The sequence below is a fragment of the Halobaculum sp. EA56 genome (assembly GCF_051195075.1).
Lineage (GTDB): Archaea > Halobacteriota > Halobacteria > Halobacteriales > Haloferacaceae > Halobaculum.
Map to the genome: position 1 here is coordinate 269953 of NZ_JBNTJX010000003.1, position 53945 is coordinate 323897.

The window sequence follows — 53945 nt, forward strand, 5'->3', positions numbered from 1 at the left end:
CGACGCGGACGTCGCCGTCGCGGAGGGCGTCGCGGTCGACGAGCGCCAGGGCCGCGAGCACGAGCAGGACGAGCAGGCCGGCCGCGAGCGCGACCGGGCCGAAGGCCACCCGGCCGACCCAGAAGGCGACCAGTCCGAGCGTCAGCGCCGACACGGGGAGCGCGAGGCCGGCGCCGCGGGTGGCCGACCGGGGGAACAGGCGGGCGGCAAGCGGGACGCCGACGGCGCCGAGCGCCAGGAGGGCGACGAGCCAGCGGACGACGAGGCCGTACTCCATTCGGTTCCCAGGGGTCGCCCGCGGGGTAAGTCCCTTTCCCTCCACGGCGGCGGCTGCCCCGAACGCCCCCGGCGCGAGCGGACTGCGGCGACGGCCGCGGCGACAACCGTTTTCTTCGGGGCGCCCGTTCGGTTCTCCGTGCCACGAGCGGACGACCTCGACGGCGTCGACGGCGCGGACCGGAGCGCGGCCGCGGGCGGTCCCCGCGGCGACAGACGGCTGGTGGTCGCCGGCGGGGTCGCGCTGCTGGCCGCGCTGCTGGGGTATCTCGCGGTGCGCACCCTCGTGGCCGCCGGGACGCTCCCCGGCCGGAGCGAGGTGCTCGCGCTCCCCGTGTTCGGCCTGCTCGGGGTGACCGGGTTCGTCCTGTTCGTCGCCTCGTTCCTCACGGAGTAGCCCGCGGGACCGTCCGCGTCGCCCCCGTCCGCGACCGTCGCCCGTTTCACACCGTTTTTACCCGGCCACACGGAACCGTCCCCCATGCAGCCGACCGTCGGCGTCGTCGTCCCGGCGTACGACCCGGACCCCGGTCGGCTCCGGTCGTACCTGCGCGCCCTCCGCGGGACGATCGACCCGGCCGAGATCCGGGTCGAACTCGACGCGCCGCCGGGCGCCGCCGGAGCCCCGACCGACCGCGGATCCCTCCGCCTCCCCGAGGGCGTCGACCTGCGTGTCGTCCGCCGCCGTCGCGGGAAGGGGGCGGCCGTCACCGCGGGCTTCGAGGCGCTCTCGACCGACGTGTACGCCTTCGCCGACGCCGACGGCGCGACGCCCGCGGACTCGCTGGCGGACGTGATCGCGCCGGTGATCGCCGACGAGGCGGACCTCGCGGCGGGGTCGCGCCGACACCCCGACGCGGACGTGCGCTCGCACCAGACGTTCGCGCGACGCTTCCTCGGCGACGGCTTCGCGTGGATCGCCCGCCGCCTGCTCGACGCGGAGCTGTACGACTACCAGTGCGGCGCGAAGGCGCTCTCGGCGGACGCGTGGGCCCGCGTCCGCGACCACCTGTACGAGCCGGGGTTCGCGTGGGACATCGAGCTCGTCGCCGTCGCGGCCGCGCTCGACTGCCGCATCGCCGAGGTGCCGGTGACGTGGGAGGACCAGCCCGGCTCGACCGTCTCGCCGATCGGCGACGCCATCGACATGGGGCGGGGGCTGCTCGTCGCGCGCCACCGCGCGCGGCTCATCCGCGACGACCGGCTCCACCGCCTGTTCGACCGCGAGGACGGCGTCGCGCTGGTCGACCGCGGCGACCGCGGCGACGACGGGTCCTCTCGGGGACCGACCGACCCCGACGGTGAGCCGCGATGAGCGACGACGCCGCGGGGTCGGGAGCCGCCGGCACCGAGGCCGCCGCCCCCGACAGCGGGACCGACACCGGGGACGACGCCCCCGCAGGCGGCGACGCCGGGGCGCTGGCGACGCTTGCGTCGGGCACGCGCTTCGGCCAGTTCGTCTCCGTCGGCGTCGTCGGCTTCTGCTTCGACATCGTCACCTCGACGGCCCTGCGCGAGGTCGGCGTGTTCCCGGAGGTCGCGGCGTTCGTCGGCATCGAGGTCGCCGTCGTCGTGATGTTCCTGCTCAACGACCGCGTCACGTTCGCCGACGAGGGGCTGGCGGGACTGGCGCCGACGCTGCGCCGGCTCGCGAAGTCGAACCTCGTGCGCGCCGGCGGCATCGCGGTCCAGCTGCTCGTGTTCACCGCGCTGTACCGCGGGCTGGCGCTGCCGCTGTCGCTCGCCGGCGTCGACCTCTGGTTCGTCGTCTCCCGGGCCGGCGGCATCGGCGTCGGGATGGTGGTCAACTACGTCGCGGAGTCGGTGTTCACCTGGCGGGTGCTGGAGTGACGGGCGCGCGGCGACGTGGGAGAAACCCACACACGGCGGCGGGATGTGAAACACAACCCTTACAAGCGACGGTCGTGTTCGTTCTGGTAGCGGGATGGGATAGCCAGGAGATTCCGCCGGGCTCATAACCCGGAGATCGGTAGTTCAAATCTACCTCCCGCTACTTTTCTCGAATTGACACTTCGTTCTCGGAGGCCCGCCCGTCACCGCGGGACGCCGTTCGATCCCACCGACAGAACGACTATCTGACACGATCTCCGGCTGACCGACGTTATTTTTACACCCCTGCCGCAAGTCGGTGCCATGTCAGGGGGTGACGAGGTCGTCTCGTTCGACGTCGACGCCGCGACGGCGGCCATCAGGGACGCGCTCGACGACGGCTCCGACCTCCACGTCGTCGCCGCGTTCACGCCGGACGCGTACGGGATCGCCTACTGCGACGAGTTCACGCGGTCGTTCTACGCCGACGACGAGGAGATGACGGGACACTTCGACCGGATCCACCGGTACGCGGGGATCGACTTCTCGGAGATCGGGCTGTTCGTCGACGAACTGTTCCCCGTCGCCGGCGGCGTCGAGTACGTCGCCACCGGGATGGAACACCTCACGATCGTTCGCGTGTACACCGAAAGCGAGGGGCTGCTGCTCACGCTCGACCCCGGCGCCGACGTGACGACGGCCGTCGAGGCGGTCCGCGGGGCGATCGACCCGGACCTGGGCGCGACGGGCGACGCGCTCTCGTCGTCCGGCCCGGACCTCTGAGCGGGGTCGCCGTCCCGGCGCGCCCGGGCGGCCTCGGCCTCACGAGCCGGTGAAGTCGATCCGGCTGCCGCCGCCGTCCCCATCGTCGACCCCGCCGGGACCGAGATGCTCGAAGGCGTACTCCCCGTCGTCGACGTAGACGCCGCCGTCCTCGACCGTCACCCCGACCGTCTCCAGCACCGAGCCCTCGCAGGGGCCGAAGTCGCAGTAGCCGGAGTCGAGTTGGAACGTCGCGCCGTGCTTCTGACACCACACCTCGCCGTCCGTGACGCGCGCGCCGTCGCCCTTGTCCAGGCGCACGTCCGTCCAGTGCTGGCAGTAGTTGCGGTACGCGACGACCGACCCGTCCGACAGGCGGGTGAGGAACGCCTCGCCGAGGTCGCCCTCGTCGTCGCGGACGGTGAACAACAGCGTCTCGCCCTCGACGACCTCGTCGGCGTCGGCGACGCGCGCGGCCTCGTCCATACCGCGGCGCAGGGCGTGCTCGCTTGTATGCCTCCCTATTCGGGGGCGCCGGCGTAGCACTCCGCCTCCACGCGCTCGTCGTACAGGCGCGACAGCAGGGTGGTCACCGGGCCGCCCCCCACGTCGACGCCGTCATAGGTCCCGACGGGCCGGATCTCCCGGATCGAGGAGGCGAGGAACGCCTCGTCCGCGTCGCGCACGTCGTCGGGCGCGTACGCGCCCTCCTCGACGGGGAACCCTTCCCCGCGGGCGATGTCGAGCACCTCCGCGCGGGTGACGCCCGGGAGCACCGGCCCGTCGAGGGAGGGGGTCCGGACGGCGTCGTCGGCGACGAAGAAGAGGTTCGCCGTGGCGCACTCGGCGACGTGGCCCTCGGCGTCGAGCATGACCGCCTCGTCGGCGCCCGTCACGCGGGTCTCGACGCGGGCGAGGACGTTGTTGAGGTAGTTGTGGGTCTTCGCGTCGCTCGGGATCGCGCGGTCGGGCACCCGCCGGGTCTTCACCGTCTGGAGCGTCGCCGGCCCATCCCAGATGGACTCGCCGCCGGCGTCGGGACTTCCGCCCCGTGGGAGCGGGGCGACGGTCACGACCACCGTCGGGTCGGTGTCCGTCGCCGGCGGCGGCGCGAACCCCTCCGTCTCGCCGCGCGTGACCGACAGGCGCACGCGGGCGTCGGCGAGGCCGTTCGCGCGGAGCGTGTCGCGGACGCGCGCCTCCAGGTCCAGCGACGAGAGGCCGAGGCCGTCGGCCGGCATGCCGAGCGCGTCGAGCGTCCCGCACAGGCGGTCGACGTGGGCGTCCCACCGCCAGAGGGTGCCCCCGTACGCGCGCACCGTCTCGAAGGCGGCGTCGCCGTACCGGAACCCACGGTCGCGGACCGACACGGCCGCCTCGTCGGCGGGGACGAGGTCGCCGTCGACGTGGTAGACTAGGTCGGCGGCCTCCCCGTGGCCGGAGTCGTCGCCGTGGGCTCGTCCGGGTTCGTCGCCGTCGCGGTCCGCCGCTCCGCCGCCGCGGTCGTCGCTCATCGGATCCCACCCCGTTCGCAGATCCCCAGGAAGTTGCGGATCATGTCCTTGCCCGCGTCCGTGAGGATGCTCTCGGGGTGGAACTGGACGCCGACGTGGGGCCGCTCGGCGTGGCGGACGCCCATCACCACCTCGCGCTCGTCGTCGGTCCGGGCGGTCTCGGTCAGGTCCGCCGGGACCGCGTCGTGCTCGACGCACAGCGAGTGGTACCGGCCCACCCGAACGCGCTCCGGGAGGCCGGCGAACACGCCGGCGCCGTCGTGGCGGACGTCCGAGGGCTTCCCGTGGACCACCTCGGGCGCGAGCGTCACCTCCGCGCCGTTGGCCGCACACAGCGCCTGGTGGCCCAGACAGACGCCGAGGGTCGGGTACGACAGGTCGCGGAACACCGGGACCGACACGCCCGCCTCCGCGGGGGTGCCCGGCCCCGGCGAGACGACGATCCCGTCGGGGTCGAGCGCGCGGATCCCGTCCACGTCGACCCGGTCGTTGCGGCGCACGAGCACCTCGTCCGCGAGCTCGCCCACGTACTGGACGAGGTTGTACGCGAACGAGTCGTAGTTGTCGACGACGAGGACCCGCAGGCCGTCGTCGTCGGCCCGACGCTCCGCGCCGCTCACTCCTCCACCTCCATGCGCGCGTCGAGGGCGTCGTCCACGGACCTGACGAGCGCCCGGGCCTTCGCCAGCGTCTCCTCGTACTCGGCTCCGGGGTCGGAATCGTGGACGATCCCCGCGCCGACGCGGAGGTGGTACCGGTCGCCCGTGCGCACGAGCGTCCGGATGACGATGTTGGCGACGAGGCGGCCGTCGAAGCCGGCGGCGAACATCGACCCGGTGTAGGGTCCGCGCCGCGTCCCCTCCAGCGAGTCGATTATGCGCATGGTCTCCGGCTTCGGCGCGCCCGTGATGGTGCCGCCCGGGAAGACGGCCGCGAGCGTGTCGGCGACGGAGCGGTCCGGGCGCTCCTCGCCCTCGACGAGCGAGACGAGGTGCATCACCTCCGAGTAGCGGTCGACCCGGCGGTACTCGGGGACCGAGACCGAGCCGTACTCGCCGACCTTCCCGAGGTCGTTGCGCTCCAGGTCGACGAGCATCGCGTGCTCGGCGCGCTCCTTCTCGTCGCCGGTCAACTCGGCTTCGAGGGCGGCGTCGGCCTCCGGGGTTTCGCCCCGCGGCCGGGTCCCCGCGATGGGCTCCGTTTCGAGTCGAACGCCGTCGTCGTCGGCCCCGGACGCGGGGTCGTCCGCGCGGTCGCCGTCGGCCGCGGCGTCCCCGCCGGTTCCGGCGGGCTCCCGTCGGAGGAGGAGTTCGGGGCTCGCGCTCACGAGGTCGACGCCGGGGAACTCCACGAGCCCGGAGTACGGCGCGGGGTTGCGTGTTCGAAGGGCCGCGTACGCCGTCACGGGGTGGACCGCCGCGGGCGCCGCGAGCCGCTGGCTCACGTTCGCCTGGAAGGTGTCGCCCGCGCGGATCCGCTCCTTCACGCGGCGGACGCGCCCGGCGTACGCCTCGCGCCCGCAGTCGCTCTCGAACGTCGCCGCCGCGTCGCCCCCGCCGTCACCGTCGGCTGGCGCGGGACCGACGGACGGGTCGCCGCCCGTCGCCCGCTCGGCGAGGTCGCGCGCGGCCGCGAGGCCGGCGTCGTAGGCGGCGCCGGCGTCCGCGTGGTCGCCGAGCCGGGGGCACGACGTGATCCGAAGCGTCACCTCGCCGTCGTCCGGTCGGGGCTCCTCCCACGCCGCGAGCGTGGCGTACACGCCGGCCTGGAGGCGCGGGAGGCCGCGGTCGTCGACGGCGCCGTCGGCGGGGAACGACGCCGGCTCCAGCTCGCGGGCGGCGTCGTAGGAGAGCCACCCGAACGCGCCGCAGGGGTACGGCACCGCGCAGTCGCCGCGGACGAGCGTCGCCGAGTCGAGCAGCCCCGCGAGCGCCGAGAGCGTCGGCGACGGGTCGGCGTAGTCGCCGTGGCCCGGGTGGTCCGGGTCGCGGACGACGGCGTTCGCGCCGACGGTCAGCGTCCCGACGGGGTCGACGCCGAAGTAGCCCCACCCCGGCTGGCCGCCGGTCGTCTCGTAGTAGACGCCGGGGCGGTCCGGGCGGCGGGCACGGCGGTAGGCGTCGAAGGGATCCCCGACGGACGCGCGGAACTCGACGGGGATCCGGGCGTCCGCGGGGGCGTCGGCCGCGAGCCGTCGGAACGCCTCGCGGTCGGTCACCGGCTCCATACGGTGGGGTTCGACGGGAGGGAGAAAGCGGGTTCGGTTCGGGGGCTCCGTTCCGCTCGACTCGGCCCGGCTACGCCTCGTAGTCGGCCGCGCGGTCGATCCAGCGGTTCACGCGCTTCTCGGAGACGCTGGTCCGATCGGCCACCTCGGCGGCGTCGGCGTCGGCCAGGTCCGCCACCGTCTCGATCCCGATCTCGCCCAGCCGCTCGGCGTACGCCGGGCCGATCCCCTTGATCTCGTCGACGGGGACGCCGTCGCCGGCGTCGGCCCCGGACTCGCCGGCCGACTCGTCCGCGTCGCTCTCGTCGTCCGCGTCGCCGAGTTCCTCGTCGTCGTCGACCTCGACGTCGTCCACGTCGGTGGTCACGTCCTCGGACTCCGGCCCGGCGGCCTCGGCCGGCTCGGCCGCGGTCGCCGGGTCCTCGTTCGCCTCCGCCTCGTCGACAAGCGCCTCCGTCGAGGCGTCGGCGTCCGTGCCCGCGGCGACGGGCTCGGCGTCGCCGTCGTCGACCTCGTCGCTCCCGGCGTCGTCGACTTCCTCCTCGTCGGTCGCGTCGCTATCGGCCGGCTCTGCCCCGTCGCTATCGGCCGGCTCCGCGCCGTCGTCCTCGACGGCCGCCGCGGCCTCAGCCGGCTCCGCGGCCGTCCCTTCGTCCGTATCCACCACCGACCCGGTCGAGGCGGCGGCGTCCCCCCCGGCGGCGGCCGCCTCGTCGGTTCCCTTGACTGCGGCCTCCGTCCCCGCGTCGGCCTCGTCGCGCTCCCGCTCGACCGTCACGGCCGCCTCCCCGGTCCGGTCGCTCTCCTGCTCGCGCCCGATTCCCAGCAGGCGCTTGATCTGACGAAGTAGTCCCATTCCCTCGAAACCACGCCGGCGCCTTTTAAAAAACCAGCGCCGGATTCCGCGGAAACCCACGGACGAGCCGGCGATCCCCGGCGATCACGCCAGTTCCGCGCGGAGCGCCTCGTTCATCGCCCCGACCGGGGCGTCCTCGCCGGTCCACCGCTCGAACGCCTCGACGCCCTGAAACAGCAGCATCCAGGCGCCGTCGACGGTCGTCGCGCCGGCGGCGCGGGCGTCCCGGAGGAGTCGCGTCTCCAGCGGGGCGTACACCGCGTCCAGCACCGCCAGGTCGGCGTGGAGGTGTTCGGCGGGAACGGGCGTCTCGTCGGACTCCATGCCGACGGTCGTCGCGTTCACCAGCAGGTCCGCCTCCGGAACCGTCTCCGCGAGCGTCCCGAGGCCGCCGGCGGTCACGGTCGCGGTTCCGTCGGCGACGGCGGTCCCCGCACCGTCCCCGGTCCCGCCGTCCGGGGTTCCCGCTCCCCCGAACGCCTCGCGCACGTCCGCGACCAGGGCCTCGGCCCGCTCGACGGTCCGGTTGGCGACGTGGACCGTCGCCGCCTCCCCGGCGAGCGCGAACGCGGCGGCCCGCCCGGCGCCGCCGGCGCCGACGACGACGGCGTCGGCCCCCTCGCGGGGGGCGCCGTGGCGGTCGAACGCCCGACGGACGCCCGCCACGTCGGTGTTGTACCCGCGCGGGGGGTCCGTCGAGAAGTCAACCGTGTTCACCGCCCCGACCGCCGCCGCGAGGTCGTCGGGCTCGACCGCCGACAGCACGTCCCGCTTGAACGGGACCGTCACGTTCAGGCCGGCGACGCCGAGCGTCGCGGCCGACTCCACCGCCGCGGCGCCCGCGTCGGCGTCCGGCTCGAAGGTGACGTAGCGGGCGTCCAGCCCGAGCGCGTCGTAGGCCGCCTCGTGCATCGGCGGCGACAGCGAGTGCCCCACCGGGTTGCCGACGAGTCCGTACACGTCCATGCGCCCGGCTCCGTCCCCGCCGGGGATAAATCACCGTGGGGCGGTTGCTATCGAAGTTGATATTTCGACGCGACAGTTCAAGTCGGAGAGCGAGGACCGGCCGAACGATGCTACTCCAACTGGCGGACGTCCTCCTCACCCAGCACGGGCTGTTCCTGGCGCTGGGGGTCGTCCTGTTGTATCTCGGCGCCGAGTCGCTGGTGAAGGGCGCGACGGGGCTCGCGCTCGGGGTCGGCCTACACGCGGCGCTCGTGGGCGTGACCGTCGTCGCGTTCGCCACCACGGCCCCGGAGCTGTTCGTCGGCGTGGTCGCCGGGCTCGGCGGCGAGGCCGCCCTCGGCCTCGGCGCGATCGTCGGCTCGAACATCGCCAACATCGGGCTGGTGCTCGGCGTCTCCGCGCTGATCCGGCCGCTGTCGGTGTCGCGCGAGATGACCCGCCGGCACCTCCCGTTCATGGCGCTGGCGGCGCTGCTCGTGGTCGCGTTCGGCGTCGACGGGAGGATCCGCCGGATCGAGGGCGCGGCCTTCCTCCTCGTTCTCGCGGGGTTCACCTACGTGCTGTACCGCGGCGCGAGCGCCGACGCGGGGGCGGTCGACGACGCCGGGGCCGTCGCCGACGGCGGCGCGGTCGTCGAGGAGCTGCCGGAGGTCGACCCCGACGCGGGCCCCCTCGGGTCGCTTCGACACGTCGCGTACGTGGTCGTCGGGCTGGCGCTGCTGTTGCTCGGCTCCCGGTGGCTCATCTCGAACTCCCAGGCGGTGCTGTTCCGGCTCGGCTTCTCCCGGCGGCTCATCGGGCTGACGGTGCTCGCGCTCGGCACGTCGCTCCCGGAGCTCGCCGCCTCGGTCGTCGCGTCGGCCCGCGGGCGGGCCGACTTCTCGGTGGGCAACGTCGTCGGGTCCAACATCTACAACGTCCTCGCGGTGCTGGGCGTGCTCGCGGTGATCGTCCCCGTGTTCGTCTCGCCGGGCGTCGTCTCGTTCGACCTCCCCGCGCTGATCGCGTTCACCGTCGCCGCGGCGGTCGTGATGCTTCGCGACGGCGTGATCGGACGGCTCGACGGCGCGGGGCTCCTCGGGGGCTACCTCGTGTTCTTCTACCTCCTCCTGCCGTAGCCCGTCCGGCCCCCATCCCGTCCCGTCCGCTCGTGTGTCATCCGTCGCCACACTGAGTCCGCGCGTCGGCGCCGAAGCACAAGAGTAAGGGGGACTCACTGGCTCGGTGGAGGTAATGAGCTCGCGCCTTCGCCACCCCCTCACGGCGCTGTTCGGGGGGGTGTTGTTGACCCTCCCGTGGATCGTCTCCTGGCTGACCGGCGTCAACGAGTCCTTCGGGACGCTGACGACGGTCGCCGTGAGCGGGGTCGCGGTGCTCGGCGCGTCGTTCCTGCTCGCGTGGGGGGCCGAGACCGCCGAGAAGGACGTCCCCCGGGCGTTCGCCATCGCCGTGCTGGCGGTGCTGGCGGTCGCGCCCGAGTACGCCGTCGACGCGCTGTACGCCTGGCAGGCCGGCCAGGGCGACGCGCAGGCGGCCAACCTCGCCGTCGCCAACATGACCGGCGCCAACAGGATCCTCATCGGGATCGGGTGGTCCGGGATCGCGCTGTTCTCCATCTACCAGGCGTACGTCGGCAGCGACGACGCCAGCGTCGTGACGAACCAGGGCCTGCTCGGCGACTACGTCTCGCTCGACCGCGACATCGCCCTCGAGGTCGCGTTCCTGTTCGTCGCGACCGTGTACGCGTTCTTCGTCCCGCTCGGCGGCGGCATCGGCGCGATCGACACGATCTTCCTCGTCGGCCTGTACGTCGCCTACATCCTCGTCATCGTCCGCGGGGACGTCGAGGAGGTGGAAGAGCAGGTGGGCGTCCCCGCCTACCTCCAGTCGAAGCGGTTCTCCGTCCGCGCGCCCGCGGTCGTCGCCCTGTTCGCCTACTCCGGGCTGCTCATCTTCACCGCCGTCGAGCCGTTCGCCCACGGCCTCGAGGAGCTGGGCGTCCAGTTCGGCATCCCCGAGTTCTTCATGATCCAGTGGATAGCGCCGCTGGCCAGCGAGAGCCCGGAGCTGATCGTCACCGCCTACCTCGTGAACAAGGCGCGCGCGACGGCGGCGTTCAACGCCCTCATCTCCTCGAAGCTGAACCAGTGGACGCTGCTCATCGGGACGCTCGCGGTCGTCTACAGCATCTCGCTGGGCGAGTACGGCGTGCTCATGTTCGATCAGAAGCAGGCGGCCGAGATCTGGATCACCGCCGCACAGAGCTTCTTCGCGCTCGCCATCCTGATCAACTTCCGCATCTCCGTCGGCGAGTCGGTCACGCTGCTCGTGTTGTTCCTCTCGCAGGTCCTCGCGGAGTTCTACCTCATCCGGACGCTCCCGCCGGCGCCCGCGGAACACTTCTCGATCCTCCTGCTGTACGCCTACACCGTCGTCTACGTCGTCCTCACGGTCGGCCTGCTCGTCCGGCGCCGCGAGGAGATCCAGACGGTCGCGTCGCTGACGGGGTCGACCGTCCGCGACGCGGTCGGCGGCGAGGCCGAACAGCCCGCGGACTGACCCCGGATCCGGTCCGGGTCCCCGCGCTCGCCCCGTCGGAAACCGACGCGTATTCCAGCCCCAGGCCGCTACACGCCGCCAGTGATCGGCATCGTCGCCTCCCGCGCGGACCGCGCCTCGACCCACGTCGCCGAGCGCCTGCTGGATCGCGCCGACTGGACCGAGCGGACGGACGACGCCCGCGCCGACGCCGACGGCGGGGGGACCTACCACACGCTCGACCGCGCGGGCGAGCGGCTCGAACTGCGGTCGTTCGACGGCCTCCACATCCGCCTCGACGACCCGACGCCGGCCTTCTCGGAGCGCCCCGACTACCTCGTGTTCGTCTCGCGCCACTCCGGCGACACCGGCCCCCTCCTGACGTGCCACTTCACGGGCAACTTCGGCGACGCCGAGTACGGCGGCGACCCCCGGTCGTTCGCGCCCGCCTGTCCGGGCGTCCAGCGCGCCCTCGTCGCCGGCTTCGACGAACACGCGCCCGAGGGGTACGACGTGGCCATCGAGGGCACCCACCACGGCCCGACCGAACTGGCCGTGCCGGGCGTGTTCGCCGAGCTCGGCAGCGACGACGAGCAGTGGGACGACCCCGCCGGCGCCGAGGCGGTCGCGCGTGCGGTGCTGGACCTCCCCGCCCGGGGCGCGCGCGTCGCCGTCGGCGACCCGGCCCGCCCGCGCCACCTCGTCGGCTTCGGCGGCGGCCACTACGCCCCCCGCTTCGAGCGGGTGATCCGCGAGACCGCGTGGGGCGTCGGCCACGTCGCATCCGACTGGCAACTGGAGGAACTCGGCCACCCCGGGGAGCACGGCGACGTGCTCGACGCCGCGATCCGCGCCAGCGACGCCGACTACGCGCTCGTGGAGGGGGAGTACCCCGTGCTCCGGGAGGCGCTGGCCGACCGGGACGTCCGGGTCGTGAGCGAGACGTGGGTCCGCGCGGTCGGCGACCGCCCGCTGGACCTGGTCGCGGCGCTGGAGGCCGACCTGCGTCCGGTCGACGAGGGCCTCCGGTTCGGCGAGCGCGCGGCGGGGGGCGACCGCGAGGGCGACGCCCGGGGGGCCGCCGTCGGAGGCGACACCGGCGTCGCCGGGTCGGGCGGATACCGGATCGTCGACCTCCCGAGCGACCTGCTGGCGGAGGCGCAGGGGGTCGACGCCGACGCCGCGCGCGCGGCCGTCGAGCGCCACGCCGTCGCCTTCGAGACCGAGCAGGCCGGGTCGCGGGCGGCGGGCCGGGTCGCGCTGCCGGTCGACCCCGCTCCCGACGCGGCGGCGGACGGGGACGTGCCCGCCGCCGGCGACGAGGCCGGCGCCGACGGCGCGGCGGCCCCCTACCACGCGCTGGTCGCGGACCTGGCGGCGGTGCTGCGGGGGAAGTACGACGAGGTCGAGGTCGGGACGGACGCGGTGGTGGCGCGGGTGGAGTCGTTCGACCCGTCGCTGGCGGCCACGCTCGGCGTCCCCGAGGGGCCGAAGTTCGGCGCGCTCTCGGCCGGCGAGGCCGTCGAGGTGGACGGCGAGACGATCCGGCCGGAGACCGTCTCCAGCGAGCGCGAGGAGCGGTTCGAGGTCTGACCGTCGCCGCGGCGGTCGGTCGGGTGGCGACTCCGTCCCGTCCGACCCGGACCGGAACCCGCGTAGCCCTCGTGTAGAGCGTCTGACGGGCGCAAGACGCGAGGGGAAGGATAATAACTCTCCGTCGGCAACGGCCCCTCATACCTATGGACTCCATCGTTGAGGACGCGATCAACGAGGCCGAGGACGAGGCGGGGGACCCCGGAGACAACGGCGCTCCGGGGGACGCCGCCCCCGTCGAGGCCGAGGGCGGGTCGGGCGACGCCGGGGACGACTCCCCGCGGTCGGGGAAGATGACCGACGAGGAACTCCAGGACGTCCTGAAGGACCTCCAGACCAACATCACCGTCGTCGGTTGCGGGGGCGCCGGCGGCAACACCGTCAACCGGATGCACGAGGAGGGCATCCACGGCGCGACGCTCGTGGCGGCCAACACCGACGTGCAGCACCTCGTCAACATCGAGGCGGACACGAAGATCCTGATGGGCCAGGAGAAGACCCAGGGCCGCGGCGCCGGGTCGCTCCCGCAGGTCGGCGAGGAGGCGGCCATCGAGTCCCAAAGCGAGATCCGCGAGTCGCTGGAGGGGTCGGACATGGTGTTCGTCACCGCCGGCCTCGGCGGCGGCACCGGCACCGGCTCGGCGCCCGTCGTCGCGAAGGCGGCCCGCGAGATCGGCGCGCTCACCATCGCCATCGTCACGACCCCCTTCACCGCCGAGGGCGAGGTGCGCCGCACGAACGCCGAGGCCGGCCTCGAACGCCTCCGCGACGTGGCCGACACCGTGATCGTCGTCCCCAACGACCGCCTGCTCGACGCCGTCGGGAAGCTCCCGGTCCGGCAGGCGTTCAAGATCTCCGACGAGGTTCTGATGCGCAGCGTCAAGGGCATCACCGAGCTGATCACCAAGCCCGGCCTCGTCAACCTCGACTTCGCCGACGTCCGCACCGTGATGGAGAAGGGCGGCGTCGCGATGATCGGCTTGGGCGAGTCCGACTCGGACACGAAGGCCCAGGAGTCCGTCCAGTCGGCCCTCCGCTCGCCGCTGCTCGACGTGGACATCTCCGGCGCCAACTCCGCGCTGGTGAACGTCACCGGCGGATCGGACATGTCCATCGAGGAGGCAGAGGGCGTCGTCGAGGAGATCTACGACCGGATCGACCCCGACGCGCGCATCATCTGGGGCACCTCCATCGACGAGGAACTGGAGGGGCAGATGCGCACGATGATCGTCGTCACCGGCGTCGACTCCCCGCAGATCTACGGCCGCAACGAGGCGGCCCAGGCCGCCGCCGGCGACCGCCTCGAGGACATCGACTACGTCGAATAACGGGCCCGCTTCCGTCTCCGACCCGCGGTCGCCGCCCCGCGGCCGACCCGGCCCGGTCCCCCGCACGGAGTCCATCTCCCCTCCGATCGGCATCCGTCAGTAGCGGCCACGCCGCCCGCGACGGGCGGACCCGAGCCACGCCGCCGTCGCGTGACGACGCAGCCGCCCCTCCCGACCCGCCCCGGCGCGTGTCCGGCGCGTGTCGGCCGCACGGCCCCGGAGCAACAGATATAGAAGGTGCGACGGAGTACGACCGATCGATATGGACGTCAAGTACGACCTGACAAGCTACGTCAGGGTGCTCAAGCTGGCGAGCACGCCCTCCTGGGAGGAGTTCTCCCAGATCTCCAAGATCGCCGGCGCGGGCATCTTCCTCGTCGGGTTCCTCGGCTTCGTCATCTTCGCTATCATGACGGTGTTCACCGGGGGGATCTGACCCGTGCCGATCTACTCGGTGAAGACGACGGCCAGCCAGGAGCGCACCGTCGCCGACATGATCGCGAGCAAGGAGATGGCGGAGATCCACGCCGTGCTCGCGCCCGACCAGCTCACCAGCTACGTGATGGTCGAGGCGGACGACGACGCGATCATCCGCCGCGTCCTGGAGGAGGTGCCCCACGCCCGCGGGCTCGTCGAGGGCCCCGGCGGCGAGGCCGGCCAGTCGTCGATGTCGGAGGTCGAGCACTTCCTCTCGCCGACCCCCGACGTGGAGGGGATCGCCGAGGGCGACATCGTCGAGCTCATCGCCGGCCCGTTCAAGGGCGAGAAGGCGCAGGTGCAGCGCATCGACGAGGGCAAGGACCAGGTGACGGTGGAACTGTACGAGGCGACCGTCCCCATCCCGGTGACGGTACGAGGCGACCAGATCCGCGTGCTGGATAGCGACGAACGGTAGTTCGTCGTACCATGCGAGCGGGCCTCCGGCCCGCGAGCAGCCTCCGACGAGCGCTGACGCGCTCGCCCGCGTCGTCCGATCTCTCTTCCTCTCGACGCATCGGACTCTCGACGTGCCCCCCGGAGCTGCGGCTCCGCTGTGATCTCACGTCGTCCCGCCGTCCGTCCGCCGTCTCACACCGTGCCGTCGATCCGTTCGACGACGCTGTCGAGGTCGGCGGTCTCCTCGATCTCCGCCTTGATCGACTCGCGCTCGCGGACGTCGTCGGAGTCGGCGTCGTAGGCCCGCACGAACTCCGCGCGGGTGTGCTCGTCGAAGGCGTGGCGGATGGCGAAGTAGCCGTCGGGCACGACGGTGCCGCACACCCGGCACTGGTGGCGCTCGTGTGCGGTCGTCTGGTGGACGATGGCGTCCTCGACGGCGTCGAACGCCGCGTCGCACCCCTCGAGCCCGCAGGCCCACCGTGGCATGTCCGGACCCACAGGAGGATCCCGCATAAGCGTTCCCGTGGGGCGATCCCGCCCCCGAAACGGAATCCATAACCCGGATCCGGGCCACCTCCGCGTGTGACCGCAGGACGGACCCGGGTGGACCCGCACGTGAAGGTGCTCGACGAGCGCGTCGTCGAGCGCGCCCGCGAGTCCGGCGTCGACACGCTCGTGTACGCGCCGCACTTCACACGCCTGCCCGAGATCCGCGAGCGCGCCGAGCGGTTCTCGACCGACGAGGTGACGGTGGTGCCGGCGCGGGAGGTGTTCACCGGCGACTGGGGGAACCGCCGCCACCTGCTCGCGGTCGGCCTCTCGGAGCCGGTCCCGGACTTCATCACCTTCGAGGCGGCGCTGGCGGAGTTCGAGCGTCAGGGCGCCGCCGTGCTCGTCCCCCACCCCGAGTTCATGAACGTGAGCCTGACCCGCGCGGAGGTCGGGGCGTACCGCGACCGCATCGACGCCGTCGAGACGTACAACGCGAAGCTGTTCGACCGGCAGAACGACCGCGGCGCCCGCGTCGCCGAGGCGTTCGACCTCCCGACGTTCGGGTCGTCGTACGCGCACCTCCACGGCACCGTCGGGGCCGCCTGGACGGAGTTCGATGGCGACGTGACCGGCGAGGAGGCACTCGTGCGGGCGCTGAAGGAACGTACCCCGCGATCGGTGGTGAAGCGCGACGACCCGGCCACCCGGCTGCGGCGGCTGGTCGAGTTCGCCCACCTCGGCTACGAGAACTCCTGGGGGAAGCTCGACCGGCTGTTCCTCTCGGGGATGGAGGCGACCCACCCGCGACACATCGCATACGACGGCCGGTTCGACGACGTTGCGGTGTACTGACCTCAGACCGGCAGCCCGGCCAGGACCGTCGCGACCGCGTCCCGGGGGGTCCCGGTGGCGAGGTCTACGAGGAAGACCTGCACCAGCGCGAGCGCCGCGAGCTCCGCGAGCGTGATGACGACGGTGAGCGTGTCAGCCCACCGGCTGGAGGTGGTGACGCCGATCGGAAGGCCGTACTCGGTGTCGAGCAGCGGGTAGAACAGCGCGATGCCGCGCTTGCTCCCGAGCACGTCCAGCAGGTAGTGGGTGGCGACTCCGATCCAGACGTACTGGAGGTTTCCGAAGTAGATCGGGTACGCGAGGACGACCGCCAGCACCGGGAGGTTGTGCAGCGTCTTGCGGTGTCTGCCGAAGGCGGTGTCCACGTCGGGGAACAGCGCGCCGAGCACGAGCGGCACGAACAGCTCGGCCATCGTCACGAACGTCTCCACGTCGCCGGACGGCCGGAGGATGTACGCTAACCCGATCGCCAGGAGGATCGCGTTCAGCACGTGGCCCTTCTTGTTCACGCCCGTCCCTGTTCGCGGGAGGGACCAAACCGTTTCGGCATCGGGCGGACGGGCACGGACGGCCGTACGCCGGGCTACTCCCGCCGTTCGGCCGCCTCAAGCAAGTCCGTCAGGGCCCGGCGGGCGATCTGCTCTTTGATCTCCGTTCGCGTTCCGCCGAACTCGTAGCGCTCGACGGTCGCGCCGCTCCCGCCGCTCCCCCACTCGCCCGCGTACGCGACGCCGACGTACACGGTTCCGACGGGCTTCTCGTCGGTGCCGCCGTCCGGCCCCGCGATGCCGGTCGTCGAGACGCCCCAGTCCGTGCCGGCGGTGTCGCGGACCCCGCGGGCCATCGCGCGCGCGACCGGCTCGGAGACCGCTCCCTCGGCGTCCAGGCACTCGCGGGGAACCGCGAGTTCGGTCAGTTTCGCGTCGTAGCTGTAGGTGACGACCGACCGGTCGAAGTAGTCGCTGGACCCGGGCACGTCCGTGAGAAGCGACCCGATCAGCCCGCCGGTGCACGACTCGGCGACCGCGACCGTCGCGCCGGCGTCGCGGAGCGCCTCGCCGACGCGCGCCTCGACCGGGGGATCGGAAGCGAACTCGCGCATACGTGTCCGTCGGCGGCCGCCGGCTTAACACCGGGGGAGTGAAGGGGAGACGGCCCGCAGTACCGCAGAGAAGCCGTGCACTACGAGCGCCCGCAGTTCTTTCACGTGATGCAGTACGCCGCGTCCGCCGACCGCGACGTGGTGGACATGGTGTCGGGCAACCCCGACTGGGAGCCGCCCGCCGCGCTGCGGGACGGCCTCCGCGAGTACGCCGACGCCGACCCGGACGAGTTCCAGTACCCCCCGAGCGAGGGACTGGTCGACCTCCGCGAGGAGATCGCCGCCCGCCGTTCCGTCGCCCCCGACCGGATCGTCGTCACCAACGGCACCGGCGAGGCGAACTACCTCGCGATGGCGGCCGCGCTGGACCGGAACGCCGGCTCGGAGGTGCTCCTCACCGATCCCGTCTACCCGTACTATCCCGGGAAGGTCGAACTGCTCGACGCGGAGGCGACGCTCGTGCCCGCCGAGCGCGACGGCTCGCTGGATCCGGCGCGCTTCCGCGAGGCGGCCGGCGAGGAGACGGGCCTGATCGTCGTGAACACGCCGAACAACCCCACCGGCGCGGTGTACTCCCGCGAGACGATGCGCGAGCTGGCCGCGCTCGCCGAGGAGGTGGACGCGACGCTCGTCGCCGACGAGGTGTACGACCACTTCGACTTCACCGGCGCGTTCGAGTCGGCGCTGACGCTCGATTCCGACCGGGTGGCCGTCACCAGCGGCTACTCGAAGTCGATGGCGATCACGGGGTTCAGGGTGGGGTACGCGGTGCTCCCCGAGCGCCTCGTCGACGCCGCGAAGACCCGACACATGCTCGTGAACGTCGCCACCTCCCGCCCGCCGCAGGTCGCGGTGTTGCGCGCGCTCCGGGAGACCGACCCGGACTACTACGCCGACGTGCGGGCGATGCTCCGCGGGCGGGTCGAGACGTTCACCGACGCGCTCGACGCCGCGGGCGCCGAGTACACCACCCCGGACGGCGCCTTCTACGTCCTCGCGCGCTTCGACGGCTTCCCGGGAACCATGGCGAACGCCAAGCGCCTGATCGACGAGGCCGGCGTCGCGGGCATGCCCGGCGAGACCTTCGGCTCGGCGCGCGAGGAGTGGCTCCGCTTCGCGCTCGTGACGCCCCGCGTCGAGGAGGCGGCGACGCGGCTGACGGACTACTTCGCGTAGCCGACGGCCGGCGTGGCGGGCGACGGCGGCCGCTCGCTCGATGCTCGGCCCCGGGCGCTCCGGCGGCACGCGAGGGGCGACGCGGACTGGTGGTCGAGAGGGGGGAACGACCCGAGACGTCCGGCGGTGTTGGCCCCGGCATCGTATTTCAACTCTCGCATCCAGACGCCGCCCGAGCGACGGATAGACAAGCGTCCCGGACCCACCGCCGGTAATGAGCGACATCGACGTGGAGGCCGTCGACGAGATCGACGACGAGGGCGACGAGGGAGAACCGGACGCCGACGTGCCGGAGTCGGAGCCCTCCCGGATGGGCGCCGAGATCGACATGAGCGACGCGGCGGGCCTCGTCGATCCGGACGCCCCCGAATACGTCCTCTACGGCGGCAAGGGCGGCGTCGGGAAGACGACCTGCGCGGCCGCGACGGCGCTGGCGAGCGCGAGCGACGGCGTTTCCACGCTCGTCGTCTCGACGGACCCCGCCCACTCGCTGTCGGACACGCTCGACACCGAGATCCCCGCGCACCCCTCCCGGATCCGCGACGACGTCCCGCTGTACGCCGCCGAGATCGACCCCGACGCCGCGATGGAGGAGGGCGTCTTCGGCGCCGGGATGGCCGGAGCCGGGGACGTCGACGGCGAGGGCGACGAGGCGGGAGCGGCCGGCGGCGCGGGCGGCCCGGGCGCCGCGGGCGAGAACCCCCTCGGCGGCCTCGGCGGGATGGGCGAGGCGATGGGCGACTCGCCGCTGGGGGGGATGCTCGGCGGGACGATGCCCGGCGCCGACGAGGCGGCGGCGATGCGCCAGCTGCTCGAACACCTCGACGACCCCCGCTTCGACCGCGTGATCGTCGACACCGCGCCGACGGGCCACACCCTCCGGCTGCTGCAGCTTCCGGAGATGCTGGACTCGATGGTCGGCCGGATCATGAAGCTGCGCCAGCAGTTCTCCGGGATGATGGAGGGGATGAAGGGCATGTTCGGAATGGGCGAGGACGGCGCCGCCGGGGAGCCCGACCTGGACGAACTGAAGGAACGCATCACCCGCCTGCGCGAGACGCTGCAGGACCCCGCGCGGACGGACTTCCGGGTCGTGATGGTGCCCGAGGAGATGAGCGTCGTCGAGTCCGAGCGGCTAGTGTCGCGTCTCGACGAGTTCTCCATCCCGGTGAACACGCTCGTCGTCAACCGCGTGATGGAGGACCCGCGGGAGGTGGCGGAGTTCGGGCCGGACGTGGACCCCTCGTGGGTCGTCACGCCGAACTTGGAGGACTGCGAGTTCTGTCAGCGCCGCTGGGAGGTCCAGCAGAACGCGCTCGCGGAGGCGACCGACCTCTACCGCGGCCGCGACGTGAAGCGGGTGCCGCTCCTCGCCGACGAGGTGCGTGGGGAAGCCGCGTTGCGGGTCGTCGCCGCCTGCCTCGCGTGAATTAGCTCCCGCCGCCGGCGCCGCCGTCGTCGGTTCCGTCGTCACCGTCCCCGCCGACCCCGTCGCCCTCGGCCAGTTCCTCCGCCAGATCGAGCGCCGCGGCGACGTGGCGGTCGGCCGCCTCGTCCTCGGTGTCGCCGGCCTCCCGGAGCAGCCGGAGGACGTGGCCGGCGCGCTCGCGGACGGTGTCGGGGTCGGCAGGTCGCTCGGCCAGGTCGCGGGCGACGGCCTCCGCCTCCCCGAGGTGGGCGCTCGCGGCGCGTGCGACGGGACGCTCGGCCGTCGCGGCGAGGTGCTCGTGGAGGGCGTCGAGGCGGTCCTCGGTGTTCGAGCCCGGGCCGCCGCCGTCGTCCCGGCCGCCGTCGTCGCTCACGGTCAGGAGAGCCGCGAGGCGAACGACCACAGGGAGTCGACGATCCGGGTCGGAACGAGACGGCCGACCTCGGCTACGGTCGCGAGCGGGCCGACGGGGTACCGCGCGGGCGGCTTGGTCGAACTGGCGGCGTCGACGACGTCCTCGGCGACGCGCTCGGGGGAGACGGCGGCGAACCCGCCGCCGCCGACGGCGTCGTAGTCCTCGATCAGGCCGTAGAACGACTCGTAGGCGCCCGAGCGTTCGAGCCCGTCGACCTCGTCCTCGACGCGGTCGTCGAAGCTCGTCTCGACGGGACCGGGTTCGACCAGCGAGACGCCGATGCCGTACTCGCGGACCTCGTTGCGGAGGGCGTCGCTCATCGCCTCCAGCGCGTGCTTCGACCCGCAGTAGACGCCGCCGCCGGGGAAGGAGACGCGTCCCGCGGCCGAGGAGACGTTCACGATGGCGCCGTCCTCGCGGCGGCGCATCGCTGGCAGCACCTCCCGGATCAGGCGGTGCGGGCCGTACACGTTCACCTCGAACTGGTCGCGGACGGCGTCGGTCGGCACGTCCTCGACGGGGCCCATCTGGCCGTAGCCCGCGTTGTTGACGAGCGCGTCGATCCGGCCCTCCTCGTCGAGCATCCGGCCGACGACGCGCTCGATGTCGTCCTCGTCGGTCACGTCGAGCGTGGCGATCCGGCAGCCGTCGCGCTCCCCCAGGGTCTCGACGTCGGCGGGGTTGCGCGCCGTCGCGTACACCGTCCACTCCTCCTCGAGGAACGCCTCGGCGCTCGCCCGGCCGATCCCGGACGAGCACCCCGTGATGAGCACGGTTCTCGTCATGGACCGTCCGTCGGCGGCCCGGAAGTTAACTCCCGCCGTCTCGCCGTCGGCGGATCGGTCGGCTTCGCCGGCGCCCGGGGGTCGCCGTCCACCCGAGTCGCTATGGGTCCTCTCCTTCCCCCTCGCTCTCCCCGTCCCCCGCGGCGACGACCTCGCGTTTCGCCTCGTCGGCGTACGCGTCCGCGAGGCGGGTCGGCTCGGGAAGCTTGTACCCGCACCCGAGGGCGGCCACCAGTTCCACGGCGGTCTCGGCGCTCACGCGGTGGCCGGGGCTCACGTACAGCGGGTTGATCGTCGGCGAGGAGTCGTACTGGCGCGACTGGTAGGCGTGGCCGATGACGGTCCCCGCGGGCGCCTCGACGTCGTCGTCGGCCAGGATCGGCGTCCGCCAGCCCGCCGGGCGGCCGTCCACGTCCTCGGCCGGCGCCCCGCACAGGAGGCTCTTTGCGACGCCGACGGCGGGCACGTCGAACAGGACGCCGACGTGGGTGGCGATGCCCGCCTGCCGGAAGTGGATCCGGCCGCTCCCGTCGAGGACGTACAGGTCCGGCTCCGAGTCGAGCGTCGCCAGCGCGTCCACGATGGGGCCGCCCTCGCGGAACGCGAGCAGACCCGGAACGTAGGGGATCGAGAGGTCCGTCACGGCGTACGTCCGTTCGATCACCTCGTCGCCGCGGGACACGACGACCGCCGACACGGCGCGGTCGTCGAGGAACGCCTGGTCGACGCCGGCGACCAGCGGCGGGTCGCCGGTCGGGGCCCGTCCCCCCGGGTCGCCGTCGGCGTCGCGGTCGGGCGCCCGGGCGTCGCCGCCGAAGTCGTCGAGCGCGGGAGCCTCGGCGTCGCTGTCGCCGTCCAGGCTCGCCGGGTCGAACGGCAGGTCGTCGGAGAAGCGGGCGGCGTCGGCGATGTCGCGCTGGAGCGCCTCCATCCCCTCGCGGTCGAGCGCGGGGTCGGGCAGGAACTCCGGACGGACGGGGTCGGGCATCGGGTCAGAACCGCCGGCGGCCGCCGCCGAGGCCCCCGCCGCCGCTGCCGATCTGGTTCGGGACGCTCCGGCGGCCGTCGGCGACGTTCGCGTAGAGGACGCCGAGCACGAGCCCCGAGAGGTGCGCGGCGTGGGCGATGCCGCCGGCGCCGCCGAGGACCGACCCGCTGGAGACGACCCCGAACAGCGAGAAGCCGGCGTACAGGAGCGTGATCGTCCGGATCTTCAGCGGGATCGGCGGGATGAGCAGCATCACCTTCAGGTTCGGGTTCACGATCGAGAGGAAGCCCATCACGGCCATGATCGCCCCCGAGGCGCCGAGGACGCCGCCGGCCGGGGGTGCCCCCAGCAGCATCCCCACCACGATCTGCGAGAGGCCGGCGACGGCGCCCGTCACGAGGAACATCCAGGTGAAGCGCTTCGAGCCGAGGTACCGCTCCACGAGCGGGCCGAAGAAGTAGAGCGCGATGGAGTTGCCCGCGATGTGGAAGAACACCGTCGGCGAGTGCGAGAAGATGGACGTGACGACCGTCCAGACGTACCCCTGGCGCAGGGCGCTCTCGCTGAGCACGAAGATGTCACGCCACGGCCCGCCCGTGAGGATCACCGCCCACTGGGCGGCGAAGGTGACCCACATCAGCGCGAGGAACACGTACGTCATGTTCCCGCGGAACGCCGCCAGGAGGCCGCCGGTGCCCGTCTCGCGGTCGATCCGCGACTTCACGCGGGCGCCGACGCCGCCGGAACCGGTGCCCCCCTCGACGGAGTCGTCGAAGCCGGAGTCGAACACCCCGCCCGGGTCGTCCCACTCGCCCAGTCCCGGGCAGTCGTGGTTCTCCGGGAGCCGGTGTTCCGCACAGAAGGACTGACCGCACCGCCGACACTGGTACGGGAGGTTCTCGTACTCGCCGCACTCCGAGCACTTCGCCATTACCCGCCCTTACCGTGGCCGCGTTAAATGCCTGCCCCTCGTGAGTGCGCGGGCGCACGAGCGACCCCGCCGGAGGGGCGACGGGGCACCGCGGGAGGCGGGGCCCGGCGGCGCCGCTCGCTCGCGGTCGCCCGCTACTCGTCGTCGGACCCGTCGCGGTCGGCCTCGCCGGCGCTGTCGGACTCGGTCGCCTCCCCGTCGTCCGCTCGCGGGGCGTTCGTCGGGACGACGGTCGGGTGGTCGATGCCGACGGCGGGTCGTTTCGCGGCCATGCTCGGACGATACTTGCCGGCGCTCCCACTAAAGATTACTCATACGCATAACGCATCCCCCGCGCCAGGGCCATGTCCACGGCTAATCGGGCGTGCGGAACCGGCCGAGAACCGGAGCGTCGAACCGCGTTACGCGAAGTGCTCGTCGTAGAGGTCCTGTGCGTGCTCGATGGCGTCCATCGCGGCCCGTTTGTCCTCCCAGCCCAGCGTCTCGACCTCCTTGCCCTCCTCGAGGTTCTTGTAGGTCTCGAAGAACTCGTCGATCTCGTCGAGCCGCTGCTGCGGGATGTCCTCCAGGTCCTCGATGTGGTCGAAGCGGGGGTCCTCCGTGGGGACGGCGATGACCTTGTCGTCCTGCTCGCCGTCGTCGTCCATCTTCATCAGCGCGACCGGTCGGGCCTCGATGACGCAGCCCGGGAACGTCGCGTCCTCGACGAGCACGAGCACGTCGAATGGGTCCTCGTCGTCGTAGTACGACTGCGGGATGAAGCCGTAGTCCGAGGGGTAGTGGACGTTCGAGTGCAGGACGCGGTCGAGCATCACGCCGGGGATGTCCTTGTCGTACTCGTACTTGTTGCGCTCGCCCTTCAGACACTCCACGACGGCGTAGATCTCCTCGGGCGGATTCGGGCCCGTCTCGAGGTCTTCCCAGAGGTTCGTCATGCGCCCGACGGTTCCGCCAACGCGAGCAAAGGCCTTTCGGCACGCGACGAGGCTCCCGGGCGGACGCGACCTCCGTGAGCCGTGGTTCTTCCCGAGGGATTCTCCGGAGATGATGCAACAGCCCTAGACCGAATATTGTAGGGAGAGACTTTTTACACTCCACCGTCCTACGCGTGCCAACACAGGAGGGTACGCTGGGGGCGGGAATTCGAGTATCGTCCGTTTAGACCCGTCTCCGTGACTATTTCGGACGAATCGGTAATCTGCTTGGCAACAATTAAATACACCCGTGACCTCTCACCCAGTGACCATGTCAGAGGCACAGACCGAGACGGAACTGGTCAGTATCGCGCGGGACCTCACCGCGTTCCAACAGAATATTCTCGTCATCCTCTCCGAGGAGGCGATGTACGGGCTCGCGATCAAGCGGGAGCTCGAGAGCTACTACGACGCCGAGGTGAACCACGGCCGCCTGTACCCCAACCTCGACGACCTCGTCGAACTCGGGCTGGTCGAGAAGAGCGAGCTCGACAAGCGGACGAACCAGTACGAGCTCACCGAAAAGGGCCGCAAGGCCGTCCTCGACCGGCTGGACTGGGTCGTCGGCAAGTACGTGACCGACGAGGACCGCGCCGCCGACGTCCGCGGGCTCGTCGACGACGCGCTCGACGCGTAGACCGACCGAACACACACGGCGGGACGTCGCCGCCCGGACGGCTCACAGGGGAGTCCGCCCGTCCGCGGCCTCGAAGACGTACCGCACCGACGCCATCACGGCGTCGCGCTGTTCTTCCGACGGCCAGGCGTTGCGCGGGAAGTACTCCTCGAGGAACTCCCGTACCTCGTCGGCGCTCGCCGAGTCCATCGGCCGCGCGTAGTGGTTCCCCATGAAGTCCGCGAACGCCCGCGCGTTCGCGGCGTGGGGCTCGCCGTGCTCCTCGGCGACCGCCTCGACCAGCGCCGCGTTGTGCTCCTCGACGGCCGCCCAGTCGTCGGGGTCGCCGGCGCCCGACAGCGACACCTCGACCGCGCGGTCGGTGTCCTCGATCCGGTCGACCCGGACGGTGCCGTCCTCCAGCCACTCGTCGGGGTGGAGCACGAGCGTGTCGTCGTCCTCGCGGACCCGCGCGGTGAAGCCGTGCTCGTCCAGTCGGTCGGCCCGGTCCGCGCGGTAGGCGTCGGCCTCCGCGTCGTCGACGGCCTCTCGTGCGAGCCGGGTGAGCCGCTCGGCGGCCTCGACCGTGGACCGCGGAAGCTCCCCGTCCCACTCGTCCGTCGCTTCCCCCGTCCGGTCCGGTTCCTCGGCAGTCATGCCTCGAACGCCTCGTTGGCCAGTTCGTTGGCGCGCTCGTTTATCTCTCTCGGGACGTGCTCGATGCTCCAGCGGTCGAACCGCTCCAGCAGCTCCCGCGCCCGGACCCGCTGCTCGCGGAGGTCGGGGTCGTTGGCGTCCCACTCGCCGCGCACCTGCTTCACGATCAGCTGCGAGTCGCCGCGGACGTCCACCTCGTCGAGGCCGTAGTCGACGGCGGCCTCCAGCGCCCGGATCAGCGCGGCGTACTCCGCCCTGTTGTTCGTGGTGTCGGGGATCCGCTCGCCGCCCTCCGAGACGATGCCGTCGCCGGTGACGACGGCCCACCCGATGGCCGCCGGTCCGGGGTTGCCCCGCGAGGCGCCGTCGAAGTAGACGTGTCCCCGTCCCCCGCCGTCGCGCACGAGCGCGGCGAGGCGTTCCGGGTCCTCCCCCTGGACGACCACCTTGTCGTCGTACGCGACCGCGACGGCGCCGTCCCGCTCGGCGCGCCAGCGCTCGTGGTCCGTGTTGCCCGCGACCGTCCCGACGCCCGCCGCCTCGATCCGCTCGCGGGCCGCCTCGGGGTCGCAGTCGATGACCGGCATACCGATCCCTCGCCGGCCGCCGGGCGAAAGGGTTGTCATCGGGACGAACGCTTAACTGTCCCGCGAGGGACAGATTACCAGTACGATGTCAGGCCCCACCCGTCAGCGGGACGAGCGCGAGCGACGGCAGTGGACCGGCGACGCGCGCGCCGGGGAGTCCGAGACGACCGGCGCGGACGAGCGAACCGGGGAGGGCGACGAGGACGAGCTCGATATCGACGACCTCGACGAGGAGGACTTGGTCCGCACGGCCGACGGCGAGCTGATGCACGAGCCGACGGGGCTCATCGTCGAGGAGGACCACGTCGACCGCGGCCCGGAGTGGCGGGCGTTCAATCACTCCGAGCGCCAGGAGAAGTCCAGGGTCGGCGCCCCGGTGACCGAGACGATGCACGACAAGGGGCTGACGACCACCATCGACTGGAAGGACAAGGACGCCTACGGCCGGTCGATCAGCTCGGAGAAGCGGTCGCAGATGCACCGCCTGCGCAAGTGGCAAGAGCGCATCAGGACCAAGGACGCCGGCGAGCGCAACCTCCAGTTCGCCCTCTCGGAGATCGACCGCATGGCGAGCGCCCTCGGCGTCCCCCGCTCGGTACGGGAGGTCGCCTCCGTCATCTACCGCCGCGCGCTCGACGAGGACCTCATCCGGGGGCGCTCCATCGAGGGCGTCGCCACCGCGACGCTGTATGCGGCCTGTCGAAAGGAGGGCATCCCCCGATCGCTGGAGGAGATATCCGAGGTCTCCCGGGTGGAGCGCAAGGAGATCGGCCGGACGTACCGCTACGTCTCCCAGGAACTGGGCCTGGAGATGAAGCCAGTCGACCCGAAGAAGTACGTCCCGCGCTTCGCCTCCGAACTGGAACTCAGCGAGGAGGTCAAATCGAAGGCCAACGAGATCATCGAGACGACCGCCGAGCAGGGGCTGCTGTCGGGGAAGTCGCCGACGGGCTTTGCGGCCGCCGCCATCTACGCCGCCTCCCTGCTGTGCAACGAGAAGAAGACCCAGCGCGAGGTCGCCGACGTCGCCCAGGTTACCGAGGTCACCATCCGCAACCGCTACCAGGAGCAGATCGAGGCGATGGGCATCCACGGGTAGGCCGCTCGAGAACTCACTCGGCTTACGAGCGGTCGGTTATGCACCGTCATGCGATTTCCTCCGCGTCTGCTCTTCGGTAGGCTTACCTCAAACGCTGGGGGACTCATACTGTCGGACGTACCTTCGTGAAGATATTCGCCACCTCGGGGTGGCGACATTCTTGAACTGCTTACGTCCGACAGTAGCAGGGCGCATATGTTCCGATTCCCTGGGATCCTTTCTGGTGTTATGCCGCGATGGGGACGATCTCGATCTCCCCATTTTCGGTCAGATCGATCGACAGTGCAGTATCGGGGTCTCGGGACCCGATATCCCACTCGTACGTACTTTTCTTCCCCTCCGACGAGACGGTGACGAGGTACGTACCGGATCTCGGGAACGTGTAATCGATACCGATCCTCACGTCGGGTTCGAGTCGTACGTCCATCCCGAACAACCTCGTCCCGTTAGACTCATATTTCAATGATACGGATACGTTCGTTGCGGTATCCGCTGGCCCGGAGAGTTCGAGTTCCGCAGGGAGGTTCGCCCGACGCTGCGAGGTCGTGCGTGACATGGTCGATGTTGCATCTGATGTCGAGGGGACCGATGTCCCGGTACTATTTGCCGTCGATACGGCATTCGTATCGGTTTTCGTAACGTTCGGTTGGTTCGAGGCCTGGTCTCCGATCCCCGCGCATCCGGTTATGAGAACTATCGCTATGAGGAATATACTGCTGATTGGTTGGCGCATACACCAATGTGTGACGACTAATGTATGTGCCTTGTGGCAGCCTCCAACATCAGTAATAAAGTAAATTCCGGACTGGAGCATAAAATTCTCTCTCTCTGATCGTATTTTATTAATATCTGTAAGAATTTACTAGAAGCATTTTTGTACTCATAGTGAAATTAACTGATGGAGATGTCGAAAAAAGACCACTCCCCTTCGTTAAGTCGTCGACGGGTATTGTCAGCAGTTGGAGCCGCGGGAGTTTCTCTCGGGGCGGCACAACCAGTCGCAGCCAGCTCAATATCCAGTTCAGTGACCAATAGTCATACGGAGAGCTACGGCGGACTCTCACTCGGTCAGACGTTCGTTCTGAACGATTTCGTGTACACTCGAAGTGTGGATACGTTCAGTACGAGACACAACAAGTTGTCGCAGTACCTCTTCGCTAATCTCTCGTACGATCGCGCGTCAGACGCAGTTCGGCCTCCAATTGATTCAATCGTCGCCATCGTGGGAGACAAGCTGTATAGAGCCTCCAAATTCGTTGATGGGGTCCGGCTCGCAGCCATTGCGTCCGCTCCAATGGCTGATCTCGCGAGAGAGTATCAGCAGGAACCACTAAAAGTACCGAGTGATGCTGTACGACTCCCTCCAGATTATATTAGTCCAGTATTCTCGGTAGGATTCGCGGTGCCGTTACAGATTTCCGCCACAGATCTGAAACTCGGCTTTACGAAGCCGGGAACGGATCAGGTTGTATTCGCTTGGGAACTACCCTCTAAAGCACAATCGCGACTCGCGGTCTCGCCTAATATCTCCGTCACGAAATTCAGTCTTCCTAAGACTGCCGTCTTTGGAGAATCATTTATGGCTGAAATTGAGGTAGAGAACACAGGCGACAGGAGCGGGACTTTCGTGAGTATCGTCGGTGCTAAAAACGATCCTCACAAAGATGTTATCAAATTCGAGGTACCGACAAATGAAGTCGTAACTGAGAAAGTAAAAATGAGATACCCGAGTCCGACGCTCTTCGGCTATGGAGAGCCGGATACGACCGTTACATACGAACTTACGCGCGGAACGGAAGTCGTGTCGACGGCCTCTGTGGAGGTAATCCAATGACATACGACATCACGATCTACACATCTCAGGATCTATCCAGCCACTGCTGGTACTACTATGATGACGAACAGAAGGCAGCCAAAGTTGTGCGTGCGCATCTAGACAACTCGCTCAGTCATCAGAATCTCGATCACAACATTACGCTGAGCGACGATTACAGCTTCGATGTAAACGACAGCTGGTCAGGCAGTGAATTTCTCGATGAGTTTGACACTTGGAAGGAGGGACATACAGACGAATCAACCGACGCGAATCTAATCCTCTCGAAGGACAAGCCGTCTGGCGCATATTCTGGCCTCGGCGAGGTAGAAACGTCGTCCACCGACGGGGCAGCCGATGCCTGTTATAAAAAACAAGGAGACGAGATCGCCGAACATAGCCTCGGAGTGGATCGATACGGTGATAGAGGTGATCCCACTGAAGGTGCTATTCGTGGAGCGATTCATGAAGTCGGCCACAACATTGGTATCAATCACGACGACGGACTCAGGTACGACGAGTCAGGAACGACATACGCCACACCTATGGGTTGTGACGCAGGTTCAAGCAACGCATGTTCTGTAACTTGCTCTTCGAATTCGACCGACAAATGGGATCATTACTGGGGAGAATGTGAAGCGGGCAGTACTATCGACGAACCAGACAGTCTGAAGTAATACTGTCAGACGTACCTTCGTGAAGAGATTCGCCACCCCGAGGTGGCGAAATTCTTGAAGCGCTTGCGTCAGACAATATAACTCATACCTGGCCTATTTCACTAATTGAAGATTCGTCCGTAGACGTTTTTCCGCGTATCCTCTCCCGACCTGCGTGCCACGCACGGGTAACGTTCATACGGCCGTGTCGGCTACGCTACCCCGTGAAGCTGGACGACTACGTCGAGTTCGAGGAGAACGAGCGCGCCGAGCGCCGGCGCCTCGCGCGCGAGAAGTCCTACGAGCTGATGGACCACCTCGAGTCGTTCCAGCACCGCTTCGAGGAGGCGACCGGCGGCGACTCCGTGTTCGGTTCCGTCTCCCCGTCCATCTTCGTCGGCTCCTCGAACTACCCGGACCTGTCGACGGGCCTGCTGTCGCCCGTGGGCCACGAGCGCGAGGCCGAGAAGTTCGAGACCAGCGGCGCGTGGTACGAGGAGGGCGTCTCCATCTCGGACGTGTTCGAGCGGCGCACCTCCCTCCTCAACTCGACGCAGGGCGTCGACGCCAGGAACGTCAGCGACGCGTGGGACGGCTTCCTCGGCGTCCAGCGCGAGGTCGCCATCGCGGACCGTCCGGTCGACGTGGAGGTGTTCCTCGACGACGGGCCGGACCTCGACTTCGACGTGACCGCCGACGACGTGGCGACGCCGACGGGGCCGCGCGCCCGCGCGGCCGACGCGGACCTGGCGGAGAACCCCCACGTCCCGCGCCCGGTGAAGAAGACGCTGGAGGACGACGACTGGCGCGCCGAGGGCGCGATGACGTACCTCTACCGGCGGGGCTTCGACGTGTACGACATCAACACCGTCCTCTCGGCGGGCGCGCTGGGCCGGGACGACCAGCGACGCCTCGTGCCGACGCGGTGGTCCATCACCGCCGTCGACGACACCGTCGGGAAGTACCTCCGCGGGACGATCCGCGACCGTCGGAGCGTCGACACCGTGCAGGTGTGGCGCAACGAGTACCTCGGCAACGCCTTCTGGGTGATCCTCGCGCCCGGCGACTGGGAGTTCGAGCTGGTCGAGATCAAGTCGCCGGGGAGCATCTGGCACCCCGACCCCGAGGGCGACACGTACCTCTCGGCCGCCCACGAGAACCGCGAGGGCCGAACGGGGTACGTCGACGAGACGGCGGGCGCGTACTACGCCTCGCGGTTCGGCGTGCTCGAACACCTCTCCGAGCGCGGGCGGCAGGCGAAGGTACTCGTCCTCCGGCACGTCTCCGACGACTACTGGGGTCCCGTCGGCGTCTGGCAGGTGCGCGAGAGCGTCCGCAACGCCTTCGAGGGCGAGCACGGCGAGGCCGAGACGTTCGAGGCGGCCGTCAGGGAGGTCGCGGAGCACCTCCCGGTGTCGCTGGCGCGCCTGCGCAAGAAGTCGACGATGGTCGCCGGCCTCCAGTCGAGCCTCGCGGACTGGACGACGTAGCCGGGACCCGTCTACTCGCTCCGGCCGGTCGGCTCCGTGGGCGGAGCGGTCTCCGTGCCGCTCGGTCGCACACCTAGTGGCGAGCGAAGCGAGGCCGACCGCAGGGAGGCCTCGGAACGCGAACGGCGAACGGAGTGAGCCGTGAGCGAAGCGAGCGTCCCGCACCCCCGCCAGAGGTATGTGGTCGGGTACCGACGCCCCGATATGGCCCTCCCGATCGGACAGATCCCCGGCGGACCGGAACTGCTGATCGTCCTCCTCGTGCTCCTGCTCCTGTTCGGCGGCTCGGCGGTCGCGGTGATCGCGATCCTCGGGGGAGTGAAGCTCCTCCGCGGCGACGACCGCGAGGACGACCGCCTCGCTGCGGTCGAACGCGAACTGGAGGAGACCCGCGCGGAGCTTCGAGAGCTCCGCGAGGAGACGGGAGTCGCCGGGAGCGGTACCGCCGACGGCGACACCGACGGCGGCTCTGCAGGCCGCTCCGCGGACGACGCCGTTGGCGGCTCCGCGGGCGAGGCGGGCCATGACGACGCGAACTGACGCGGACGCGAGCGACGCCCCCGACTACGAGGAGTCGAGGTCGTCGTAGGCGGCGTCGACCATCTCGCCGGTCTCCTCGACGATCGCGTCCATCTCCTCCTCGTCGGTGTCGATCCCCAGCAGTCGGGCGATGCGCATGATGGAGACGTGATACACCGTCTGGACGCCGGGCTCCTCCTCCCAGATCACGACGTTGCAGGCGAACAGCGCGCCGATGCGGCCGTCGGTCGCGTCGAGCGCGCGGTCGGCCATCCGGGGGTTGCACGCGCCGAGCACGTAGTAGGGATCGCGGCCGGCGTCGACCTTCTCGTTGAGCAGGTCCGACGGCGAGAACTCGACGGGGACGCCGAAGCCGTGGTCGGTGAAGGTCTCCCGGACGTGTTCGACCGCGTCCTCGTGGTCCATCTCCAGCGTCGCGCGCTTCTCGCCGTAGTCGTCGCCCCGAACCGCGGCGGGGTCGATGGGGAGGTTCATACGCTCCGCTTCGTCGGGACCCGTAGAAAGCCTGGCGGGGCCTCGCTCACGGCCGCCGACGGGCGGCAGCCGACCGGGGACGCCGGATCGCGGGCGCTACTCGGCGGTCCGCACGGGACCGCGTCCGATCACGTCCTCGACCTCGTCGACGAACGTCTGCCGCCGGTCGAAGTAGGTGGTGTCGACCTCGCTCAGCACGTCCGCGAGGTCGCGCGGCCCGTCCGGCGTCCGGATCGTCGCGTCGCCCTCCTTGTCGAGCACCTTCGACTTCTCCTGGGGCCACGTGAGCCGCGAGGCGACGCGCGCCAGCGGCGCGCCCTCGACCGCGGGGCCGTCGCCGAGTTCGACGGCGGGCTCCTCCTCCTCGGATTCCTCGTCGTCAGCCATGTCCCAGGGTTCGCCCAGGGTCGGCCTAATCCTTTCGGAGCGGCGCTATCCGGTCGACGGCGGCGTCGGCCGACGGCGGTCGATCCGTCGCTCACGTCGATCCCGTCCCCGCCGCCGTCCCCCGTGTGGGTGCGCGTCATGCCGGCGTCTGACGCATCGTTTTAAGTGATGCTGTTATAACACGGTGTATGAGCAGTCTCGCCGAGGTGTACGAGGGCCGGGTCGGCGAGTACGCCAGTCTCAGGCGCCTGTACCTCGGGATCGGCTCGTTCTCGCTCGGGGCGTTCCTCGTCGTCGCCGCCATCGTCGTCGCGGCGACCGACGTCACGGCGGTCGCGCTCGGCTGGAACCTCGCGCAGGCGCGGGAGGCGGCCGGCATCCTCGCCGGGCTCGGCACCCCCGCGACGTTCCTCGGCGTGCTCGCGATCATGCCGACGAGCCCCCGGACGAAGGCGGCGGCCGTCATCGGCGCCGGCGTCGCGGTGCTCGGGGTCGCGCTGTTCGCGCACGCGTACCCCTGCCACTGGTCCGGCGCGCGGTGCGTCGGGGAGTACTCCGACCTGACGCTCCCGACGGCCGGCGTCTACTTCCTCGGGGCGTTCACGACGTTCTGGTGCCTGTTCACCGGCGTCGCGAACTTCAAGGCGCGGAACAACCCCGGCGGCACCGTCTCGCTGGAGGTCACCCGCGGCGGCGAGACGAAGGTGATCGAGGTGCCGAAGTCGACCGCCGAGGAGATACGCGGCGCGAAGGGCGAGACGGCGACCGTCGGCGGCGTCGGCCTTCTCGGGAACACCCCGGACGGGAGCGTCGAGACGCAGACGAACCGGCCCGAGGTCGAACGGAAGCGACAGCGGGAACGGACGCGGTCCGCCGCCGGCGACTCGGGGAGCCGCTCGCGGCCCGCGACGGACGCCGGCCCCGGGACGGTGAGCGACGGCGGCGCCTCCTCCGCGGACATCACGCCGCTGGCCGACGACGCCGGCGGCGGCGCCGACACTCGGTCCCCCCGTTCGACGACGACGGGTTCGTCGGCGGGCGGACCGTCCGGCCCCGCGGCCGCCGCCGACGGGCCCTCCGAGCGGGCGGACTCGCCGGGCGACTCCTACTGCGGCTCCTGCGGCCACTTCCAGTACGTCCGCACGGACCAGGGGATGCAGCCGTACTGCGGCCTCCACGACGACCTCATGGACGACATGGAGGCGTGCGACGACTGGAGCCCCCGCTGATTCGGTTCCCGCCGCCGTTCTCGGAACTCGGCTTCGACGCGGATCCGTTCCCCGGCCGTCGGTCGGTCGTCCCGTCGCGGCTCACAGAGACGCGAGCGTCTCGCGCACGTCCTCCCAGTGGCTCCCCTTCCAGAAGCGTCGCCCGCAGTCGCGGCACCGCCACAGCGTCCCCGTCTCGGGCGCGTAGTCGGGTCGGTCGGCGTCCGGGTCGACCGCCTCCAGCGGCCCGTTGCACGCGCCGCATCGGGCGGGCGCCTCCGCGAGCCTGAGCCGGACGCCGGCCTCGCGGAGTTCGCGCAGTTGGTCGACCACGTCCCGCTCCGTCAGGAGGAGCGCGCCCGGGGTCGCCGCCGCCAGGTCGCGATCACGGGTGAGTACTCGTCGCCCCTCGGCCGCCGCGAGGCGCCGGACCGCCTCGTCGTCCTCGACGCCCCTGTCGAGCGCGTACGCGGCGTCGTAGCCGCACATCCGGAGGTAGCTCGCGAGGCCGCCGAGCATGGCGTCGAGCAGGAGCGGGTCGCGTTCGGGGACGACGACGGGCTCGCCGCCGTCGCTGTCGCCGTCGCCGTCGCCGTCGCGAGCGCCGCCGTCGTCGCCGTCGGTATCGGCGCCGTCGCGGGCTCCCATCCTCACCCGTCGAGGAACGCGCGCAGGCCGTCGGCGTCGCGGGCGTTCAGCACGTCCGCGGTCTCGGCCCACCCGCGGCGGGCGGTGTGGACGCCGTAGCGGACGTTGTCGAACTCGGCCGGGGTGTGGGCGTCGGTGTTCACCGCGACCGCCGCGCCGGCCTCGACGGCCGCGCGGACCGCGTCGCCGTCGAGGTCGAGGCGAGCGGGGTTGGCGTTCACCTCCAGCGCGGTGCCCGCGTCGGCGGCGGCCTCGGCGAGGCGCTCGTAGTCGACGTCGAGCCCCGCGCGCTCGTTGATCAGCCGGCCCGTCGGGTGGCCGAGCACGTCCACCTCGGGGTGCTCGACCGCGCGGACCAGCCGGTCGGTGGCGTCCCCTTGGTCGAGGGCGGCGTGCGGGGAGGCGATCACGATGTCGAGGTCGGAGAGCAGGTCGTCGCTCGTCGTCACGTCGCCGTCGGCGTCGACGTTGGCCTCGACGCCGTGGAACACCTCGATGTCCGCGTCCGCGCGGACGGCACCGACCTCCTCCGCCTGTTCGCGCACGTCGGCGTCCGAGAGGCCCGTGTCGCCGAAGACGCCCGGCCCCTCGGCGTGGTCGGTGACGCAGTGGTAGTCGTAGCCGCGGTCGGCCGCGGCCTCGACCATCTCCGCGACCGTGTTGCCGCCGTCGGACCACTCGGTGTGGGTGTGGAGGTCGCCGCGGATCTCGTCCTCGGCGATCAGGTCCGGAAGCCCGCCGGCGGCGGCGGCGTCGATCTCGCCGGTGTCCTCGCGTAGCTCCGGCGGGATGACCGGGAGGTCGAGCGCGCCGTACATCTCCGACTCCTCGGCGCCGCCGAGGCGCTCGCCGACGCGCTGTCCCGCGTCCGGGTCGTCCACGTCGCGGATATCGAACACGCCGTACTCGTTGAGCTTCAGCCCGCGGTCGATCGCGCGGTTGCGCAGCGCGACGTTGTGGTCCTTCGACCCGGTGAAGTACTGGAGCGCGGCGCCGAACTCCTCGGGGACGACCACGCGGAGGTCGACCCGGACGTCGTCGGCGCGGACGCTCGCCTTCTGCTCGCCCGCCTCGATCACCGTGTCGGCGCCGGGCCAGTCGACGAAGGCGTCGACGACCGCCTCGCCGACCTCGCTGGCGACGAGCACGTCAACGTCGCCGATGGTGTCCTTCCACCGCCGGATCGACCCGGCCACGTCGATCCGCTCGACGGCGTCCTCGTCGCCGAGGTATTCCACCACCCCGTCCGCGAGCGGCCGCGCGTCGCCCAGGCGCTGGCGCTCGCCCGCCTGCCGCGCGAACGCGACGTTGTCGAGGATGTTCTGCTCGGTCTTCGCGCCGAACCCCTCGACCTCCCGTATCTCCCCGGCCTCCGCGGCCGCCTCCAGTTCGTCGAGGGTCGTGATCCCGAGCTCCTCGTACAGCGTGCCGACGGTCTTGGGGCCGACGCCCTCGACGCGCGTCAGGGCGGCCATGTCGACGGGCAGCTCCTCGCGGAGTTCCTCCAGCTCCCCGATCTCGCCGGTCTCCAGGTACTCGACGACCTTCGCCGCGATCGCGTCGCCGACGCGGTCGATCTCCGCGACGGCGTCCTCGCCGCCCTCGGCGGCCAGGTCCTCGATCGCGCGCGGGTGGTCGCGGACGTTCTCGGCGGCCCGGCGGTAGGCGTTCGGCTTGTACTCGACGCCCTGCGCCTCCAGCAGGTCCGCGAACTCCTCCAGCAGGCCGGCGACCTCGGCGTTTCGCATTGCTACGTGTCCATCGGGACGGACGCGACTTAGAACGACGGGGCGCGATCTGGTGTCGTCCGTCGCGCTGTCGGTGTGGAGGCGGCGACGACGACCGCGAAGTCCCCCGCCGAGGGGGACTTCGCGGACATCTCACCCGTCACCTCGCCACCGCCCCGACCGATCCGTCACCTCGCCACCCCGCTAACCTAGTACCCGCCGCGCTTGCTCCCGCTCGCGTCCTCGTGGCCCAGCGCCTTCTTCAGGAAGCTCATCCAGCGTTTCCGGTCCATCGTCTCCTGCTTGCGGACTTCGGTCTCCACGCCCGGCGACCGGAGGGAGTCCAGCGCGTCCAGCGCGCGGTCGATGCCGATGATCGACGCCGCGAGTTCCTCGCCGGTCTCGAAGTCCACGCGGTTCTCCTCGATCCGTTCGAGCCGTTCGAGGCGCTCGCGACGGAGGTTCCGCTTCGCCCGCTCGACGCGCTCGCGTTCGCCCTCGGGGACCGTGTCGCGGCGTTTGATCTCGAAGACGAACTCCCGGAGGTCGATCTCCTCGCCCTGCACCTCGATGCGGTCGGGGATGTCCGCGCCGATCGTGGCGCCCTCCTTGTTCACGCGTTCGAGGAGCTGTTTGCGCTGGTATTCCCGCACGGTGGTCGACGGGGATTGGGGCGCCGTCGTGTTTCGTGTTTCGCTCCGCGGGGGCCGGGGGACGGCCCGGCTCCGTTCGCCATGGCACGCTCCGATCGCGAACGCGATCCACGGCGACGAGGCGGCAGGGGTGTCGGCGCGATCGTTCGCGGTGTCGCGGCGACGCGTTCCCGCCACCCGAATCGTTAATGGTCCTTCCGGCAGTCTGTGCGTCCATGTACGACGAGGACGACCTCGCGGAGATACGCGAGTCCCGCGAGGAGTGGGAGGAGGAGACCCGTGACCCGGTTCTGGACGCACACGGCGAGCGCAAGGACCGCTTCGCGACGGTCTCGAACCTGGAGATACAGGATCTCTACGGCCCGAACGACGTTGCCGACATCGACTACGAGGAGGACATCGGCTTCCCCGGCGAGGAGCCGTACACCCGCGGGCCGTACCCGACGATGTACCGCGGACGGACGTGGACGATGCGCCAGTTCGCCGGCTTCGGTACCGCCGAGGAGACGAACGAGCGGTTCCACTACCTCATCGAGAACGGTCAGACGGGCCTCTCGACGGCGTTCGACATGCCGAGCCTGATGGGCAAGGACTCCGACGACCCGCTCTCGGACGGCGAGGTCGGAAAGGAGGGCGTCGCCGTCGACACGCTCCGCGACATGGAGATCCTCTTCGACGGCATCGACATCGGCGAGGTGTCCACCTCGTTCACGATCAACCCCAGCGCGCCCGTCATCTTCGCGATGTACGTCGCGCTCGCCGACAGGAAGGGGGTCCCGCGCGAACAGCTCCGGGGCACCTTCCAGAACGACATGCTCAAGGAGTTCATCGCCCAGAAGGAGTGGGTGATACCCCCGGAGCCGTCCCTCGATCTGGTCACCGACACCGTCGAGTTCGCCATCGAGGAGACGCCGGGCATCTACCCCATCTCGGTGTCGGGGTACCACATCCGCGAGGCCGGGTCGACGGCGATCCAGGAGCTGGCGTTCACGCTCGCGGACGGCTTCGCGTACGTCGAGGACGCACAGGAGCGCGGGCTGGACGTGGACGAGGTGGCGCCGCAGCTGTCGTTCTTCTTCAACTCCCACAACTCCATCTTCGAGGAGGTGGCGAAGTTCCGCGCCGGCCGGCGCATCTACGCGCGGGTCATGGACGAGTGGTACGGCGCCGAGGACGAGGCGTCCAAGCGCCTGAAGTTCCACACGCAGACGGCGGGCCAGTCGCTGACGGCCCAGCAGCCGCTCAACAACATCGTCCGCGTGACGATCCAGGCGCTCGCGGGCGTGCTGGGCGGGACACAGAGCCTGCACACGAACTCCTTCGACGAGGCGCTGGCGCTCCCCTCCGAGCAGGCGGTCCGGGTCGCCCTGCGGACCCAGCAGATCATCGCCGAGGAGTCGGGCGCGGCCGACTCGGTCGACCCGCTCGCCGGCTCGTTCATGGTCGAGAGCCTCACCGACGAGATCGAGGAGAAGACGATGGCGTACATCGAGGAGCTCAAGGAGATGGGCGACGGCTCCGTCCGCGACGGCGTCCTCGAGGGGATCGAGCAGGGCTACTTCCACCGCGAGATCCAGGAGGCCAGCTACGAGTACCAGGAGCGCGTGGACGAGGGCGAGGAGGTCGTCGTCGGCGTCAACAAGTACACCGTCGAGGACGACCCCGAACCCGACCTGCTCCACGTCGACGAGGAGGTGCAGGAGCGGCAACTGGAGCGGCTCGCCGACGTGAAGGCCGAACGCGACGACGACGCCGTCGAGGGGACGCTCGCGGCGCTGGACGAGGCGATCGGGAACGACGAGAACGTGATGCCGTACATCGTCGACGCGGTGAAGGCGTACGCCACGATGGGCGAGATCATGGACGTGTTCGAGACGCACTACGGCTCCTACCGGGAGACCATCGGCCTGGCGTCGTAGGCGCCGGAGGATTCCGGCTCGTCGGCTGCGCCCCGGACCGCCGGTCCGCCCCACGGGCCGTCGGTCGACCTGCGGTCGTCGGTCGCGTCTGACGCCCTCGCCCGGTTCGGTGGACTTACTTCGACGGTGGACGAGGGGAACGAACGATGGACGGCGTTCTGTGGTACGTGCTCACCGGAACCCGGGGCGGCGAGAACCGGGTCCGCATCCTCAAGGCGCTCGACGAGCGGCCGCGGAACGCCAACAAGCTCGCCGAGGCCCTGGAGCTGGACTACACGACGGTCCGCCACCACCTCGACGTGCTGTGTGACAACGACGTCCTCCGGAAACAGGGCGGGGACTACGGCGCGGTGTACCTCCCGACCGACCGCGCACGACGGCACTGGGACACGGTCGAGCAGATCATGGAGCAGGTAGAATGACCGGACACGCATTCGGGACGGAGTTTGGAAAGAGTATAAACGCACCTGCGCGCAACTGGGGGCTGAGCCGATGAGCCTCTGGCTGCAGGTGATCTGGGGCGCCGCCGCGCTCAACGTCGTCCTCCTCCTCGGCCTGAGCTACGTCTGGGGCCGCAACTACAGGCGGTTCCGCTCGAAACACACGCTCGGGCTGGCGGCGTTCGCCCTCGTCCTGCTCGCCGAGAACGCGCTCGCGCTGTACATCTTCTACTTCCACCCGGTCCTGAGCGAGTGGATCGCCGCCCAGGCCCCCATCGCGCACCTCGCCGTCGGCGGCCTCCGCCTGCTGGAGCTCGTCGCGCTCGCGTTCCTCGCGTGGGTCACCTGGGACTGACTCGCCCCTCGCGCGCCGCGACCGGCCCGTCCCCTCGCCGCCCGTCGGTTCCGCCGCAACCGACTGATCGTCCCGCTCGGCACGTCTCGCCGCCGACACTGAGCGTTCCGGCGCTCGCGAAACCGGGAGACGACGGGACGATGTTGACGCGGTGAGGCAGTTTTATCACGGTCGATTCCGACGTATCGGGTGACTATGGCAGACGATGACGTGGAACTGGAGGCCCGGCTCGAGGAACAGGAGGTGTTCGAGCCCTCCGACGCGTTCGTCGAGCAGGCGAACGTGTCGGACGCGGGCATCTACGACGAGTTCGAGGAGAGCTGGCCGGAGTGTTGGGAGCAGGCCGCCGACCTCCTCGACTGGGAGGAGCCGTACGACCAGGTGCTCGACGACTCGAACCCGCCGTTCTACGAGTGGTTCACGGACGGCACGCTGAACGCCTCGGCGAACTGTCTCGACCGCCACCTCGACGAGCGCGGCGACGAGGCGGCCATCGAGTGGGTGGGCGAGCCCGTCGACGAGGACAACGTCACGCTCACCTACGCAGAGCTGCACGAGAAGGTGAACGAGGCGGCCGCGGCGCTGCGGGACCTGGGCGTCGGCGAGGACGACGTCGTCACGATGTACATGCCGATGATCCCGGAGCTCCCCATCGCCATGCTGGCGTGCGCCCGCATCGGCGCGCCGCACTCGGTCGTGTTCGCCGGCTTCTCGGCGGACGCGCTGGCGACCCGGATGAACTCGGCGGACTCGGAGTACCTCGTCACCTGCGACGGCTACTACCGCCGCGGCGACCCCCTCGACCACCTGGAGAAGGCCAACGAGGGGCTCGCGGGCGTCGACCACGACACCGAGACGGTCGTCGTCGACCGGCTCGGCCCCAACGGCGACGACTTCGGCCACGACCTCGGCGAGTCCCAGCACGACTGGGGCGAGCTGATGGCCGCCCACGAGGGCGCGACCGTCGAGCCGGTCGACCGCGACGCCGAGGACATGCTGTTCCTCATGTACACCTCGGGGACGACCGGCCAGCCGAAGGGCGTGAAACACACCACCGGCGGGTACCTCGCGTGGACCGCGTGGACCTCCCAGGCGGTGCTGGACATCAAGCCGGAGGACACGTACTTCTGCTCGGCCGACATCGGCTGGATCACCGGCCACAGCTACATCGTGTACGGGCCGCTCGCGCTCGGCACCACCACGATGATGTACGAGGGGACGCCCGACCACCCCGACCGGGACCGCCTCTGGCAGATCGTCGAGGACTACGGGGCGACCCAGCTGTACACGGCGCCCACCGCCATCCGCGCGTTCATGAAGTGGGGTCCCGAGTACCCCGACCGGCACGACCTCTCCAGCCTGCGCCTGCTGGGGACGGTCGGCGAGCCGATCAACCCGCGCGCGTGGAAGTGGTACTACAAGCACATCGGCGGCGAGGAGTGTCCCATCGTCGACACGTGGTGGCAGACCGAGACCGGCGGCATGATGGTCACGACGCTCCCGGGCGTCAAGGACATGAAGCCCGGCTCGGCGGGGCCGCCGCTGCCAGGCGTCGACGTGCAGATCGTCGACACGAACGGCGAGCAGGTCGAGCCCGGCCGCGCGGGCTATCTCACGGTGCAGAAGCCGTGGCCGGGGATGCTCCGCACGCTGTACAAGAACGACGAGCGGTTCATCGACGAGTACTGGGCCGAGTACTCCGACGTCGACTCCGACGACCCCGACGACTGGGTGTACTTCCCCGAGGACGGCGCCAAGATCGACGAGGACGGCTACATCACCGTGCTCGGCCGCGTCGACGACGTGATCAACGTCTCCGGCCACCGCCTCGGCACCATGGAGATCGAGTCGGCCATCGTCGGCGTCGAGGGCGTCGCCGAGGCCGCCGTCGTCGGCGGCGACCACGAGGTGAAAGGCGAGGCCGTCTACGCCTACGTCATCACCGAGGAGGGCCAGGACGAGACCGACGCGTTCCGCGACGAGATAATCGCCGCCGTCGAGGACGCCATCGGCCCGATCGCCCGCCCCGAGCGCGTGGTGTTCACGCCGGAGCTCCCGAAGACCCGCTCCGGGAAGATCATGCGGCGGCTGCTCGAGGACATCGCCAACGAGGAGGAACTGGGCGACACGTCCACGCTTCGGAACCCGGACGTCGTCGAGGACATCCGGCGGACCGTCCAGGGCGACTAACGACGCCGTCGCCTCGGTTCAGCGTCGCTTCGCGTTCCGTTCTTTCGCGCGCTACTCCCCCTCCAGCCACGCCGCCACGCAGGCCTCGTCGCAGAGGTGGCGGCGCTCGTCCTCGCCCGCCGGCCGCGAGAGCGTCACGAGCACGTGACGCTCGGACAGCTCCAGGTCCGCGCCGCAGTGCGGGCACCGTCCGTGCGTCCGGCCCCCGGGCGTCCACCGGTAGTGTGTCGCGGCGTGCGCGACGGTCGCCTCCCCGTCCGGGTGCGGGCGACCGACGTACTCCCTGAGCGTCATACCCGCCGACACGCCCGCCGATCACTTATCAATTATCTGGGTAGTGGTCGGTTCGGCTCCCCCGACTTCCCCACGGGCCCCGAGCGGTGGATAGCGCTCCGGAGCGCACCCTCGCGTGCGCCGCCGGACCGCGCGGGCCCCCTCCCTGTCGGGCGGTACCGCCCCGCAACGATTATCACGAACGTGCCTGAAGTTTCGCCCACTATGGAGAAACCGCTGCTGGTGACCGACTTCCTCGACCGGGCGCGTCGGAACTACGGGGACCACGAGGCCGTCCTCGGGGTCGACGGCGACCGGTTCACGTACGACGAACTGGGCGAACGCGCGGACGGGTTCGCGGCGGCCCTGCAGGCGCGCGGGATCGAGAAGGGCGACCGGGTGGCCGTGCTCGATCCGAACACGCACTACCACCTGGCGGCGGCGTACGGCTGTTTCCAGGCCGGCGCGGTGCACACGCCGCTGAACTACCGGCTCGTCGAGTCGGACTACGAGTACATCCTCTCGGACGCCGGCGTCGACGCCGTCTACGCCGACCACGCCTACGCCGACAAGATCGAGGCGATCCGCGACGACGTGCCGACGGAGACGTTCGTCACGAACGACGCGGACGCCGTCGAGGGCGACTGGGAGGAGTTCGACGAGGTGATCGCCGAGTCGACCGACTACGACCGCCCGGAGATGACCGAGGACGAGGTGATCACGATCAACTACACCTCCGGGACGACCGGCGACCCGAAGGGCGTCTGCCGGACTCACCGGACGGAGACGCTCCACGCGTACCTCATCACCGTCCACCAGGGGATCCGCGACGACGACACCTACCTGTGGACGCTCCCGATGTTCCACGTGAACGGCTGGGGCCACATCTACGCGGTCACCGGGATGGGCGCCCGGCACGTGTGCACCCGCGGCGTCGACGCGGAGTACGTCTTCGAGAAGCTCCGCACCGAGGACGTGACGTACTTCTGTGCGGCCCCCACGGTGCTGAAGATGCTCGGCGACCACCTCGACGAGCACGGCGGCGAGCCCGACGCCGGCCAGGACGTGCGCGTCGCCACCGCGGGCGCGGCGCCGCCGGAGGCGACGATCCGGACGGTGGAGGACGAGTTCGGCTGGTACCTCATGCACGTGTACGGGGCCACCGAGACGGGGCCGCTCATCACCACCAGCGACGCCCGGCGCTTCTTCGAGGACGACTCCGACGACCGCTTCGCGGTGAAGAAGACCCAGGGGCTCGGCTACCTCGGCACGGAGATCCGCGTCGTCGACGAGGACGGCGAGGACGTGCCCGAGGACGGCGAGACCATCGGCGAGGTCGTCGTCCGCGGCAACCAGGTGATGGACCGCTACTGGAACAAGCCGGAGGCGACCGAGGAGGCGTTCTCCGAGCGCGCCGAGGGGTACTACCACATGGGCGACCTCGCGGTCGTCGACGAGAACGGGATGATCTCCATCCAGGACCGCAAGAAGGACATCATCATCTCCGGCGGGGAGAACATCTCCTCCATCGAGGTGGAGGACACCCTGTTCAGCCACGACCGGGTGGACGACGTGGCCGTCATCCCCTCGCCGCACGACGACTGGGGCGAGACGCCGAAGGCGTTCGTCGTCCCCGCCGGCGGCGACCCGAGCGACCCGGGCGTCACGGCCGACGACCTCATCCAGTACGCCCGCGACAACATGGCCCACTACAAGGCGCCGACGCGCATCGAGTTCGTGAGACAGCTCCCGAAGACCTCCACCGGGAAGGTCCAGAAGTACGAACTCCGCCAGGAGGAGTGGGAGGACGAAGAGCGGATGGTCGGTCAGGGGTAGCGTCGCCGCGCCGCCGTGCCGTCGCCCCGTCGTCGCCCCCGGCCGGACCGACTCCGTCGTCCGGCCGCTCGCCCGTTCGCCCGTTCGACCCCCGCGGCTACCCGAACGGGCTCGTGAAGCCGTCGTCGGTCCCGCCGCGGGAGCCGTCCCCGCCCCCGCCGTCGGCGAACGCGTCGTCGCCGTCGCCGAAGCGGAAGCCGCCGGTGTTCGCGGTGACGGTCATCCCGAGCATGTCGGGGCGCTTCCGGAGGGCGGCGGCCACCTCGCGGTAGGCGTCGGCGGCGTCGCTGTGGGGGCGGTAGGAGACGGCGGGCTGCCCGGCGTCCTGGGCCCTCGGGATCGACTCGTCGTGGGGGACGTGCCCGAGCAGCTCCGTGTCGAGGAAGTCGGCGATGCGGTCGGCGGGGGGCGAGCGACCGGTCCCCGACTTCGTGAGGACGACGCCGCCGACCGGCGCGTCCGCGCGCTCGGCGACGGTCATCGTCTTGTCGGCGTCGCGGATGGAGGCGACCCGGGGCGTGGACACGAGCACCGAGGCGTCCGCGCCCCGCATCGGCACCACGGTCTCGCGGCTGACGCCGGCGGCGGTGTCGACGAGCACCGCGTCGTAGCGCGCCTTCAGCGCGTCCATCGCCGACGGGAACCGCTCCAGGTCCGACTCGATGAAGCCGTCGAGGTCGACGCCGCTGGGCACCACGTCGAAGCCGCCCGGGGCGGGGTAGGTGGCGTCGCCGACGCCGGCGCCGCCCGCGAGCACGTCGTGGAGGGTCCGCCCGCCGTTGACGCGGATGTCGAGGAAGTCGACCGCGTTCGCCATCGCCAGGTCCGCCTCGACGACGGCGACCGCGCGGCCGTCCTCGGCGAGCGCGGCCGCGAGGTTGAGGCTCGTCGTCGTCTTGCCGACGCCCCCCTTCGCGCCGACGACGGCGAGCACGCGTCCGTCCATGCGTCGAGTGGGTCGACGGCCCGACTTAACTGCCGCCCCGCGAGTATCGCGCGTGAGACTGGCCGGCTGGGACGCGACCGGCGGCGTCGCCGGCCCGGCCGGCGCCCGCCCTCACAGGTACGCGGCGTCCCAGCGGCTCGCCTTCCGCTTGTTGCCGCAGTCGCCGCACTGGACGCGGTCCATCGTGTCGACGCTGACGTTGTGTCCGTCGCAGTTGCCGCAGACGTAGCCGACCCGCTCGGTGCGCTCGCGGTCGGCGTACGTCGCGTAGAACGGCGCCATCGAGGCGCGCTCGGCCTCGTCGTAGGCGACGTACACCTGCTCGCCGTCCCCGGCGACGCGGGCCTCCGTCAGCACCTGCTCGCCCTCGCCGCTCGGGTAGCGGGCGTACACGCGCTCGAGGAACTCCTCGCCGCCGATCTCGACGGTCCGCTCCCCGATCTCGGAGAACCCCTCGCGCTCGTAGAACTCGGTGCCGGCCTCGTTGGCCTCGAGGACGCGTCCCTCGATGCGCTCGGCCCCCCGCTCCAGCAGCTCCGTCTCCGCGGCCCGGAGCAGGTCGTCGCCGAGCCCCTTCCCCCGGTGATCCGGGTGGACGTGGAGCCAGTCGAGTTCGCCCACCGGCTCCCGGCGCTCGACGAGGTAGCTCTGGACGAACCCGACCACCTCGCCGTCGTCGACGGCGACCACGAACACCGAGTCCTCGTCCTCGAGGGTCTCGGTCACCTCGTCGGCGTCGTACCAGGACTCGACGGCCTCCTCGATGAGGTCCGTCGAGAGCGCGTGCCCGTACGACGCCGACAGCGACGCCCGCGCGGTCTCGCGGATCCCGTCCACGTCCTCGGTCGTTGCGTCTCGCAGATCCATGCGGTACGATACCATGGACACGCACTTAACCCCGTGGGTCGGCGTCACGGATCGCCGCCCGCGGCGGGGTCCCACGATCGGCCGATCCGTGGGTCGGCCGGGGCCCGGGACCCGACAACTCGCCGCGTTCCGTGGTACTATGGCACATGAGCCGGATCCCCGGAGCATGCCCGAGACGCTGTGTTTCGACATGTACGGGACGCTGTGTGACACCAGTAGCGTGACCGAGACGCTCTCGGCGGAGCTGGACGCCCCCGACGCGCTCGTGGGGGAACTGGACGCGACCTGGCGGGCGAAACAGCTCCAGTACTCCTACCAGTCGGCGCTGATGGAGGAGTACGAGCCGTTCTGGGAGGTGACCGGCGACGCGCTGGCGTACGCGCTCGGCCAGTGGGGCATCGAGGTCGACGACGCGACCCGCGAGCGCCTGCTGGAGTCGTACAACCACCTCGACCCGTACCCGGACGCGGTCGAGACGCTGACGCGGCTCTCGGAGGCCGGCCACACCGTGACGGTGCTGTCGAACGGCAACCCCGAGATGCTGGAGACGCTCGCCGCGAACGCCGGGCTCGACGCCCACCTCGACGACGTGATCAGCGCCGACGAGGTGTCGACGTTCAAGCCGAACCCGGCGGTGTACGAGAACGCCGCCGACCGGACCGACACGCCGATCGGGAACTGCCGTCTGGTTTCCGGCAACGCCTGGGACGTCGCCGGCGCCGGCAGCGCCGGCATGGAGACCGCCTGGGTCAACCGGGCGAACGACCCCTTCGAGCGGATCGGTGTCGAGCCGTCCCTCGAAGTGACCGGCCTGTCGGAGGTCGCCGACGAGCTCGCCTGACAGTCGGGTACGGCGTTACGAACGCTAGAAAACGGACACGTCGTTTCTTGCCCGACCGCGGGACTGAAACGGCCTACGTTTGATAACCATTATCAATGTATATGTGGGTGTAACATATTACCCATATTAACACGATTTAAGGGAATATGGGGGGAACGTTCATTAAGGTCGCTTCCACGGATAGGGCTATGGCACGGGATACCACCACACTGAGTCGACGTGACGTGTTGAAGTCGTCCGGCGCCGCCGGGGCCGCGGGCCTCGCCGGGCTCGCCGGCTGTACGGGCGGCGGCGGGGGCGGGTCCGAGTACCCGGCGCTCGGCAACTACCCGGTCGAGGGCGACGAGGTCGTGTTCGGGTTCAACGTCCCGCAGTCGGGGTCGTACTCTCAGGAGGGCGCCGACGAACTCCGCGGGTACAACCTCGCGAAGAAGCACCTGAACAACGGCGGCGGTTGGGTCGACAGCTGGTCGGACCTGTCGGGCGACGGCGTCCTCGGCAAGACGGTCACATCGGTCGAGGGTGACACGGCGACGAACCCCGACACGGCCCGGCAGTCGGCCCAGCGGATGATCAACCGGGACAACGCGATCATGATCTCCGGTGGCTCGTCCTCGGCGGTCGCCATCGCGGTCCAGAAGTTGTGTCAGTCGGAGAAGGTGCAGTTCCAGTGCTGCATCACGCACTCGAACGACACGACCGGGCCGGAGTGCGTCCGCTACTCCTTCCGCGAGATGTTCAACGCGTACATGACCGGGCAGGCGCTCGCTCCGGTGCTCGCCGAGGAGTACGGCGAGAACCTCAACTTCTACCAGCTGTACGCCGACTACTCGTGGGGTCAGACACAGCAGGCCTCGATGAAGAAGTTCTTCACCGAGGTCGGCAACTGGACGCAGATCGACTCGGTGCCGACGCCGCTGGGCACCTCCGACTACTCGTCGTACCTCGCGGACGTCCCGCGCGACGAGACGGACGTGCTCGTGCTCAACCACTACGGCCTGGACGCCGCGAACTCCCTCCCGCAGGCGATCGAGCAGGGGCTCGACCAGGACATGGAGATCGTCGTCCCGCTGTACAACCGCCTGATGGCTGAGGCGGCGAGCGACTCCATCGGCGGCATCTTCGGCACGGCCGACTGGAACTGGAAGCTCGAGAACGACGCCTCGACGTCGTTCGTCGAGGCGTACCGGTCGGAACACAACCGCGCACCCAGCTACGCCGCGCGGCTGGCGTACACGCAGACGCTCCAGTACGCCGCCGCCGCCGAACGCGCCGGGACGTTCTATCCGCCGGAGGTCATCCGCGAGCTCGAGGGGCAGCAGTACGACAACGCGGGCCTCGGCTCGGAGAACATGCGCAAGTGCGACCACCAGGCCCAGCGGGACGTCCTCGTCATGCGCGGGCTCGAACCGTCCGAGCAGACGGAGGACAGCCTGCTGGAGATCGTCAACCAGACCTCCCGCGACAACCTCGGCTACGCCTGCGACGCGGGCCCGGCCGCGGAGTGCAACCTCGGCGAGTACGGCGACGAGAACAACTGACGACGGCGCCGCCGACGCCGATCCAGACCGGCACTTTCTTCGACCGAGGGACGAACCGCGTCAACGAATGACAACACCGACAACTACTCACAGGGGGACCACACGGTTCCTACACGAAGAATAATGATACCTCTACAGGTGGACATCGCATCGATACTCCTTAACGGCCTCCAACAGGGGGCGATCTTCGCGCTGTTGGGGATCGGGCTCACCATCATCCTCGGGACGATGGAGTTCCTGAACCTCGCACACGGCGCGCTGTACCTCGTCGGATCGTACGTCGGACTGCTCGTCTTCAGGGAGACGACGCTCTCGAACGGGCTGTTGTACAGCTCCGGCGTGACCACCCTCGGTTTCGACGGGGGGTTCCTCGTCGCGCTCGTCGTGGTGCCCGTCGTCGGCTTCCTCGTCGGCCTGCTCATGGAGCGGTTCGTCGCCGAGCCGTTCTACGACCGGCCGGAGACCGACCAACTGCTCGTGACGTTCGGCCTCGCGCTCATCGTCGAGGAGATCGTCAAGAACGTCATCGGCGGGAACACGTTCCAGTCGATCAGTCCGTCGACTATCTTCGGGATCAACGTCGCCCAGCCTGTCGACCTCCCGGTGGTCGGGCTGTTCCCCTCCTGGCGGCTGTTCATCATCGGGATCGCGTTCGTCGTCATCGGCGTGACGTACGTCGCCATCGAGCGCACCGACTTCGGGCTCGTCGTCCAGGCGGGCACGCGCGACTCCGAGATGGTGCGGCTGCTCGGCATCAAGATCAACCGCTCGTACAGCCTCGTGTTCGCGCTGGGCGCGGCGCTGGCGGCGTTCGCCGGCCTCATCGGGGCGTCGATCCAGACGATCAGCCCCCAGATAGGCACCGAACGGGCGCTGGTGCCCGCGTTCCTGACGATAGTCGTCGGGGGGGCGGGGTCGGTCCGCGGCGCGATCGCCGGCGGGCTGGTGCTGGGCGTCATCATCTCGGCGATGACTCAGACGTACAGTCAGTGGGCACAGATCGTCCTCTACCTCTTCGTCGCCGTGATGCTGATCGTGCGACCCGAGGGGCTGTTCGGCTCCGTGGGGGTGGACGAATGACCGCCGAGGACCCGACGGACGCCGCCAGCACGGACGGCGGCACCGTCACCGAGTCCGGATCGGAGCCGACGGCCGCCGCGGGCGGCTCCCGGCTGTCCGGGCTCCGCGAGCGCGACGACTTCGTCGTCATCGTGACGGCGGCCGCGCTCGTCGTGTTCCCGTTCCTGCTCGTCGACGTCCTCGGGGCCGTCGGCGAGGTGATCGGCCTCTCGATCGGCGGCTACACGGGTCTGGCGTCGCTGGTGCTCACCTACGGGATCGTCGTCATCGGCTTCAACCTCCTGCTCGGCTACACCGGACTGCTGTCGTTCGGGCACGCCGCCTTCTTCGGCTCGGCGGCCTACACCGCGGCGCTGTTCAGCCAGGTCGTCGCGAGCCCGATCCTGATGGTCGTCGCCGGCACAGTCGTCGCGACGCTGCTGGCGTGGCCGATCGGCTTCGTGTCGATCCGCCGCTCGGGCGTGTACTTCGCCGTCCTGACGCTGACGTTCGGCCAGGCGCTGTACTTCTACGCGCTGGGGCCGGGCGCGTGGCTCACGAACGGCGACAACGGCTTCTCCGAGGTCGCCGCTCACGGGCTGTTCCTCGGGGCGCTTCCGCTTGAGGCGCAGCTGATCCCGGTGTTCGACTCCTACACGGTGATGTACGGCTTCGCGGCGGTGATGATGCTGCTGGCCGTCTGGGTCGGCAACCGCGTGATCAACTCGCCGTACGGCCTCATCTTCGAGGCGCTCGGCGAGAACGAGGAACGCGTCGAGTTCGTGGGGCTGGACGTCTTCCGATACAAGCTGATGGCGTTCATCATCTCGGCGGTGTTCGCGGGGGTCGGCGGCTCGATGTTCCTCATCCACGAGCAGTACATCCACCCGACGACCGGGCTGTACTGGATCACCTCCGGCGACTTCGTCATCATGACGGTCCTCGGCGGGACGGGAAGCCTAGTGGGCCCGGTGCTCGGGGCGTTCGTCTTCGAGTACGTCGCGAACGTCGTCTCCGGGGTCAGCCTGCCGGTGATCGGCTCCATCGGGTCGCTGTGGCGGTTCGTCCTCGGCGCCGTGTTCGTGTTCATCGTGTGGGTGTTCCCGCGGGGCATCTACGGCGCCTTCTCGGATCTGGCGGCGATGCTGAGCGAACGGAGCGGCGGCGGCGGCGAGGAGCCGGCCGCGGCCGACGGGGGTGAGCGCGAGTGAGCCTCCTGCGCACCGACGGCCTCACGAAGCAGTTCGGCGGCCTCGTCGCCGTCGACGACGTGAGCTTCGAGGTCGACTCCGGGGAGACCCGGGCGGTCATCGGACCGAACGGCGCCGGCAAGTCGACGCTGATCAACTGCATCACCGGCGCGCTCGACCCGACCGCCGGGAGCGTCGAGTTCGCCGGCGCCGACATCACGGACCTGTCGCCCCACGAGACGGTGCAGTCGGGGATCTCGAAGTCGTTCCAGACGGCGTCGATCTTCCCGAGCATGACCGTCGAGGAGAACGTCCAGATCGCGGCGCTGGCGGCCGAACACGGGTCGTTCCGGTTCGACTTCCTCAAGCGGCTCTCGGGGTTCGACGCGGTCCACGACACGACCGACCGGATGCTCTCGGCGGTCGAGCTGCTCGGCGACGCCGACCTCGAGGCGGGGAGCCTCCCGTACGGCGACAAGCGTCGCCTGGAGATCGCGATCGCGCTGGCCTCCGAGCCGGACCTGCTGTTGATGGACGAACCGACCGCCGGGATGTCCCCGGACGAGACCGCCGCCACCGTGGACCTCGTGGAGGACCTCCAGGAGGACCTCGGGCTCACCATCCTCATCGTGGAACACGACATGGAAGTCATCTTCCGCATCTCCGACCGGATCCTCGTGTTGAACCGCGGGCAGGTCATCGCGGACGGCACGCCCGAACAGGTACAGGACAGCGAGGACGTTCAGGAGGCGTACCTCGGGGGGGTGGAGCTGTGAGCTCCGACGCCCCCGAAGCGAGCCCCGACGCCGAGAGCGCCGCCGAGGCGGACGCGGCCGCCGAGGAGGTGGCCGCGACGCACGCCGCCGCCGCCACCGAGGCCGCCGTCGAGGGGGATCACCTCCTCTCGGTCGAGGGGGTCGACGCCTACTACGGCCAGAGCCACATCCTCCGCGACCTCTCGCTGCACGTCGAGGAGGGCGAGGTGTGCACGCTGCTGGGGCGCAACGGCGCGGGCAAGACGACGACCCTGCGCTCGATCGCGGGCGCCCGGCCGCCCGAGGTTCGGGAGGGAACGATCCGGTTCAAGGACGAGGACATCACCGACCGGTCGACCGAGGACGTCTCCTCGTTGGGCATCTCGCTGGTGCCCGAGGAGCGACGGGTCTTCCCGAACCTCACCGTCGAGGAGAACCTCCACCTCTCGGACGTGGCCCGGAACTGGTCGAACGTCGTCGGGCGCGACGTGTCGATGGACCACCCGGGGATGTCCACCGAGGAGGTGTACGAGGTGTTCCCGCGCCTGAAGGAGCGCGCCTCCCAGAAGGCGGGGACCCTCTCGGGCGGCGAACAGCAGATGCTCGCCATCGCCCGCGCGCTCAAGCAGGACACGGACCTGCTCATGCTGGACGAGCCCTACGAGGGGCTGGCGCCGCAGATCATCCGCACGGTCGAGGACGCGATCCAACGCATCGCCGACGCGGGCACGACGATCCTGCTGGTCGAGCAGAACGCGGTCGCCGCGATGAACATCGCCGACCGGGCGTACGTGATCGACCAGGGGAGCGTCGTCTTCGCGGGCGACTCCGAGGAGCTTCGCGCCGACGAGTCTACCCGCGAGCGGTACCTGGGTGTCTGACAGTGAGCGCGAACCCCAACCCGGGCGCCCCGCCGGACCCGCCGGACACGGAGGCGCTGCTCGACCGACTGATCGAGGTCGGCGCGGTGCGCGAGGACGACGACGGGACGCTCCACGTCTCCTCGACCCTGCACGACGTGCTCGACCTGTACGGGCAGAGCTACGGCGACCTCCCCGAGCGGGAGTTCACCGAGGCCGTCGCCGACGCGTTCGGCCTCGACTACTCGGAGGCGGTCCGCCGCATCGACGAGGAGGGCGTCACCCGCGAGGAGTTCGTGGCGTACCTCGCGCTGCGCGCGCACTTCGAGGACGTCGACGAGCCGGTTCCCGACCCGGTCGAGCGGGCGACGATGGCGGCCGTCGTCACCGAGATCGAGCCGGCCACGCCCGTGCCGCAGGCGATGCCGGAACTGGCCGACGAGGACGTCGAGGCGTTCCTCTCGGAGCACGGGGAGGCGGTCGTGTTCGTCTGGCGGCTCCGCTGTGACCCGTGTGACCGCATGAAAGCCGAGATCGAGGAGACCCTCGACGCGCTCCCCGAGGGCGTCGCCGTCGCCGGTATCGACGGCGAGGCGGCGTCGGCGTTCCGGAGCCGCGTCGACGTGGACGCCGCGCCGGCGGTCGTGTGCCTCCGCGACGGCGAGGCCGTCGCGGTCGAGACGGGGTATCGGTCACCGGCGGCGGTCGCCGACCTGGTCGCGGACGCCCTCGGCGGCGACTGATACTGTCGGACGTCCCTTCGCGAAGATAGTCGCCACCCCCGGGGTGGCGAAACCCTCGAAGTGCGTACGTCCGATAGTGTGAGCCGGTCGGCGACCCGCGTCCCGACGACGGCGCCGGTCGGCGATCCGCCGCCGCGTGCGACCTCCTGTCCCGCGGCGCCGATTTTCGGTCGCCTACTCGCCGTACGACGTCCATTACTAAATACTATAACGATGATATGTTGCTGGTCATGCCACAGATCCGCGACGCGGTGACGTATCCCACGGAACACGACGACTGGATGAAGACCGTCCTGATCGGGGGCGTGCTGTCGGTCTTCGGCTTCCTGCTGCTCCCGCTGCTCCCGGTGTACGGGTACATCGTCCGGGTCATCCGACACAGCCTGGAGGGGGATCCGGAGCCGCCGACGTTCGACGACTGGGAGGAGCTCGTCGTCGACGGGGCGAAGGCGTTCGTCATCGGGGTCGTGTACATGCTGGTGCCCGGGATCGTGGGCGCGGTCGCTGTCGGGGGATCGGTCGTCGCCATCGCCACGGGGACCAGGGGCGGCGCCGCCACGGGGGTGGCCGGTCTCGTCGTCGGCACGCTGCTCACGTTCGTCCTCGCGCTCGTGTTCGGGTACGTCGCGGTGGCCGCGGTCGTCGCCTTCGCCGACGACCGGCGCGTCGGCGCGGCCTTCGACGTCGGGACGATCAGGCCGGTCGTCCTCAGCGGGGAGTACGCGACCGCGTGGGCGCTCTCGGTCGGCGTCTTCGTCGCCGCGGGCGTCCTCGTCGGCGTCCTCAACGGGATCCCGATCCTCGGCGCCGTCGTCGGCGCGTTCGTGTTCTTCTACGCGCAGATCGTGGCCGCCCGCCTCTGGGCCGGCGGCTACCACGACGCCCGCGCGGGCGGGAACGGGACCGGTCGCCCGGAGCTCGGCGAGTCGGCGGTCTGAGCCCGCACCCGACGCGGCCGCCGCGTCACCCCCGGACCCGTCCGTCGCGTCGACACTCCTCCTCGCCCGGACCCCCCGGCCGGCCGCGGTCGTTCGGGTCGTCGGGGGCGTCGCGTCCCTCGGGGTCGCCGCGTCCCTCGCGCTCGCGCCGCGCCTCGTACCGCTCGGCGGCGCGGACGCTCGCGACCGCGAGCGCGCAGCCCACGACCACGTCCGTCGCCCAGTGGATCCCGAGGTACATCGTCGAGACGACGATCGACGCCGCGAGCGCGAGCGCGACCGCCGTCCACCGCGGATAGCGCTCGCGCGTGCGGTACGCGAGGAGCGCGACCGTGACCGACAGCGACGTGTGCAGCGACGGGAAGACGTTCGTGTTGACGTTCACCTGGCTCGTGAGCAGCTGCGACCGGGGCCAGCTCGTGAACAGCAGCGACTCGACCAGATCCGGCATGAGGTTCCGAGGGCCGTAGGCGACGAACAGGACGTAACAGGCGAGCCCGATCACGTAGTTCAGCCCGTAGGCGACGATCAGCGTCCGGAGCGCCCGGACGTCGCCCCGCAGCGCGTACGCGACCCCCGGGAACGTGAGCAGGTAGACGTAGCCGAACACGTAGACGAACGAGAAGTACGCCGTCGCCGCCGGCGTCGCGTACGACTGGAGGACGGCCACGAACGTCCCCTCGAGGGCGTAGATGGCGCCGGTGATGTTCACGCCGATCACCCA

At 70.3% G+C, this 53945-nt stretch carries 61 protein-coding genes and 1 tRNA gene (2 of these 62 only partly in view); 34 read left to right on the plus strand and 28 right to left on the minus strand.

What is annotated here, in order from left to right; all coding sequences use genetic code 11:
- Positions 1–277: the beginning of a DUF2298 domain-containing protein gene (locus ACQUQ1_RS07115; protein ID WP_435063576.1), read on the minus strand. The gene continues 2201 nt to the left of window position 1, outside the view; only the first 277 of its 2478 coding nucleotides appear in the window; the start codon lies at positions 275–277; the stop codon falls past the left edge of the window.
- 138 nt (positions 278–415) lie between these two features.
- Between ACQUQ1_RS07115 and ACQUQ1_RS07120 the strand changes: the two genes are divergently transcribed.
- From ACQUQ1_RS07120 to ACQUQ1_RS07140, 5 genes are all read left to right on the plus strand, one after another.
- Positions 416–673, plus strand: coding sequence for a hypothetical protein (locus tag ACQUQ1_RS07120; protein ID WP_435063577.1), 258 nt, complete (start codon positions 416–418; stop codon positions 671–673).
- Between the two features lie 84 nt (positions 674–757).
- Positions 758–1591, plus strand: a complete 834-nt coding sequence (locus ACQUQ1_RS07125; protein ID WP_435063578.1) for a glycosyltransferase — start codon at positions 758–760, stop codon at positions 1589–1591.
- A complete protein-coding gene (locus tag ACQUQ1_RS07130) occupies positions 1588–2127 on the plus strand; it encodes a GtrA family protein (protein ID WP_435063579.1) in 540 nt (179 codons plus the stop codon). The genes ACQUQ1_RS07125 and ACQUQ1_RS07130 overlap by 4 nt, the downstream gene beginning before the upstream one ends.
- Positions 2128–2215: 88 nt before the next feature.
- Positions 2216–2290 (plus strand) — tRNA-Met (locus tag ACQUQ1_RS07135).
- 140 nt (positions 2291–2430) lie between these two features.
- Entirely contained in the window at positions 2431–2889 is a 459-nt protein-coding gene (locus ACQUQ1_RS07140) for a hypothetical protein (protein ID WP_435063580.1), read from the plus strand.
- 39 nt (positions 2890–2928) lie between these two features.
- On the opposite strand, the gene ACQUQ1_RS07145 is transcribed toward ACQUQ1_RS07140, so the two are convergent.
- The 6 genes from ACQUQ1_RS07145 to ACQUQ1_RS07170 form a co-directional block, all read right to left on the minus strand.
- Entirely contained in the window at positions 2929–3354 is a 426-nt protein-coding gene (locus ACQUQ1_RS07145; RefSeq protein WP_435063581.1) for a Rieske (2Fe-2S) protein, read from the minus strand.
- 35 nt (positions 3355–3389) lie between these two features.
- Positions 3390–4382: an aminotransferase class IV gene (locus ACQUQ1_RS07150; protein ID WP_435063582.1), complete on the minus strand. Its 993-nt coding sequence runs from the start codon at positions 4380–4382 to the stop codon at positions 3390–3392.
- A complete protein-coding gene (locus tag ACQUQ1_RS07155; RefSeq protein ID WP_435063583.1) occupies positions 4379–5002 on the minus strand; it encodes an anthranilate synthase component II in 624 nt (207 codons plus the stop codon). Before ACQUQ1_RS07155 ends, ACQUQ1_RS07150 begins: the two co-directional genes overlap by 4 nt.
- The gene (locus tag ACQUQ1_RS07160; RefSeq protein ID WP_435063584.1) at positions 4999–6609 is read right to left on the minus strand and encodes an anthranilate synthase component I family protein; all 1611 of its coding nucleotides are present in this window, start codon (positions 6607–6609) and stop codon (positions 4999–5001) included. Before ACQUQ1_RS07160 ends, ACQUQ1_RS07155 begins: the two co-directional genes overlap by 4 nt.
- 70 nt (positions 6610–6679) lie before the next feature.
- Positions 6680–7465 carry a helix-hairpin-helix domain-containing protein gene (locus ACQUQ1_RS07165; RefSeq protein WP_435063585.1) on the minus strand — a complete coding sequence of 262 codons (786 nt, stop codon included), beginning with the start codon at positions 7463–7465 and terminating at the stop codon, positions 6680–6682.
- Positions 7466–7549: 84 nt separating this feature from the next.
- Positions 7550–8431 (minus strand): shikimate dehydrogenase family protein, encoded by an 882-nt coding sequence (locus tag ACQUQ1_RS07170; protein WP_435063586.1) that lies wholly within the window; start codon positions 8429–8431, stop codon positions 7550–7552.
- 107 nt (positions 8432–8538) lie between these two features.
- Here ACQUQ1_RS07170 and ACQUQ1_RS07175 point away from each other — a divergent pair, with 107 nt between their 5' ends.
- From ACQUQ1_RS07175 to ACQUQ1_RS07200, 6 genes are all read left to right on the plus strand, one after another.
- Positions 8539–9549: a calcium/sodium antiporter gene (locus ACQUQ1_RS07175; RefSeq protein WP_435063587.1), complete on the plus strand. Its 1011-nt coding sequence runs from the start codon at positions 8539–8541 to the stop codon at positions 9547–9549.
- Positions 9550–9664: 115 nt separating this feature from the next.
- On the plus strand, positions 9665–10990 hold the full coding sequence (locus ACQUQ1_RS07180) for a sodium:calcium antiporter (protein WP_435063588.1): 1326 nt from the start codon (positions 9665–9667) through the stop codon (positions 10988–10990).
- 81 nt (positions 10991–11071) lie between these two features.
- Positions 11072–12562: a D-aminoacyl-tRNA deacylase gene (locus ACQUQ1_RS07185; protein ID WP_435063589.1), complete on the plus strand. Its 1491-nt coding sequence runs from the start codon at positions 11072–11074 to the stop codon at positions 12560–12562.
- Between the two features lie 146 nt (positions 12563–12708).
- Positions 12709–13890 (plus strand): cell division protein FtsZ, encoded by a 1182-nt coding sequence (gene ftsZ / locus ACQUQ1_RS07190; RefSeq protein WP_435063590.1) that lies wholly within the window; start codon positions 12709–12711, stop codon positions 13888–13890.
- Between the two features lie 262 nt (positions 13891–14152).
- The gene (locus tag ACQUQ1_RS07195; RefSeq protein ID WP_277554288.1) at positions 14153–14326 is read left to right on the plus strand and encodes a protein translocase SEC61 complex subunit gamma; all 174 of its coding nucleotides are present in this window, start codon (positions 14153–14155) and stop codon (positions 14324–14326) included.
- Between the two features lie 3 nt (positions 14327–14329).
- Complete coding sequence (locus ACQUQ1_RS07200; RefSeq protein ID WP_435063591.1) at positions 14330–14785, plus strand: transcription elongation factor Spt5; 456 nt, start codon at positions 14330–14332, stop codon at positions 14783–14785.
- Positions 14786–14958: 173 nt separating this feature from the next.
- Here ACQUQ1_RS07200 and ACQUQ1_RS07205 read toward each other — a convergent pair whose 3' ends face one another.
- Positions 14959–15255 (minus strand): DUF7565 family protein, encoded by a 297-nt coding sequence (locus ACQUQ1_RS07205; RefSeq protein WP_435063592.1) that lies wholly within the window; start codon positions 15253–15255, stop codon positions 14959–14961.
- A 96-nt stretch (positions 15256–15351) separates the two neighbouring features.
- On the opposite strand from ACQUQ1_RS07205, the gene ACQUQ1_RS07210 reads away from it, so the two are divergent.
- Positions 15352–16113 (plus strand): PHP-associated domain-containing protein, encoded by a 762-nt coding sequence (locus ACQUQ1_RS07210; protein WP_435063593.1) that lies wholly within the window; start codon positions 15352–15354, stop codon positions 16111–16113.
- Positions 16114–16115: 2 nt separating this feature from the next.
- Here the strand turns inward: ACQUQ1_RS07210 and ACQUQ1_RS07215 are convergent, their stop codons facing one another.
- Both ACQUQ1_RS07215 and ACQUQ1_RS07220 read right to left on the minus strand, forming a co-directional pair.
- The gene (locus ACQUQ1_RS07215; RefSeq protein WP_435063594.1) at positions 16116–16622 is read right to left on the minus strand and encodes a metal-dependent hydrolase; all 507 of its coding nucleotides are present in this window, start codon (positions 16620–16622) and stop codon (positions 16116–16118) included.
- Between the two features lie 74 nt (positions 16623–16696).
- Positions 16697–17215, minus strand: coding sequence for a CinA family protein (locus ACQUQ1_RS07220; protein ID WP_435063595.1), 519 nt, complete (start codon positions 17213–17215; stop codon positions 16697–16699).
- Positions 17216–17290: 75 nt separating this feature from the next.
- Here ACQUQ1_RS07220 and ACQUQ1_RS07225 point away from each other — a divergent pair, with 75 nt between their 5' ends.
- Together ACQUQ1_RS07225 and ACQUQ1_RS07230 are read left to right on the plus strand one after the other, a co-directional pair.
- Positions 17291–18391 (plus strand): pyridoxal phosphate-dependent aminotransferase, encoded by a 1101-nt coding sequence (locus ACQUQ1_RS07225; RefSeq protein ID WP_435063596.1) that lies wholly within the window; start codon positions 17291–17293, stop codon positions 18389–18391.
- Between the two features lie 214 nt (positions 18392–18605).
- Entirely contained in the window at positions 18606–19820 is a 1215-nt protein-coding gene (locus tag ACQUQ1_RS07230; RefSeq protein ID WP_435063597.1) for an ArsA family ATPase, read from the plus strand.
- Between the two features lies 1 nt (position 19821).
- Here ACQUQ1_RS07230 and ACQUQ1_RS07235 read toward each other — a convergent pair whose 3' ends face one another.
- The 6 genes from ACQUQ1_RS07235 to ACQUQ1_RS07260 form a co-directional block, all read right to left on the minus strand.
- On the minus strand, positions 19822–20223 hold the full coding sequence (locus ACQUQ1_RS07235; RefSeq protein ID WP_435063598.1) for a hypothetical protein: 402 nt from the start codon (positions 20221–20223) through the stop codon (positions 19822–19824).
- Positions 20196–21020, minus strand: coding sequence for an SDR family oxidoreductase (locus tag ACQUQ1_RS07240; protein WP_435063599.1), 825 nt, complete (start codon positions 21018–21020; stop codon positions 20196–20198). The genes ACQUQ1_RS07235 and ACQUQ1_RS07240 overlap by 28 nt, the downstream gene beginning before the upstream one ends.
- A gap of 100 nt (positions 21021–21120) precedes the next feature.
- Positions 21121–22008, minus strand: a complete 888-nt coding sequence (locus tag ACQUQ1_RS07245; protein ID WP_435063600.1) for an endonuclease V — start codon at positions 22006–22008, stop codon at positions 21121–21123.
- A gap of 4 nt (positions 22009–22012) precedes the next feature.
- Positions 22013–22939, minus strand: coding sequence for a rhomboid family intramembrane serine protease (locus ACQUQ1_RS07250; RefSeq protein ID WP_435063601.1), 927 nt, complete (start codon positions 22937–22939; stop codon positions 22013–22015).
- A 134-nt stretch (positions 22940–23073) separates the two neighbouring features.
- The gene (locus ACQUQ1_RS07255; protein WP_435063602.1) at positions 23074–23211 is read right to left on the minus strand and encodes a hypothetical protein; all 138 of its coding nucleotides are present in this window, start codon (positions 23209–23211) and stop codon (positions 23074–23076) included.
- 129 nt (positions 23212–23340) lie between these two features.
- Entirely contained in the window at positions 23341–23874 is a 534-nt protein-coding gene (locus ACQUQ1_RS07260) for an inorganic diphosphatase (RefSeq protein ID WP_435063603.1), read from the minus strand.
- Positions 23875–24184: 310 nt separating this feature from the next.
- Between ACQUQ1_RS07260 and ACQUQ1_RS07265 the strand changes: the two genes are divergently transcribed.
- Positions 24185–24550, plus strand: coding sequence for a PadR family transcriptional regulator (locus ACQUQ1_RS07265; protein WP_435063604.1), 366 nt, complete (start codon positions 24185–24187; stop codon positions 24548–24550).
- A 42-nt stretch (positions 24551–24592) separates the two neighbouring features.
- Here ACQUQ1_RS07265 and ACQUQ1_RS07270 read toward each other — a convergent pair whose 3' ends face one another.
- Together ACQUQ1_RS07270 and rnhA are read right to left on the minus strand one after the other, a co-directional pair.
- Positions 24593–25186 carry a DUF7108 family protein gene (locus ACQUQ1_RS07270; protein WP_435063605.1) on the minus strand — a complete coding sequence of 198 codons (594 nt, stop codon included), beginning with the start codon at positions 25184–25186 and terminating at the stop codon, positions 24593–24595.
- A complete protein-coding gene (rnhA, locus tag ACQUQ1_RS07275) occupies positions 25183–25773 on the minus strand; it encodes a ribonuclease HI (RefSeq protein WP_435063606.1) in 591 nt (196 codons plus the stop codon). The genes ACQUQ1_RS07270 and rnhA overlap by 4 nt, the downstream gene beginning before the upstream one ends.
- An 85-nt stretch (positions 25774–25858) precedes the next feature.
- Between rnhA and ACQUQ1_RS07280 the strand changes: the two genes are divergently transcribed.
- The gene (locus ACQUQ1_RS07280; protein WP_435063607.1) at positions 25859–26872 is read left to right on the plus strand and encodes a transcription initiation factor IIB; all 1014 of its coding nucleotides are present in this window, start codon (positions 25859–25861) and stop codon (positions 26870–26872) included.
- A 226-nt stretch (positions 26873–27098) separates the two neighbouring features.
- Here ACQUQ1_RS07280 and ACQUQ1_RS07285 read toward each other — a convergent pair whose 3' ends face one another.
- Entirely contained in the window at positions 27099–27605 is a 507-nt protein-coding gene (locus ACQUQ1_RS07285) for a hypothetical protein (protein ID WP_435063608.1), read from the minus strand.
- Between the two features lie 489 nt (positions 27606–28094).
- Between ACQUQ1_RS07285 and ACQUQ1_RS07290 the strand changes: the two genes are divergently transcribed.
- The 4 genes from ACQUQ1_RS07290 to ACQUQ1_RS07305 all read left to right on the plus strand — a co-directional run bounded on the left by ACQUQ1_RS07290 (position 28095) and on the right by ACQUQ1_RS07305 (position 31371).
- Positions 28095–28706 carry a hypothetical protein gene (locus ACQUQ1_RS07290; protein ID WP_435063609.1) on the plus strand — a complete coding sequence of 204 codons (612 nt, stop codon included), beginning with the start codon at positions 28095–28097 and terminating at the stop codon, positions 28704–28706.
- A complete protein-coding gene (locus ACQUQ1_RS07295; RefSeq protein ID WP_435063610.1) occupies positions 28703–29362 on the plus strand; it encodes a M12 family metallo-peptidase in 660 nt (219 codons plus the stop codon). The genes ACQUQ1_RS07290 and ACQUQ1_RS07295 overlap by 4 nt, the downstream gene beginning before the upstream one ends.
- A gap of 203 nt (positions 29363–29565) precedes the next feature.
- Positions 29566–30831 carry a DNA repair protein NreA gene (gene nreA, locus ACQUQ1_RS07300; protein WP_435063611.1) on the plus strand — a complete coding sequence of 422 codons (1266 nt, stop codon included), beginning with the start codon at positions 29566–29568 and terminating at the stop codon, positions 30829–30831.
- Between the two features lie 204 nt (positions 30832–31035).
- A complete protein-coding gene (locus tag ACQUQ1_RS07305) occupies positions 31036–31371 on the plus strand; it encodes a hypothetical protein (RefSeq protein ID WP_435063612.1) in 336 nt (111 codons plus the stop codon).
- A gap of 24 nt (positions 31372–31395) precedes the next feature.
- Here ACQUQ1_RS07305 and ACQUQ1_RS07310 read toward each other — a convergent pair whose 3' ends face one another.
- Both ACQUQ1_RS07310 and ACQUQ1_RS07315 read right to left on the minus strand, forming a co-directional pair.
- Positions 31396–31845 carry a DUF302 domain-containing protein gene (locus ACQUQ1_RS07310; protein ID WP_435063613.1) on the minus strand — a complete coding sequence of 150 codons (450 nt, stop codon included), beginning with the start codon at positions 31843–31845 and terminating at the stop codon, positions 31396–31398.
- A 96-nt stretch (positions 31846–31941) separates the two neighbouring features.
- Positions 31942–32232 carry a DUF5789 family protein gene (locus ACQUQ1_RS07315; protein WP_435063614.1) on the minus strand — a complete coding sequence of 97 codons (291 nt, stop codon included), beginning with the start codon at positions 32230–32232 and terminating at the stop codon, positions 31942–31944.
- A 188-nt stretch (positions 32233–32420) separates the two neighbouring features.
- Between ACQUQ1_RS07315 and ACQUQ1_RS07320 the strand changes: the two genes are divergently transcribed.
- Positions 32421–33461 carry a DUF7139 domain-containing protein gene (locus tag ACQUQ1_RS07320; RefSeq protein ID WP_435063615.1) on the plus strand — a complete coding sequence of 347 codons (1041 nt, stop codon included), beginning with the start codon at positions 32421–32423 and terminating at the stop codon, positions 33459–33461.
- 81 nt (positions 33462–33542) lie between these two features.
- Here ACQUQ1_RS07320 and ACQUQ1_RS07325 read toward each other — a convergent pair whose 3' ends face one another.
- The 3 genes from ACQUQ1_RS07325 to ACQUQ1_RS07335 all read right to left on the minus strand — a co-directional run bounded on the left by ACQUQ1_RS07325 (position 33543) and on the right by ACQUQ1_RS07335 (position 36468).
- Positions 33543–34088 carry a Mut7-C RNAse domain-containing protein gene (locus ACQUQ1_RS07325; RefSeq protein ID WP_435063616.1) on the minus strand — a complete coding sequence of 182 codons (546 nt, stop codon included), beginning with the start codon at positions 34086–34088 and terminating at the stop codon, positions 33543–33545.
- Between the two features lie 2 nt (positions 34089–34090).
- Positions 34091–35836: a DNA polymerase/3'-5' exonuclease PolX gene (gene polX, locus ACQUQ1_RS07330; RefSeq protein ID WP_435063617.1), complete on the minus strand. Its 1746-nt coding sequence runs from the start codon at positions 35834–35836 to the stop codon at positions 34091–34093.
- Between the two features lie 188 nt (positions 35837–36024).
- Positions 36025–36468, minus strand: a complete 444-nt coding sequence (locus ACQUQ1_RS07335) for a DUF5788 family protein (protein ID WP_435063618.1) — start codon at positions 36466–36468, stop codon at positions 36025–36027.
- Positions 36469–36683: 215 nt separating this feature from the next.
- Between ACQUQ1_RS07335 and ACQUQ1_RS07340 the strand changes: the two genes are divergently transcribed.
- The 4 genes from ACQUQ1_RS07340 to acs all read left to right on the plus strand — a co-directional run bounded on the left by ACQUQ1_RS07340 (position 36684) and on the right by acs (position 41372).
- Positions 36684–38387: an acyl-CoA mutase large subunit family protein gene (locus ACQUQ1_RS07340; RefSeq protein ID WP_435063619.1), complete on the plus strand. Its 1704-nt coding sequence runs from the start codon at positions 36684–36686 to the stop codon at positions 38385–38387.
- Positions 38388–38533: 146 nt separating this feature from the next.
- Positions 38534–38809, plus strand: a complete 276-nt coding sequence (locus ACQUQ1_RS07345) for an ArsR family transcriptional regulator (RefSeq protein WP_435063620.1) — start codon at positions 38534–38536, stop codon at positions 38807–38809.
- A gap of 70 nt (positions 38810–38879) precedes the next feature.
- Positions 38880–39182: a hypothetical protein gene (locus ACQUQ1_RS07350; protein WP_435063621.1), complete on the plus strand. Its 303-nt coding sequence runs from the start codon at positions 38880–38882 to the stop codon at positions 39180–39182.
- A 195-nt stretch (positions 39183–39377) separates the two neighbouring features.
- Positions 39378–41372 carry an acetate--CoA ligase gene (gene acs, locus ACQUQ1_RS07355; RefSeq protein WP_435063622.1) on the plus strand — a complete coding sequence of 665 codons (1995 nt, stop codon included), beginning with the start codon at positions 39378–39380 and terminating at the stop codon, positions 41370–41372.
- A 51-nt stretch (positions 41373–41423) separates the two neighbouring features.
- Here the strand turns inward: acs and ACQUQ1_RS07360 are convergent, their stop codons facing one another.
- The gene (locus ACQUQ1_RS07360; RefSeq protein ID WP_435063623.1) at positions 41424–41666 is read right to left on the minus strand and encodes a DUF7576 family protein; all 243 of its coding nucleotides are present in this window, start codon (positions 41664–41666) and stop codon (positions 41424–41426) included.
- 204 nt (positions 41667–41870) lie between these two features.
- Here ACQUQ1_RS07360 and ACQUQ1_RS07365 point away from each other — a divergent pair, with 204 nt between their 5' ends.
- Positions 41871–43481 (plus strand): long-chain-fatty-acid--CoA ligase, encoded by a 1611-nt coding sequence (locus ACQUQ1_RS07365; RefSeq protein ID WP_435063624.1) that lies wholly within the window; start codon positions 41871–41873, stop codon positions 43479–43481.
- A 97-nt stretch (positions 43482–43578) separates the two neighbouring features.
- Here ACQUQ1_RS07365 and ACQUQ1_RS07370 read toward each other — a convergent pair whose 3' ends face one another.
- Both ACQUQ1_RS07370 and ACQUQ1_RS07375 read right to left on the minus strand, forming a co-directional pair.
- On the minus strand, positions 43579–44427 hold the full coding sequence (locus ACQUQ1_RS07370) for a P-loop NTPase (RefSeq protein WP_435063625.1): 849 nt from the start codon (positions 44425–44427) through the stop codon (positions 43579–43581).
- A 111-nt stretch (positions 44428–44538) separates the two neighbouring features.
- Entirely contained in the window at positions 44539–45294 is a 756-nt protein-coding gene (locus tag ACQUQ1_RS07375; RefSeq protein WP_435063626.1) for a GNAT family N-acetyltransferase, read from the minus strand.
- Between the two features lie 139 nt (positions 45295–45433).
- On the opposite strand from ACQUQ1_RS07375, the gene ACQUQ1_RS07380 reads away from it, so the two are divergent.
- From ACQUQ1_RS07380 to ACQUQ1_RS07415, 8 genes are all read left to right on the plus strand, one after another.
- On the plus strand, positions 45434–46135 hold the full coding sequence (locus ACQUQ1_RS07380; RefSeq protein WP_435063627.1) for a haloacid dehalogenase type II: 702 nt from the start codon (positions 45434–45436) through the stop codon (positions 46133–46135).
- A gap of 188 nt (positions 46136–46323) precedes the next feature.
- A complete protein-coding gene (locus ACQUQ1_RS07385; protein ID WP_435063628.1) occupies positions 46324–47676 on the plus strand; it encodes a substrate-binding protein in 1353 nt (450 codons plus the stop codon).
- 126 nt (positions 47677–47802) lie between these two features.
- Positions 47803–48756, plus strand: a complete 954-nt coding sequence (locus ACQUQ1_RS07390; protein WP_435063720.1) for a branched-chain amino acid ABC transporter permease — start codon at positions 47803–47805, stop codon at positions 48754–48756.
- The gene (locus tag ACQUQ1_RS07395; protein ID WP_435063629.1) at positions 48753–49946 is read left to right on the plus strand and encodes a branched-chain amino acid ABC transporter permease; all 1194 of its coding nucleotides are present in this window, start codon (positions 48753–48755) and stop codon (positions 49944–49946) included. Before ACQUQ1_RS07390 ends, ACQUQ1_RS07395 begins: the two co-directional genes overlap by 4 nt.
- Positions 49943–50701, plus strand: coding sequence for an ABC transporter ATP-binding protein (locus tag ACQUQ1_RS07400; RefSeq protein ID WP_435063630.1), 759 nt, complete (start codon positions 49943–49945; stop codon positions 50699–50701). The genes ACQUQ1_RS07395 and ACQUQ1_RS07400 overlap by 4 nt, the downstream gene beginning before the upstream one ends.
- 68 nt (positions 50702–50769) lie before the next feature.
- The gene (locus tag ACQUQ1_RS07405; protein WP_435063721.1) at positions 50770–51561 is read left to right on the plus strand and encodes an ABC transporter ATP-binding protein; all 792 of its coding nucleotides are present in this window, start codon (positions 50770–50772) and stop codon (positions 51559–51561) included.
- Between the two features lie 2 nt (positions 51562–51563).
- Positions 51564–52283: a thioredoxin family protein gene (locus ACQUQ1_RS07410; RefSeq protein ID WP_435063631.1), complete on the plus strand. Its 720-nt coding sequence runs from the start codon at positions 51564–51566 to the stop codon at positions 52281–52283.
- A 230-nt stretch (positions 52284–52513) separates the two neighbouring features.
- Positions 52514–53221, plus strand: coding sequence for a DUF4013 domain-containing protein (locus ACQUQ1_RS07415; protein WP_435063632.1), 708 nt, complete (start codon positions 52514–52516; stop codon positions 53219–53221).
- A 25-nt stretch (positions 53222–53246) separates the two neighbouring features.
- Here the strand turns inward: ACQUQ1_RS07415 and ACQUQ1_RS07420 are convergent, their stop codons facing one another.
- Positions 53247–53945, minus strand: partial view of a phosphatase PAP2 family protein gene (locus ACQUQ1_RS07420; RefSeq protein WP_435063633.1) — the 3' portion only. It continues 210 nt past the right edge of the window; the window shows 699 of its 909 coding nt (coding positions 211–909); its start codon lies off the right edge, out of view; it ends in the stop codon at positions 53247–53249.

Excerpts from the sequence above, each read along its gene's own strand:
- ACQUQ1_RS07360 (WP_435063623.1), bottom strand. The coding sequence starts at position 41,666 with ATGACGCTCAGGGAGTACGTCGGTCGCCCGCACCCGGACGGGGAGGCG.
- ACQUQ1_RS07130 (WP_435063579.1), top strand. The coding sequence starts at position 1,588 with ATGAGCGACGACGCCGCGGGGTCGGGAGCCGCCGGCACCGAGGCCGCC.
- ACQUQ1_RS07370 (WP_435063625.1), bottom strand. The coding sequence starts at position 44,427 with ATGGACGGACGCGTGCTCGCCGTCGTCGGCGCGAAGGGGGGCGTCGGC.
- ACQUQ1_RS07350 (WP_435063621.1), top strand. The coding sequence starts at position 38,880 with ATGAGCCTCTGGCTGCAGGTGATCTGGGGCGCCGCCGCGCTCAACGTC.
- ACQUQ1_RS07320 (WP_435063615.1), top strand. The coding sequence starts at position 32,421 with ATGAGCAGTCTCGCCGAGGTGTACGAGGGCCGGGTCGGCGAGTACGCC.
- ACQUQ1_RS07295 (WP_435063610.1), top strand. The coding sequence starts at position 28,703 with ATGACATACGACATCACGATCTACACATCTCAGGATCTATCCAGCCAC.
- ftsZ (WP_435063590.1), top strand. The coding sequence starts at position 12,709 with ATGGACTCCATCGTTGAGGACGCGATCAACGAGGCCGAGGACGAGGCG.
- ACQUQ1_RS07205 (WP_435063592.1), bottom strand. The coding sequence starts at position 15,255 with ATGCCACGGTGGGCCTGCGGGCTCGAGGGGTGCGACGCGGCGTTCGAC.
- ACQUQ1_RS07380 (WP_435063627.1), top strand. The coding sequence starts at position 45,434 with ATGGCACATGAGCCGGATCCCCGGAGCATGCCCGAGACGCTGTGTTTC.
- ACQUQ1_RS07315 (WP_435063614.1), bottom strand. The coding sequence starts at position 32,232 with ATGGCTGACGACGAGGAATCCGAGGAGGAGGAGCCCGCCGTCGAACTC.
- ACQUQ1_RS07365 (WP_435063624.1), top strand. The coding sequence starts at position 41,871 with ATGGAGAAACCGCTGCTGGTGACCGACTTCCTCGACCGGGCGCGTCGG.
- ACQUQ1_RS07340 (WP_435063619.1), top strand. The coding sequence starts at position 36,684 with ATGTACGACGAGGACGACCTCGCGGAGATACGCGAGTCCCGCGAGGAG.
- ACQUQ1_RS07150 (WP_435063582.1), bottom strand. The coding sequence starts at position 4,382 with ATGAGCGACGACCGCGGCGGCGGAGCGGCGGACCGCGACGGCGACGAA.
- ACQUQ1_RS07280 (WP_435063607.1), top strand. The coding sequence starts at position 25,859 with ATGTCAGGCCCCACCCGTCAGCGGGACGAGCGCGAGCGACGGCAGTGG.
- acs (WP_435063622.1), top strand. The coding sequence starts at position 39,378 with ATGGCAGACGATGACGTGGAACTGGAGGCCCGGCTCGAGGAACAGGAG.
- ACQUQ1_RS07415 (WP_435063632.1), top strand. The coding sequence starts at position 52,514 with ATGCCACAGATCCGCGACGCGGTGACGTATCCCACGGAACACGACGAC.
- ACQUQ1_RS07180 (WP_435063588.1), top strand. The coding sequence starts at position 9,665 with ATGAGCTCGCGCCTTCGCCACCCCCTCACGGCGCTGTTCGGGGGGGTG.
- ACQUQ1_RS07245 (WP_435063600.1), bottom strand. The coding sequence starts at position 22,008 with ATGCCCGACCCCGTCCGTCCGGAGTTCCTGCCCGACCCCGCGCTCGAC.
- ACQUQ1_RS07310 (WP_435063613.1), bottom strand. The coding sequence starts at position 31,845 with ATGAACCTCCCCATCGACCCCGCCGCGGTTCGGGGCGACGACTACGGC.
- ACQUQ1_RS07305 (WP_435063612.1), top strand. The coding sequence starts at position 31,036 with ATGGCCCTCCCGATCGGACAGATCCCCGGCGGACCGGAACTGCTGATC.
- ACQUQ1_RS07265 (WP_435063604.1), top strand. The coding sequence starts at position 24,185 with ATGTCAGAGGCACAGACCGAGACGGAACTGGTCAGTATCGCGCGGGAC.
- ACQUQ1_RS07270 (WP_435063605.1), bottom strand. The coding sequence starts at position 25,186 with ATGACTGCCGAGGAACCGGACCGGACGGGGGAAGCGACGGACGAGTGG.
- polX (WP_435063617.1), bottom strand. The coding sequence starts at position 35,836 with ATGCGAAACGCCGAGGTCGCCGGCCTGCTGGAGGAGTTCGCGGACCTG.
- ACQUQ1_RS07250 (WP_435063601.1), bottom strand. The coding sequence starts at position 22,939 with ATGGCGAAGTGCTCGGAGTGCGGCGAGTACGAGAACCTCCCGTACCAG.
- ACQUQ1_RS07325 (WP_435063616.1), bottom strand. The coding sequence starts at position 34,088 with ATGGGAGCCCGCGACGGCGCCGATACCGACGGCGACGACGGCGGCGCT.
- ACQUQ1_RS07160 (WP_435063584.1), bottom strand. The coding sequence starts at position 6,609 with ATGGAGCCGGTGACCGACCGCGAGGCGTTCCGACGGCTCGCGGCCGAC.
- ACQUQ1_RS07395 (WP_435063629.1), top strand. The coding sequence starts at position 48,753 with ATGACCGCCGAGGACCCGACGGACGCCGCCAGCACGGACGGCGGCACC.
- ACQUQ1_RS07170 (WP_435063586.1), bottom strand. The coding sequence starts at position 8,431 with ATGGACGTGTACGGACTCGTCGGCAACCCGGTGGGGCACTCGCTGTCG.
- ACQUQ1_RS07220 (WP_435063595.1), bottom strand. The coding sequence starts at position 17,215 with ATGCGCGAGTTCGCTTCCGATCCCCCGGTCGAGGCGCGCGTCGGCGAG.
- ACQUQ1_RS07385 (WP_435063628.1), top strand. The coding sequence starts at position 46,324 with ATGGCACGGGATACCACCACACTGAGTCGACGTGACGTGTTGAAGTCG.
- ACQUQ1_RS07175 (WP_435063587.1), top strand. The coding sequence starts at position 8,539 with ATGCTACTCCAACTGGCGGACGTCCTCCTCACCCAGCACGGGCTGTTC.
- ACQUQ1_RS07240 (WP_435063599.1), bottom strand. The coding sequence starts at position 21,020 with ATGACGAGAACCGTGCTCATCACGGGGTGCTCGTCCGGGATCGGCCGG.
- ACQUQ1_RS07165 (WP_435063585.1), bottom strand. The coding sequence starts at position 7,465 with ATGGGACTACTTCGTCAGATCAAGCGCCTGCTGGGAATCGGGCGCGAG.
- ACQUQ1_RS07255 (WP_435063602.1), bottom strand. The coding sequence starts at position 23,211 with ATGGCCGCGAAACGACCCGCCGTCGGCATCGACCACCCGACCGTCGTC.
- ACQUQ1_RS07145 (WP_435063581.1), bottom strand. The coding sequence starts at position 3,354 with ATGGACGAGGCCGCGCGCGTCGCCGACGCCGACGAGGTCGTCGAGGGC.
- ACQUQ1_RS07375 (WP_435063626.1), bottom strand. The coding sequence starts at position 45,294 with ATGGATCTGCGAGACGCAACGACCGAGGACGTGGACGGGATCCGCGAG.
- ACQUQ1_RS07230 (WP_435063597.1), top strand. The coding sequence starts at position 18,606 with ATGAGCGACATCGACGTGGAGGCCGTCGACGAGATCGACGACGAGGGC.
- ACQUQ1_RS07345 (WP_435063620.1), top strand. The coding sequence starts at position 38,534 with ATGGACGGCGTTCTGTGGTACGTGCTCACCGGAACCCGGGGCGGCGAG.
- ACQUQ1_RS07140 (WP_435063580.1), top strand. The coding sequence starts at position 2,431 with ATGTCAGGGGGTGACGAGGTCGTCTCGTTCGACGTCGACGCCGCGACG.
- ACQUQ1_RS07125 (WP_435063578.1), top strand. The coding sequence starts at position 758 with ATGCAGCCGACCGTCGGCGTCGTCGTCCCGGCGTACGACCCGGACCCC.
- ACQUQ1_RS07195 (WP_277554288.1), top strand. The coding sequence starts at position 14,153 with ATGGACGTCAAGTACGACCTGACAAGCTACGTCAGGGTGCTCAAGCTG.
- ACQUQ1_RS07285 (WP_435063608.1), bottom strand. The coding sequence starts at position 27,605 with ATGCGCCAACCAATCAGCAGTATATTCCTCATAGCGATAGTTCTCATA.
- rnhA (WP_435063606.1), bottom strand. The coding sequence starts at position 25,773 with ATGCCGGTCATCGACTGCGACCCCGAGGCGGCCCGCGAGCGGATCGAG.
- ACQUQ1_RS07260 (WP_435063603.1), bottom strand. The coding sequence starts at position 23,874 with ATGACGAACCTCTGGGAAGACCTCGAGACGGGCCCGAATCCGCCCGAG.